Raw genomic sequence first — 56,791 nt, forward strand, 5'->3', positions numbered from 1 at the left:
CCGGTTGATCCGGACGGGCCATTTGCGTACCTTGGCGCGCAAGGACAGGAGTAGCATGCGAACAGTGCCCGCTCCTTCCGCCGCCTTCGCAGCACGCGAGCGGTCCGGTGTTGCCTATGCCGTCTCGGCGTATGGCCTCTGGGGGCTGTTCCCGCTCTACTTCCTCCTGCTGCTGCCGAGCGGGCCGTTCGAAATCGTCGCCTACCGGGTGCTGTTCTCGTTCGTCTTCTGCCTCATCGTCATCACGATGCTGCGTCGATGGGACAAGATTTTCGCCATGGTTCGGCAGACCAGGCTCTTTTTGACGCTGGGCGTCGCCGGCATCCTCATCTTCGGCAACTGGCAGGTCTACGTGCTTGCCGTGCTCGGCGGGCACGTCACCGAAGCAGCACTCGGGTACTTCATCAACCCCATCGTCACGGTGCTCCTGGGTGTGCTGCTGTTGCGCGAGAAGCTCCGGCCGGCGCAGTGGACGGCGGTCGCGCTGAGTGGTGTCGCGGTGCTCGTTCTCGCCATCAACTACGGAGCATTCCCCTGGATCGCCCTCGCCCTCGCGTTCACGTTCGGACTGTACGGCTATGCGAAGAAGTCGGTCGGGGGTGAGGTGGATGCGCTCACCGGTTTGACCATTGAAACCGCCTGGCTGGTCCCGGTCGCTCTGGCCGAGCTCGTGTTCGTCGGAATGACCACCGGCATCACCTTCGGCAACATCAGCGTGGCCAACACCTTGCTGCTGCTCAGCGCCGGAGTCGTCACTGCGATCCCGCTGCTCCTGTTCGCCGCCTCCGCCCGGCGGCTTCGGCTGACCACGATCGGACTGATCCAGTACCTGACTCCGATTCTGCAGTTCGTCATCGGCGCGTTCGTGCTGAACGAGGCGATGCCGACGTCCCGCTGGATCGGGTTCGCGCTGGTCTGGATGGCGCTGATCATCCTCTCGGTGGACATGGTGGTCTCCGGCCGTTCCCGCCGCGCCTTGCCGTTACCCGGTTGAGCGTTCGATAGTCTTCCGCCCAGAAGCCGCAAACCACAGGCTACGAAAGGATGCCGGATGCCTCGATCGCGCACCATTTCATTGGTCGCGGTCTTCGTGGCGGCATCGTTGGCCTGCGCGGCCTGCACGAGCGGGCCGAGCCAGGCGCCCTCGACATCCTCCAGTCCCACCCCGAGCGTCACCGCCGGACCGCTTGCGCCCGGTGACGGTGTGCTGCGCATCGGGACTCTGCTGCCCACGACCGGTGCCTCGGCCTTCCTCGCCCCGGCGCAGGCTGCCGGTGTGGAACTCGCCGTGCGCGAGATCAACGAAGCAGGCGGCGTTCTCGGCGTGCCGGTCGAGGTGTTCCACCGCGACTCCGGCGACGCCTCCACCACCACGCTGGAAACCTCATTCGCCGACCTGCTCACCAAGAAGATCGACGTGGTGATCGGCCCGTCCTCCTCCGTGCTCGCCGCCCGGCTGCTGCCGAAGAGCACCGAAGCCAAGATCCCGATGATCTCACCGGCTGCCACCGGCATCGCACTGACGACCCAGCAGAACGAAGGATGGTTCTTCCGCAGCATCCCCTCGGCGGCGCTGCAGTCCAGTGCCCTCGCGGCAGCGGTCACGAAATCCGGCGCCACGAAACTCGGAGTCATCGCGTTCGAGGATCCGACCGGCAGTGCCGTGTCCCAGGGGCTGGATAGCGCCATGACCGCGGCCGGTGGCGCGCTGGTGGTGCAGCAGAGCTTTGGCGCCGAGACGAAGGACCTCGCGCCCGTGGTCGCCGCCATTGTCAAGGCCGCCCCGCAGTCGGTGGCGCTGGTCAGTCCGTTCAGCGCCATGGCGCAGAACCAGGCGCTGATCACCGCGCTGAGCGCGGCGGGATTCGGCGGCGCCAAGCTCTGGCTCACCAGCGGCAATCTCGCGGACTATTCCCAGGCGCTGCCGGCGGGGCTGCTCAAGGACGTCAACGGCATCCTCGAGGGCGACACCACAAACGAGGCGTTCGACAAACGCGTGCTCTCGGCCGGACCCTCGGTCACCGACTACCGTTACGCCGCGGAGGCCTATGACGCGGTGATGCTCGCCGCGCTCGCCGCCATCGTGGGACACAACGACACCGGTGCCGGGATCGCCCGGCAGCTGCGCGGGGTCTCCTCCGGCGGCATCAAATGCCAAAGCTTCGGGGAATGTCTCGACGTGCTCAAGACCCAGAAGGACATCGACTACGACGGCGTGTCCGGGCCGCTCACACTGGATGCCGCCGGGGACCCTTCGCCCGCACACTACGGCGTCTACCGCTACAGCGCCGAGAACCAGTACAGTCGCGTCGGCGACGTGCTCGCGGGGTGAACTGCGGAATTCGGCGCGGCCATGCGGGCAAGCGCAAATTACCCCCGGTCGGGAACGTAATAGTAACGATTCCGTAGTGTTATCGCCGTAAGACGTGCCTTCATTTGTGCGCAGGTCGTTTGGGCAATAGCTTTACGGGAGGCAGTGTTATCTGCCATGTCTCAAGCACAGAAAAATACAAGGAGCAACATGAGCGCATTTGTGAAGGTTAAATCCTCACGGTCGCGGTATCTGAAGTCAGTCCTCAGTGGTGTCGCCATGCTCGGCGTTGGAGCAATGGTGCTCGCCGGCTGTTCGGCGACTCCGAGCGCCAGCCCGACGAAGTCGGCTGGCCCGGTGCAGGATCTTACCCTCAACCTCGGCACGGTGATTGCGCAAACCGGGTCACTCGCGTTCCTCGGGCCGCCGCAGGAGGCCGGAGTCCAACTCGCCGTCAAGGACATCAACGACGCCAACCTCGGCATCAAAGTGAACTTGACGCTCGGAGACTCTGGCGACCCGGACAACAAGGCGTACGCCACCACGGTTCCGAACCTGATCAACAAGAAGGTCAACGCCATTGTTGGTGCTTCTGCCTCCAGTGTGACGAAGCTGATCCTCGACCAGGTCACTGGTGCCGGAATCCTGCTGATTTCCCCATCGGCAACCTCGCCGGACTTCACCACGGCGCCGGACAACGGGTTGTTCTTCCGCACGGCCCCGTCTGACCTGCTGCAAGGTGAGACGCTCGGCAACCTGATCGCGGCGGACGGTGCCAGCACGCTGGGCGTCATCGCACTCAACGACCCATATGGAACCGGATTGCAGAAGGCGACCTCGAAGGCATTCGAGGCGGCTGGTGGAAAGACTGTTGCCAACGAGCTGTTCAACGATGGCGACACGAACTTCACCTCGCAGATCTCAGCTGTGCTGGCTCAGAAGCCTGACGCTATCGCGCTGATCACCTTCGACCAGGGCAAGACCATCATCCCGGCACTCAAGGATGCTGGATTTGACATGAGCCACCTGTACCTGGTTGATGGCAACACCAGCCACTACGGCACCCAGTTGGCACCGGGCACACTCACCGGTGCTCAGGGGACGATCCCTGGCCCGGCGCTGTCGACGGACTTCCACGACCAGTTGGTCGCCAACTACGCGGCAGTCAACAACGGCGCGGAGTTGAAGGAATTCACCTATTCCGCCGAAAGCTATGACGCCGTTGTACTCGTCGCGCTCGCGGCACTGTCGGCCAAGTCGGTCGACGGCAAGGCGATGGCAGCGAAGATGGCTGCGGTGTCCGGTGCGGACAAGGGCAAGAAGGCCACGACCTTCGCCGAAGCCGCGAAGATCATCAACGCCGGTGACGCAGTTGACTACGACGGCCCGTCCGGCGGAGTCAAGTTCGACAAGGCAGGAGACCCGACCGAGGCATCGATCGGCATCTACAAGTACGACGCCACGAACGAATTCAAGCGCACCAACAAGTAACGCCGGCACGAGAAGAAGGGCCCCGACCGTCACGGTCGGGGCCCTTCCTTCGTGCTTCGCGCAACCGCTAGGCGGCGTCCTCGCCGAGCGTGCCCAGGTAGAGGTTGATCACCTTAGGATCGGTCAGCAAATCACGCCCACGGCCCGTGTATGCGTCTTTGCCTTGATCCAGCACGTAGCCTCGGTCGCAGATCTGCAGGCAGCGTCTGGCATTCTGCTCCACCATGATGATCGTGACGCCAGCCTTGTTGATCTCCGAGACGCGGATGAACGCCTCGTCTTGACGCACCGGGGAAAGCCCGGCCGATGGCTCGTCCAGCAGCAGAACGTGTGGCTCCATCATCAGCGCACGCGACATCGCCACCATTTGGCGTTCGCCGCCCGACAGAGAACCGGCACGCTGCTTGAGCCGAGACGACAGTTCCCCGAAAATGCTGACCACGAACTCCAGGCGCTCCTCATAGAGCTTGGGTTTCTGGAAGACACCCATTTGCAGGTTCTCTTCGATGCTCAGGGTGGGGAAGATGTTGTTGTTCTGGGGAACGTACCCGACGCCACGGGCAACAAGCTTGTTCGCAGGCAATCCCGTGATGGTGTCACCGTTCAACACGATTTCGCCGCCGCGAACGTGCACCTGGCCGAAGATCGCCTTGAGCAGCGTCGATTTGCCGGCGCCATTGGGACCGATGATGCCGATCAGCTCGCCGCGGTTCACGTGCACCGAACAGTCATTGAGAATGTTGACGCCCGGCAGGTATCCGGCGAAGAGGTGGTCTACCTCAATGACCGCTTGTTCGTTCGTCTCGCTCACAATGGAACCCCCTGTTCACTCACCCGGCCGGTGACGACACCGAGATCCGTGTCGAGATGGCTGCCGAGATAAGCGTCGATCACGGCTGGATCCTTCATCACCAGATCCGGCGGTCCCTCAGCCACAACGCGCCCCTGCGCCATCACCACGACCCAGTCCGCAATGTGACGCACCATCTGCATGTCGTGCTCCACGAAGAGCACCGTCATACCGTCGCGCTTGAGATTGAGGATGTGGTCCAGCAGCGACTGGGTGAGCGCTGGGTTGACTCCCGCCATGGGCTCATCGAGCATCACGAGTGTTGGATCACTCATCAACGCCCTGGCCATCTCCAGAAGCTTGCGTTGCCCGCCGGAAAGGCTGGCCGCGTAGTCGTTTGCTTTTTCGGCGAGCTTGAAGTGGGTAAGCAGTTCTCGTGCCTTCGCCTCGATCGCATCGTCTTGCTTGCGCCACAGCTTGGGAATGAGGCCCACCCAGAAGTTCTCGCCCCGCTGCTCGCGGGCTCCCAGCTTCATGTTCTCCAAGACCGACAGCATCCCGAGGGCCTTGGTCAGCTGAAAGGTGCGCACCTGACCGAGCCGTGAGATCTTGAACGCCGGAATGCCGTGCAGCGGTGTGCCGTTGAACGTCCAGGTGCCGGTGTTCGGCTTGTCAAAGCCGGTGATCAGGTTGAAGAACGTGGTCTTGCCGGCGCCATTCGGGCCGATGAGCGCCGTGATGGCGTTACGCGGGATCTCGAGGTGATCGACATCCACGGCCTTCAATCCGCCGTAGGCGCGGGTGACGTTGTCGGCGACGATGATCGGGTCGGTCTTCGCGCATCCCGGAACCATATCCCCGATGTGCAGCCCAGTGGACTTGGTGTATTGCTGCGTGGTTGCCGGCACGTCAGCCAATCCCACGCCGTCGTCTAGCGCGTCGACACGGGTGATGGGGAGTGACTCAGCGGAGTCATCGGCCAGGATCTCGCCGGGGAGCGTGCCGTCCGGCAGGGTCTCTCCTGGAATCGAATCAGCGGGCATTGAAGGTCATCTCCTTCTTGTTGCCGAGGATTCCCTGCGGCCGGAACACGACGATGAGCATGAGCGCGATGCCGACAAGTACGAAGCGCAGCACGCTGGCTTGGATGGGCGACATGAACGGCAGGAATCCGGCTGACGACAACGCCGGTAGGAACACCGACAGGAAGGCCATGATCAGCCAGAACGCGATGGATCCGAGCACCGGGCCGAGTACGGTCGCTGCGCCACCGAGCAGCAACACCGTCCACAAGAAGAAGGTCAGCGACGGCAGGTAAACGCCGGGAACGACCGCGGAGGGCAGGGCGAGCACGACTCCGCCGAGCGAGCCGAGGCATCCACCGAGCACCAAAACCTGCATCTTGTACGAGAACACGTTCTTGCCGAGCGCCCGCACCGCATCCTCGTCCTCACGGATGCCCTTGACCACGCGACCCCATGGGCTGCGCATCAGTAACCAGACCACCAGCACGGCGACGATCAGAAGTGCGATGCCGAAGATGCGCACCCACCAGTCCTGCTCGTTGTAGCGGAACGGGCCGAAACCGTATGTTCCTGCCGGAATCGGGTTGGATGCACGGAATCCGGCATGGTAGCCGCCGAGACCGTCGGCGGAGTTGGTGTACTCCCCGAAGAGGGTGCTGTTGAACAGCAAGCGCAACACTTCCGCCGCCGCAATGGTGGCGATGGCGAGATAGTCGGCGCGCAGCCTCAGGGTGGGCAGGCCCAGAATGAACGCGAAAATGACGGAGGCCACCAGACCGATCAGGATGCCCATCCACCAAGGCAGGTGGAACGACAGGATCGAGATGGCGTACGCGTAACCGCCGATAGCCATGAAGCCGGCTTGGCCGAAGTTGAGCAGACCGCCGTAGCCGAAGTGCACGGCGAGGCCGACGGTGGCGATCGCGTAGGCGATGGTCTCCGGCGCGATCAGCCAGGCGGCCGTGTTCGAGAAAATGAAACCCCAGTCCATGCCAGCTACCTAACCTATTCTCTCTTTGCGGCCGAGGATGCCCTGTGGTCTGAAAAGCAGCACGATGATCAAAATCGTCAACGGTGCGACGTACTTCAGGTCCGACGGCAGCCAGAGGGTGGAGATTTCGACCAGCAGGCCGACGATGATCGAACCGATCAGGGCGCCGAACGCGGTGCCGAGCCCGCCCAGCACGACGGCGGCGAAAACCAGCAGCAAGATCTGCCAGCCCATATCCCACTTGATTCCCGGCCGGAAGTAAGCCCAGAGGATGCCGGAAAGCCCGGCCAGCGCCGCGCCGAAGACCCAGATCAGGCGGATCACATGGTCCACATCGATGCCGGAGGCCGATGCCAGTGCCGGGTTATCCGAAATGGCTCTGGTGGCCTTTCCGGTGCGGGTGCGCAACAGCCAGTAGCCGACTCCGACGAGCACCACGATGCTGATTCCCATGCTGATCATGTCGGTGACCGATAGGGCGATTGGGCCGAGCAGCGTGATCTTCGCCGATCCAGAGTCCGGCAGCTGATAAGTGCCACCACCGTAGAAGTACTGGAAGATATACCGCAGGGCCAGTGACAGACCGATGCTGACGATCATCAACTGCACCACGCTGAGATTTCGCTTCCGCAACGGTTTCCAGAGCGTGATGTCCAGTCCCCAGCTGAGCAGCCCGGTGAGGACGATCGCGAGCGGGAACGCGATCCACCAGGGGAACGCCAATTGCACGCCGAAGGTCAACGCCATCACCGCGCCGAACGTGACGAATTCGGCGTGCGCGAAGTTGGCCAACCCGGTGGTGCCGTAGATCAGGGACAGCCCGATGGAGGCCAGGGCCAACATGAGTCCGAAGTTGAGGCCGCTGATGACCCGCTGAATGAACTGGTCGGCGAAGCTCGTCACGTGCCGTTCGCCCTGTCCCAGGAAGTAGTTCACCGAGCGCATGTTGGTCAGGCCGAAGTTCGCATCGACCACGTTCGAGCCCTTGGCGACGATCACGCCTTTCGGCAGAGTCGACTCGTCGAGGGTGATCGTGTATTTCGCCTTCTTGGGCACGCCGACCGACCACTGGCCCTTAGCGTCGGTCTTCACCTCGGCCTTGTAGCCGTTGCCCGACACTTCCAGCACCACGCCGTCCAGTGGCTTGTCGTTGTACTTCACGTTGCCGCTGAACACGTAGTCGTACTTGTCGACGTTGATCGAATCCGCGGATGCCGGCGATGCCAACAGGGTCGACAGCGTGAGCGCGGCGAGCAGCACGCCCAGGAGAACCAAAGCGAATCGTCGCCAGCGCACACGACTTTGACCAACTGCTACCACGAGACCTCCAAGACGGACCAGGTGAGATTTTTGCATCTCGGACGATTCTGGCATCCGTCGTCGTTGACGATACCTGCCGATTATGACGCATATTGATGGTCTGCGCGCACCACAGGGTCGGCGTCAGGTTCAGATGCGGCCGAACCGTTAATATGAAAGTACCGGAATTCGCGCGGGCATCCCGCCTCGCGCTTTCGCGGAGAAAATCGGGAGACATATGGACAGCGATGATCCTTTCGGCTTCATCGGACTCACCTACGACGACGTCATGCTGCTGCCAGGGCACACCGATGTCATCCCCAGCGAGGCTGACACCACGACGCGGCTGAGCCGCAGGATCACGGTGTCTTCTCCGCTGCTGTCCTCGGCCATGGACACCGTCACCGAAGCCCGGATGGCGATCGCCATGGCGCGGCAGGGCGGTCTCGGCGTGCTGCACCGCAACCTGTCCATCGCCGATCAAGCGGACTACGTCGACAAGGTCAAGCGCAGCGAATCCGGCATGATCACCAACCCGGTGACCACGACGCCGGAGGCCACCGTCGCCGAGGTCGATGCGCTGTGCGGTCAGTTCAGGGTCTCGGGTCTCCCGGTGGTGCAAGGTGACGGTCTGCTGGTGGGCATCATCACCAACCGCGACATGAGATTCGTGCCCATGGTCGACCGGGCCAGCGCCCTGGTGCGCGATGTGATGACGCGCACGCCTCTGATCACCGCCCCCGCAGGCATCGCGCCCGAGGACGCGATCAAGATCCTCGCAAAGCACAAGATCGAGAAGCTGCCGCTGGTGGATGCCGACGGCAAGCTGCGCGGGCTGATCACCGTGAAGGACTTCGACAAGTCGGAGCAGTACCCGAACTCCACCAAGGATGAGGCGGGCCGACTGCGCGTCGGTGCTGCGATCGGATTCTTCGGCGACGCCTGGGTGCGGGCGATGACGCTGGTCGAGGCCGGCGTGGACGCGCTGATCGTGGACACCGCGAACGGCGATTCCGCCGGGGTGATCGACCTCATCCGCAAGCTCAAGGCCGAGCCCGCCGCCGCCCATGTCGACGTGATCGGTGGGAACGTCGCCACCCGCAGCGGCGCGCAGGCGCTCGTGGATGCCGGCGCGGATGCCGTGAAAGTCGGCGTCGGGCCGGGCTCGATCTGCACCACCCGCGTGGTGGCCGGCGTGGGCGTGCCCCAGGTGACGGCGGTGTACGAGGCGTCCTTGGCGGCCCGGCCGGCTGGTATCCCGGTGATCGCCGACGGCGGCCTGCAGTACTCCGGCGACATCGCCAAGGCCCTCGTGGCCGGCGCCGACTCTGTGATGCTCGGCTCGCTGCTAGCCGGATGCGACGAGAGCCCGGGTGAGCTGGTCTTCGTGAACGGCAAGCAGTTCAAGAACTACCGCGGGATGGGCTCGCTGGGCGCGCTGCAGACGCGCGGGAAGGCGACCTCATACTCCAAGGACCGGTACTTCCAGGCGGACGTGCCCTCCGACGACAAGCTGATCCCCGAGGGGATCGAGGGCCGGGTGCCCTACCGCGGGCCGCTGTCCGCGGTGGCGTACCAGTTGCTCGGCGGACTGCGGCAGTCGATGTTCTATGTCGGTGCGCGCACCATCCCGGAGCTGAAGAGCCGCGGCAAGTTCGTGCGGATCACGGCGGCCGGGCTGAAGGAATCGCATCCGCACGACATCCAGATGATGGTCGAAGCGCCGAACTACAACCAGCACTAACCGGGACGGCGGGCAGGGGCCTCGATACGCTCGTTCCTCGCTACTCGACCGGCTATCCGGCCCAGTGAGTCGGGTAGCGACCGAGCTTTGCGAGCCACTTGCCGAGACCGCTCAGCGGGCCGCCGCGAGCCGCCCGATGGCCTCGGTGAGCACATCGGGTGAGCATCCGAAGTTCAGACGCACGAAGCCGCGCCCCTGGGCGCCGAAACTGGGGCCGGGATTGAGCGCCACCCTGGCCTGCTCCAGGGCGTGGAGTGACGGATCGTCGCCCCAGTCCAGCGCGCGGAAGTCGAGCCAGGCCAAGTAACTGGCCTCCGGCGCGCGGTACCGCACCTCGGGAAGGTGTTCGGCCAGCAGGGCACCGAGTAGGGCGCGGTTGGCGTCGAGCGCGCGCTTGGCAGCATCCAGCCACGGGTCGCCGACGGTGAACCCGGTGACGCTCGCGATGCGGCCGAACAAGCTGGTGCGAAAGTGCACCTCCTCCGGCAGTTGGGACAGCAGCTGCGACATCCGGTCGCTCGCGGTGACGAACAAGGCGCACTTGAGCCCCGCGATGTTCCAGGACTTGCTCGCGGAGGTGACCGCGATGCCCTGCTCGCGGGCGGCCTCCGACACGCTGAGGAACGGTGTGAACCGGCTGGTCGAGTAGGTGAGCGGTGCGTGGATCTCGTCGCTGACCACCGTCGCGTCGTACTTCGCGGCGAGTTCGGCCAGTTTCCCCAGTTGTTCTGCGGAGTGCACGAGGCCCAGCGGATTGTGCGGATTGCACAGCAGGTATCCGCGGGCGCCGGCGATGAAGGCGTGCTCGATGGCCTCGAGGTCGAGTTCCCAGGCCTCGCCTGTGCGCAGGAGCGGCACCTCGACAGGCATTCCGCCGGCCTCGGCGATGAGGTCGAAGAACGGGGCGTAGACCGGCGGGTTGAGCACGACGCCGTCGCCGGGGCTGATCGCCAGCCGTAACGATTCGACGATGGTGACGCTGACATCGGTCGTGCTGGAGACCCGGGCCGGGTCCACCACCCAGTCCCAGTGCCGCCGCGCGAAACCGGCGAACGCCTCAGGCAACTGCGTACTGCTCGGCTCGTAGCCGGTGTCGGAGCGGCGGATGGCGGCGGTCAACGCCGCCGCGATCGGCTCGGCGAGCGGGAAGTCCATCTCCGCGACGAACAGCGGCAGCACGTCTGGCGGGTAGGCCGTCCACTTCTCGCTCGTACGGGTGCGCAGCAGGGACAGCGGGTCGGCCTTGATCTCCATGTCTCCAGCATGGCGCAGGCGCGCCCTTTTGTTCCCGTTGCGGGGGGGGGGGGGGGGGCGGGGGGGGGGGCGGGGGGGGCGCGGGGGGGCGGGGGGGGGGGCGGGGGAGCGGGGGGGTTGTCTCCCGGACCCGCCCCCGGGGCCCCGCCGCCCCCCCCACCCGCGCCCGGAACGGGAACAAGTGCGGCGGACCGAGGCGGATGATGGCCGCGGGTAGGGTTGAGACGTGACTGAGGTAGAGATCGGCCGCGCCAAGAGCGCCCGCAGAGTGTATGCATTCGACGATGTCGCGATCGTCCCGAGCCGCCGTACCCGCGATCCGCAGGACGTGTCGATCTCCTGGAGCATCGACGCCTACCAGTTCGAGGTTCCCTTCCTCGCCGCGCCGATGGACTCCGTCGTCTCGCCGGCCACCGCGATCCTGATGGGCCAGCTCGGCGGACTCGGGGTGCTCAACCTCGAGGGTCTGTGGACCCGGTACGAGAACCCGGAGCCGCTGCTCGCCGAGATCCGCGGCCTGCCGGCGGAGCAGGCGACCCAGCGGATGCAGGCGATCTACTCCGAGCCGGTGAAACCCGAACTCGTCACCAGCCGGCTCGCCCAGATCCGAGCTGCCGGAGTCACCGTGGCCGGCGCGCTGTCGCCACAGCGCACGCAGGAGCTGTACAAGACCGTGGTGGAGGCCGGCGTCGACCTCTTCGTCATCCGCGGGACCACCGTCAGCGCCGAACACGTCTCCAAGACCCAAGAGCCGCTGAACCTCAAGAAATTCATCTACGAACTCGACGTGCCGGTCATCGTCGGGGGCGCGGCCGGTTACACCCCGGCACTGCACCTCATGCGCACCGGCGCGGCCGGCGTTCTGGTCGGCTTCGGCGGCGGCGCCGCGTCGACCACCCGCGCCAGCCTCGGCATCCACGCCCCCATGGCCACCGCCGTGGCGGATGTCGCCGGCGCCCGACGGGACTACATGGACGAGTCCGGCGGCCGTTACGTGCACGTCATCGCCGACGGCGGCCTCGGCAGTTCCGGCGACATCGTCAAGGCGATCGGGATGGGCGCCGACGCGGTCATGCTCGGCAGCACCCTGGCGCGTGCCACCGAAGCACCGGGCGGCGGCAAGCACTGGGGTCCGGAGGCGCACCACCCCGAACTGCCGCGCGGCAACCGCGTGGAGGTCGGACAGGTCGCGCCGCTCGAACAAATTCTTTTCGGGCCATCCACAGTCACCAATGGCACAGTTAACCTCGCCGGTGCTTTGCGCCGGTCGATGGCAACCACCGGATACTCCGACCTCAAGGCATTCCAAAAGGTTGAAGTGGTGGTCGCACCGTACAACGCGCGGTAACATTTCCGCTCGGAATTCGGGAGGCTGCAATGGCAAGGCCTAGAACCGTAACCCGTTCCTCGAAACTCGGGCCTGACGAACGTCTCGAGGCGATCGACGCTCTCAAGGTCAAGGAACTCGACATCCTGGTCATCGGCGGTGGCATCGTCGGCACCGGGTCGGCCTTGGATGCCGTCACTCGGGGCCTCAGCGTCGGTCTCGTGGAGGCCCGCGACTGGGCCTCCGGCACCTCGAGCCGGTCCTCCAAACTCGTGCACGGCGGCATCCGGTACCTGGAGCAGCTCGACTTCCGCCTGGTGCGCGAGGCGCTGATTGAACGCGGCCTGCTTCTGCAACGGCTCGCGCCGCACCTGGTGAAGCCGGTGAAGTTCCTCTACCCGCTCACCAGTCGGCTGATCGAACGGTTCTACGTCGGCTCCGGGATGCTGCTCTACGACATCTTCAGCTACACCGGCGGTCGCCCGCCCGGAGTGCCGCACCACAAGCACATGACCAAGGGTCAGGTGCGCCGGGCGGTGCCCAGTCTGGCCGCCGACACCATCGTCGGCGGAATCACCTACTACGACGCGCAGGTCGACGACGCCCGCTACGTCGCCACGCTGGCCCGCACCGCCTCCTTCTATGGCGCGCACGTCGTCAGCCGGATGCGCGTCGAGGGCTTCCTCAAGGTCGGGGAACGCGTCGTCGGCGCACGGGTACACGACCTGGAGACCGGAGAGCGATTCGAGATCCACGCGAAGCAGGTCGTGAACGCGACCGGCGTGTGGACGGATGACACCCAGTCGATGGTAGGCGAGCGCGGCCAATTCAAGGTACGAGCGTCCAAGGGCATCCATCTGCTCGTGCCGCGAGATCGCTTCCATTCCACGATGGGACTGCTGCTGCGCACCGAGAAGAGCGTGCTGTTCGTCATCCCGTGGGGCCGGCACTGGCTGATCGGCACGACCGACACCGATTGGCACCTCGACAAGGCGCATCCGGCCGCCACGGCGGCCGACATCGACTACTTGCTGGAGCATGTGAACTCGGTGCTTTCGGTGAAACTGACCAAGGAAGACGTCGAAGGCGTCTACGCCGGGCTGCGTCCGCTGCTCGCCGGGGAGTCGGAGCAGACCTCCAAACTGTCACGGGAACACATCGTCGCGCACTCGGTACCCGGCCTGGTCGTGGTCGCCGGCGGCAAATGGACGACCTACCGGGTGATGGCGACGGATGCGATCAACGAGGCCGCCGCGGCGCTGGACGGGAAGGTGCCGGAAAGTGCGACAGCAGACATCCCGCTGCTCGGCGCCGAGGGGTATCTCGCGGCCTGGAACAAGCGGGCCAAGATCGCCAGGGCGTTCGGCGTGCATCCGGTGCGCATCGAACACCTGCTGAACCGGTACGGGACCATGACCGACGACCTGCTCGACCTGATCCGCGAGACGCCATCGCTGGGCCACCCGCTGCCCGGTGCGGACGACTACCTCGAGGTGGAGGTCGTGTATGCGGCATCGCACGAGGGCGCCCTGCACCTGGAAGACGTGCTCGCCCGCCGCACCCGGATTTCGATCGAGGCCTGGGACCGTGGAGTGTCGGCGGCGCCGGTGGCAGCACGCCTGATGGGCGACGTGCTGGGTTGGGACGACGCCAAGGTCACCCAAGAGGTCAACAACTACCTGAAACGGGTCACGGCCGAGCGGGCCAGCCAGGAGCAGCCGGACGATGAGTCCGCCGACCGGGTGCGGCTGGAGGCGCCGGACATCGTGCCCGCCTAGTCACGCGGCGGGGGAAACCCCCACGGGCTGGCGGTTAGACTTGGCCGATATGTGGTCCGTCGCCCGCCGTCCGCGTTGGATCGCGATGCTCGTCCTCGCGCTCGCGGTCTCCGCCGGCTTCGCGGCCCTGTCGCAGTGGCAACTGGCCCGCAGCGTTGCCACCGGCACGGTGATCGTGCGGGACACCGAGACGCCGGTAGCGCTGAAGTCGATCGCGCAGCCCCAGCATCCGGTGACCACAACGTCCGACGGGCAACTGGTCACCGTCACCGGCACCTGGGCACCCCGCGACTACCTGCTGGTCAGCGACCGACTGAACGACGGGGTTTCCGGATACTGGGTGGTTGGCCACCTCACCACGGACGATTCGGTGGGCGTCGCGGTGGCCCTCGGCTGGACCAGCAGCCGCCAGACGGCCGAATCGGCGCTCGCCGAACTCGCGGGCCGCTCCAGCGACACCGCCACGGTGACCGGCCGGTACCTGGCGAGCGAGGGACCCCAGGACAGCAGGTTCGAACAGGGCAAGCTCAGCACCATCTCCGCCGGCGCGATGGTCAACCTGTGGCACACAGTGGACACCAAGGGCGTCTACGGCGGATACATCGTCTCCCGCAGTGCCAGCGGCCCTCTGGAGGCGATCCATTCGCCACGGCCGTCCTCCGAAATCGAGCTCAACTGGCTCAACTTGTTCTACGCCGCCGAGTGGGTGGTGTTCGCCGGCTTCGCCATCTTCCTGTGGTACCGCCTGGTCAAGGATGCCTGGGAGCGCGAGCAGGACGAGGCGGCCGAACTAAACTAGGGATATGCCCCTGAAGCCCCGCGTTTCCGACGCTCCGAGGATACGATCGGCGGTTCGGTTGTACCGCGTCAGCGCCTACATCACCGGAACCATGCTGCTGTTGCTCGTGGCCGAGATGATCCTCAAGTACACTCCGTTGCAGCTGGAAATCGAGCTCGGCGGACCGAACGGATTCCTCGCCCTCGTTCCGGACAAGACGGTCACCGCGGTGAATCTGTCCACCGGCATCCTCATCGCCCACGGCTGGCTCTACGTGCTCTACCTGTTCAGCGACTTCCACCTGTGGAGCCTGCTGCGCTGGCCGTTCAGCCGATTCATCGCAATCGCCCTCGGCGGTGTCGTTCCGTTCCTCTCGTTTATCGTCGAGCACTTCATGAGCCGGCGCGCATTGCAGGAGATCGCAGAACTGGAAGCTCCGGCGCCGGCGGAGGCGCTCCATTAGCGCCGCGACCCGGCCGGTACTCGTCGTCGACTTCGGCGCCCAGTACGCCCAGTTGATCGCCCGGCGGGTGCGCGAGGCGCACGTCTACTCCGAGATCGTGCCGCACACGATCACCGCGGCCGAGGTCGCCGCGAAGCATCCGGCGGGCATCGTGCTCAGCGGCGGCCCCTCCAGCGTGTACGAACCTGGATCGCCGGAACTGGATCCGGGCATCCTGAAACTCGGGATCCCGGTACTCGGGATCTGCTACGGGTTTCAGGTGATGGCCCAGCAGCTGGGCGGCGAAGTCGCCCACACCGGCGCCCGCGAGTACGGGGCAACGGATGTCGCGCTCGGCGAGGCGCGAGGCTCGCTGCTGGCCGGGCAGCCGGCCGCGCAAACCGCGTGGATGAGCCACGGCGACTCGGTCTGCACAGCCCCGGCCGGGTTCACCGTGCTGGCCTCCAGCGCCTCCACCCCGGTCGCCGCCTTCGCCAACGAGGAACAGCAGCTGTACGGCGTGCAGTGGCATCCGGAGGTCAAGCACTCCCCGTTCGGCCAGGGCCTGCTGGAGAACTTCCTGCACGATTCCGCCGGAATTCCCGCCGACTGGACCAGCGGCAGCGTCATCGCGGAACAGGTGGAGCGGATCCGCGCCCAGATCGGCTCCGCGCAGGTGATCTGCGGACTGTCCGGCGGGGTCGACTCCGCCGTCGCCGCGGCACTCGTGCACAGGGCGGTCGGCGACCAACTCACCTGCGTCTTCGTCGACCACGGCCTGCTGCGGCAGGATGAACGTCGCCAGGTCGAGGAGGACTACGTTGCGGCGACGGGCGTGCGCCTGGTCACCGTCGACGCGGCGGACACCTTCCTGGCCGCGCTGTCCGGCGTGACCGATCCGGAACTGAAGCGCAAAGCCATCGGGCGGGAGTTCATCCGAAGTTTCGAGGGCGCCGCCGCCCAACTGGCCGCGGAGGCCGCTGCCGACGGCGAGCCGATCCGGTTCCTCGTGCAGGGCACGCTGTACCCGGATGTCGTGGAGTCCGGCGGCGGCAGCGGAACCGCGAACATCAAGAGCCACCACAACGTCGGCGGACTGCCGGAAGACCTCAAGTTCGAGCTCGTCGAGCCGCTGCGCACCCTCTTTAAAGACGAGGTACGTGCGATCGGACGGGAACTCGGGCTTCCCGAGGTGATCGTGGGCCGCCAGCCGTTCCCCGGACCAGGGCTCGGCATCCGGATCGTCGGCGAAGTCACCGCCGCGCGACTGGAGCTGCTGCGCCAGGCGGATGCCATCGCCCGGGCGGAACTGACCGTCGCCGGCCTGGACGACGAGATCTGGCAGTGCCCGGTCGTGCTGCTCGCAGACGTGCACTCGGTCGGCGTGCAGGGCGATGCCCGCACCTACGGACACCCGATCGTGCTGCGACCGGTGTCGTCGGAGGACGCGATGACCGCCGACTGGACCCGGCTGCCCTATGAGGTGCTCGCGCGGATCAGCAACCGGATCACGAACGAAGTAGAGGGGGTCAACCGGGTGGTACTGGATGTGACCTCTAAGCCGCCGGGGACGATTGAGTGGGAGTGAACTAAGGCGCTCGCGGGTGGTTTCGCTCTTACCGTGTGACCCGTCGGGGGACGGATGTTTCGCTCCTCAGCTCAGACATTGAAGCGGCGGGACGGCCGAAAGGCGTGGCCATCCCGCCGCTTCAAAACTCGACACCCCGCGAAACAGCCGTCCCCCGACTCCGGCCCCTTCGAAGCACCGCGCTTGGGGACCTTAAGCGTCGAGGGCTAGCGTGAAGAACGAAAGCGTGAAGTAGAGATAAGGAGCATTTCGGACATGAGCGTGGGGATTCTGGCACTGCGGCTCGTCATCGGCGGTTTGTTTGTCGGACACGGCACACAGAAGCTCAAGGGATGGTTCGGCGGCAGCGGACTCGAGGGCACCGAGAAGATGATGGAGAAACTGGACATGCATCCGACGCGCGCGAACGCCATCGCGTCGGGGACGGCAGAGGCGTTCGGGGGCGCGCTGCTGGCCACCGGACTGGCCGTCCCGGTCGCCGCCTCCGGCCTGATCGGCACCATGGTCACCGCCGTGCGCAAGGTGCACTGGAAGAACGGCCCCTGGAACTCGAATCGCGGCTGGGAGTACAACGGTACTGATCGCGGCGGTCACCGCCATCGTGGAGGCCGGTCCCGGAATGGTGTCACTGGATGCGGCGCGCGGCCGCGTCCGCTCCGGTCCGGGCTGGGCGTTGGCAGCCCTTGCCGCCGGCGTGATCGGATCCACCATCGCGATCGAACGGGGCCGTCAGATCGCCCAGGCCGCCGAAGACGAGACCGCAGCCTGAATCGAGGCCGTCCGCGAGCGTCACCGCGCAGACGGCACCCTGGCCAGAAACTCACGCACGGCGGGCAGTGCATCCGGATGCTGGAGGGTTTCGCCGTGGGTGGCTCCGGGCAGTAGCCGCAACGTCGCCGATGGCATCATCCCTGCCGCGTTCTTGGCGGCGTCCAGGCGCTCCTCATCCTTCGACCCGACCAGCAGCAGCGTCGGCAGGTCGATGCCGGCGACTGCCGCATCCGGAACGCCGGGGTCATCCTGCGACTGACGCATGTATGCCGCCAGAGCAAGAGCGTCGTTCCTGGTGAGCGCGGCGCGAGTGTTGTCGTCAATCGTGGCACCGGAGTGTTCCCAGGCCGTCAGGAATCCGGCCATTCCGCCAGTCTCGAGCACCTCGATGCAGCCCGGGAAGAACACGCGGTCGAAACTTCCGCGACCTGCGCTCGGTGCACCGGCGGCGCTGATGAAGCTCAACATGCGCTCCGGATGCGTGGCCGCAAGTGAGAAGCCGACCCGTCCGCCGAGCGAATAGCCGAGGAAATGCGCGCGGTCGGTGCCCGTCGCATCCAGTACGGCCAGCACATCCGACACCATCGAATCCATGCTGTAGGCGTTGCGGTCGTGCGGTTTGTCGCTGCGTCCGTGCCCTCTCAGGTCGGGGGTGATCACGGTGAATTCGTCGGCGAACTCACGCGAATAACCGAACCCCCGCCAGATCACCTGCGACAACGTGGTACCGTGCACCATCACGAGAGCGGGGCCGCTGCCCGCCGTGCGAAACGCAATACGGATGCCGTCGGCCGGGTTTTCTACAAAGTCCACCTGCCCAGCTTGCACTATCTCAGGCTGGTCGCGTGCACGCGCCACAAGGAGACTGGCCGCACCCGAAGCTCCGGGTGCGGCCAGCAGGGATTGGGTGCGGCGAGGCTAGCGCGTCCTAGTTGCTCCGCAGGATGGCCAACATCCGCATGATTTCCAGGTAGAGCCACACCACGGTGATCATGATGCCAAACGCGGCGGTCCAGCCGTAGGCACGGGGTGCACCGCGTTCCACGCCGGTCTTGATGCTGTCGAAGTCCAGCACCAGCGAGTATGCGGCCATGATGATGACGAGGATGCCAATGATCACGCCCAGTGGGATGCCGGCGATCTCGATGCTGCGCATCCCGAAGGCATGCTGTGATGCCCCGGTCATCATCAGGATCATGTTGATCACCGAGAACACGAGGTAGCCCACCATCGCGATGAGGAAGACCTTGGTCGCCTTGGCCGAGGCGCGCACCTTGCCGCTGGCGAACAGCGCGAGCGTGACGCCGACGACGACCAGGGTTCCGAGTACCGCCTGCGAGACGATGCCCGGGAAGGATGCTTCGAAGAAGCTCGAAATGCCGCCGACGAAGACACCCTCGACCGCCGCGTAGCTGAGTACCAACGCCCGGGACGGCTTCTTCTTGAAGATGTTGACCAGCGCGAGGACGAAGCCGACGATCATGGCCGGCAGGAACAGCGCCGGCAGCATCCAGCCGACGATCGCACCGACTGCCAGGATGCCGAAGCTCACGGCGATCTTGACGACCGTGTCCTCGTAGCTCATCCGGTCCGTCTGCGCCGGAGTGGCGGACGGCTGGCTGTAGAGCTCGGTGAGCTCCTGGGCGGACATGGTGGCCGGACTGCTCTGACGCACCAACTGGGCGGCGGTACTGGCGCGCGGCGAGAAGGCCGGTGAGTTGTTGAAAACAGGGTTCGACGATGCCATGAGGGTCCTCTATATTTCGCGGGAACGTTCCTGCCATCAACCTAGTCGATACTGGCTGGAGAATCACTCTGCAGGGGCATAGCGACAGCTATGAAGCGAGCCAGCCACGCCGATCCGATCACAACGGCGCCGCTGATCACCAGCACGAGCGCGCCCGAACCGTACTGGGCGAAGTGCAGTGTGAGGAGGTACGCGCTGATAGCGGGCAGCACGAGCACCGGGTAGGCCAGGAACGGCCGGTGTCGCAACCACAGCCAACCGGCGAGCGGGATGACGAGGAACACCATGGCGGCAGCACCGTTGAGGATGAGCATCACCGTGGTCAAGCTCGGCAGTGACACGATCGCGCGACGCCAGCCTCGGCCAGGCAGGATCCACCAGCCGAACAGGTGGGCACCCATACCAATCAGCATCACCTGCGGCAGGTAGACCGAACCGGTCTGCACGAGAACGCCGCCGCCGAGCACCAGCACCAGGGCCGCGAGATAGCGGCCCCGGTAGCCGCCCCATCGCAGCGGTGCGGCCGAGGCCGGCTCCCGCCAGCCCTCGGTCACGCGCCGCTCAGCCACGCGCCGCGAGCAGGCTGGTGACCGCGTAGAGCACGATCAGGAGGCCGATCGCCGCCATTGCGATGCCGAACGCGAGGCGCGCATCGATCCGTCGGCGGGGGTGCGTGGTGCTGGATTCTGGGCGGATTGCGGACGGTATGGCCTCAGCCTCCGCATCCGACGCGGCGTTGTGGAGGGCCGCCACTTGTCGCCCGGTATTAACTGCACCGGTATTTACTGCACCGGTATTAACTGCATGAGAGAGGATCGGATCGTCTACCACGGCTGCGCGAGCACGCACGGGTGCGCCGCAGTGCACACAGAAGTTCCACTGTGGCGCCAGCTCGTTCTGGCAGATCACGCACGTGAGGGAGTCCACGCTGAGAGGTTATCAACCCCGCCCGGCATCACGTAGCGTGGGCAGGGTGGAACCGTCGGCCCTCGTCATTGCGCACCGCGGCGCGAGCGGCTACCGCCCGGAGCACACCGACTCCGCCTACCACTTGGCGATCGAACTGGGCGCTGACGCTGTGGAACCCGACCTGGTCGCGACGGCCGACGGAGTGCTGGTGATCCGTCACGAGAACGAGATTTCCCGGACGACGGACGTCGCCTCCCGCACCGAATTCGCGAGCCTGCGCAGCACCAAAGTGGTGGACGGGAAAGCGCTCACGGGGTGGTTCACCGAGGACTTCACCTGGGCGCAACTAAGCACCCTCCGGGCCACCGAACGGATACCGCAGCTCCGACCTCAGAACACTAAGTATTCCGGCAGTCCCATATTGCGGTTCACTGATTTGCTGCAGCTGGTGGCCGCAGCAAACCGGCGTGTCGGACTGGTGGTGGAGCTCAAGCATGCCACCTACTTCGAATCTCTCGGGCTTCCCCTTGACGAACTTCTCACCGCAGAACTCGTCGAATCCGGGTGGCGAGGCGATTCTCGGCTCACGGTCGAATCGTTCGAGGAGACCGTACTCGGCAAGCTGCGAGAGCGCGGCATCCCGGCGCCGCTCATCTTCCTCATCGAGTCAGAAGGTGCCCCAGCCGACCAGGCCTGGGCTCGAGGCGCCGATGCTATGCCATACTCGGCATATCTCGAGCCCGCCGAGCTGGTGCGACTGTCGCACCGGGTCGACGGGATCAGTATCAACAAGCGCATTCTGCTGCCGCCGCGTGCTGACGGCGACGTGACAGGGGCCACCGATCTCGTGGAGCGCGCCCACGCGACCGGACTTATGGTGTTCTGCTGGACGCTGCGCGCCGAGAACGCGTTTTTGCCGCCGGACCTGCGTCGCGGCGCCGGGCTGCAGAACTTCGGCGATTGGATGGCCGAATTCCAGCTGGTGCTTCGCAGCGGCGTCGACGGCGTCTTCGCCGACCAACCCGACCTCGTGCTCCAGGCCCGCGCGGCGCTGTAGCACAGCTGCTGTGTCTGCCGCCCAGCTTAGAATTAGCGGGACATGACCATCCTTCCTGCCACCGCGATCGACCTGCTCGCCGGACTCAATCCGCAGCAGCGTGAAGCCGTGGAATACCGTGGCCCGGCGCTGCTCATCGTCGCCGGTGCCGGCTCCGGCAAGACGAGCGTGCTCACCCGCCGTATTGCGAGCCTGATCGCCTCGCGCGAGGCATGGCCGAGCCAGATCCTCGCCATCACGTTCACGAACAAGGCCGCGACCGAAATGCGCGAGCGGGTGCACGCCCTGCTCGGTCAGGCCACCGAGGGCATGTGGATCTCCACCTTCCACTCCGCGTGCGTACGGATCCTGCGCCGCGAGGCAGAAAACTTCGGGTTCACCAAAAGCTTCACGATCTACGACTCCGCGGACTCGCGGGCGCTGCTCAAGCGGATCATCAAGGACCTCGGCGCCGACACCTTTGGCTTCACCGTCTCGTCCGCCGCCGGCAAGATCTCACGGCTCAAGAACGAACTGAACGATGTGGAGTCCTACGCGCGCAGCGCCAATTTCGACGACCCGGCTGAACGGGTGTTCCTGGAGGTTTTCGGCGAGTACACCAGGGCACTGCGCAGCGCGAACGCCTTCGACTTCGACGACCTGATCGGCCAGACGGTCTACCTGTTCCGTGCCTTCCCCCAGATCGCCGCGAAATACCAACGACGCTTCCGTCATATTCTCGTTGACGAATATCAAGACACCAACCACGCGCAGTATGCCCTCATTCGGGAATTCACGCGTGCCCCCGCACTCGACACGGCTGCCTCCGACGAAGCGGCGGCGGGCGCATCCCTGACCGTGGTCGGTGACTCTGACCAGTCGATCTACGCCTTCCGCGGGGCCGACATCCGTAACATCGTCGAGTTTGAGCGAGACTTCCCTAACTCGAAGGTCATCCTGCTGGAGCAGAACTACCGCTCGACGCAGAACATTCTCAGTGCCGCCAACGCAGTGATCTCGCACAACTTCGACCGCAAAGACAAGAATCTGTTCACCACGGTGGGCGACGGGGAGAAAATCGTCGGCTACACGGGATACGGACAGCACGATGAAGCACAGTTCATCGCGGACGAAATCGCAAAACTGCGCGAATCCGGCCTGGACTACAAAGACATCGCGGTGTTCTACCGCACCAACGCCCAGACCCGCGCACTCGAGGAGATCTTCATCCGCTCAGCCCTTCCCTACCGGGTGCTCGGCGGTACGAAATTCTATGAGCGCGCCGAGATCAAGGATGTGATGGCCTACCTCACCGCCATCGCGAACCCCTTCGACCCGATCGCCCTGCGCCGCGTCATGAACACACCCAAGCGCGGCATCGGCCCGGCCACCGAGGCCGCGCTGCAGAACCACGCGGACAAGAACGAGCAAACGCTGCGCGAGGCGATGCGGGAAGCCGACCAACTCGGCCTCGGCCCGAAGGTCACCGGGGCGATTCTGCGGCTCGCCGCCATCCTCGACGAAGCGGCGCTGAAAGCCGTCGCCGCCCCGGTATCCGAGATTCTCACCGACGTGCTCGAGAAGGTGGGCTTCCTGGAGGCCCTGCGAGCGAGCCGAGATCCGCAGGATGAGGCCAGGGCCGAGAACGTCGAGGAACTCGTGGCGGTGACGAAGGAGTTCCAGAGGAACAATCCGACAGGCACGCTGATCGACTTCCTCACCGAGGTCTCTTTGGTCGCCGCGGTCGACGACCTGGACGACAGCAGCGGCACGGTATCGCTCATGACGTTGCACACCGCCAAGGGACTCGAGTACGAGGCGGTGTTTCTCACCGGCGTCGAGGAAGGCCTGCTACCGCACCAGATGTCTGCATCGCAGCCGGGCGGTCCGGCCGAGGAACGTCGGCTGTTCTACGTAGGCATCACCCGGGCCCGCACCCGGCTCTACCTGTCGCTGGCGATGACCCGGGCGCAGTTCGGCGAGGTGAACGTGGCCATGCCGAGCCGTTACCTGCAGGAGATTCCCGCCGAACTCATCGACTGGCGGCAGTCACCGGGCATGGCGAACTCGCGGGGCGGCACCCAGCCGCGGGCGCTCAACGCGCGCCGTGGCGGGTTCGGGGCGTCATCGCAGGAGGCGATCGAGGCCCGCGGCATCGGTTTCGGATATGCGCCGGGCTCCAGCGCGCCCAGTGCGACGGCTCGGGCCAGGGCAGCCAGGAACGCGGCCAAGCAGCAGGCCCAAAAGCAGACGCAGACCCAATGGACCAACCGAGTCACGGGCGCCGTGCGCGACAACGGCGACCTCACGCTCTCGCCCGGCGACCGCATCCGTCACTCCGATTTCGGCGACGGCAGGGTGTCGGCGGTGACCGGGGTCGGACCTAAGCGGGTAGCGGAGGTGCAGTTCGACACCGCGGGCCGCAAGAGACTGCTCATCAAGCTGGCGCCGATCGAGAAGATCTAGCTACCTCGCCTCCGCCCGCGCTGACCAAATCTCCGTCATTTCGGCATGGGCAGTGCGTCAGCCGGGCAGTGCACCGAACCGGTGCAGGTAGTGATTTCGCGGCCAGTGCCGGATGCGCTTTGGCAGTCGCGGGTACACGGCTGCCGCGACGGCCATGGCTCGGTCGAAACGTCGCTGTCTGCGGATGTTCCAGGGCAGTCCGTAGAGTGCGCGCTGGTCAGTTGTGAGCAAGCCCACCGTTACGAGCTGCGCGAGAGGCATGACCGCCCGCAACCACAGCGGCACCCGCTGCGGGTGCAGCAGTTCCCCGGCCACCTGCAGGGTCTTCTGGTCGACGGCGAGGTGGGTGACCGCGTCGTCCCAGTAGGCGCGAAAGGCGGTTCGATCTGCGGGCCACAACTCGTGCGGCATCCCGAGCACGGTGCCCAGTGCCGCGTAATCCTGGTAGATCGAGTCGGCGTCCTCCGGCGCCAGCATTCCGAAGATCTGCTGGTAGACCAGCGTCGCCGTGTCGTACAGCGTCGCAGCGACCCACAACTGCAAATTCGGGTCCGACGCGTCGTACTGTGCCCCGCGAACGGGAGAGTGCGCACGGTGGACCGCATGGGCGACGGCCTCGATGTCGTGCGGGGTGCCGCACGAGACGACATAAACGTAGGTGAGCGTGTTGCGCAGCCGTAGCAGCGGATCCGTCGCGAATCTGCTGTGCTCGGCTACGCCCCTCCCGACCGACGGATTGGCGATCTGAAGGAGGATCGCCCGGGCACCGCCGGCCAGCAGGACGGCTTCCCCGGTGATGTCGGCGAGGTGCTTCGTCATCACCCCATTGTGTGCCTGAACCACGCCACGTGTCCGGGCACCGGCTGAGTGGCGCCGAAGAGGCTTACTCCAGCGGAGGCAGCGTGATTCCGGAACTCTGCTCGTGCGCGGCGAAGGAGCCGGGCCATGCCGCACCGATTGCCTGCGGGTCCCAGCCGCCGTCACGGTACTCCAGGGCGATTTCGCTCGAGTGGGAATACAGCGAGAGCTTGTCGCCGCCGATGCCGATGGCCTGCCCCGTGACGGTGCTGGAGCCGTCCGAGGCCAGCCAGACGATCAGCGGCGCCACATCCTCGGGACCGCCGAGCGCGTGAACCTGTCGCACCTGCTTCGGAAGTGGCTCGCCGGCCTGGTACGCGGCCACGACATCCTTATAGATAGGTATGGTCGCCGTCATTGCCGTCAGGGCGGTGGGGATCACCGCGTTCACTGTGATGCCCGCCCTGGCCAACTCCATCGACCAGGTACGGGCGAACGCGACGATGCCCGCCTTGGCCGCGGCATAGTTGGTCTGACCGAAGTTGCCGTGCTGACCGGCCGGGGAGCCGATCAGAATGAGCCGACCGCCCTCGCCCTGCTCGCGCATCGCCACGGCGGCGGCGCGGCCGCAAGTGAACGTCCCGCGGAGGTGGGTCTGGATCACGAGGTCGAAATCGTCATCGCTCATCTTCCAGAGCACCTTGTCGCGCAGCACGCCGGCGTTGGTCACCATGATGTCGAGCCGACCGAATTCGCGCAGCGCGGTGGCGACCAGCACGTCCGCGGTCTCTGTCGGTCCGACCGGCGCAATGACGCTTACCGCGGTTCCGCCCACCGACCGAATCGCCGCCACGGTGTCGTTGGCCGTGTCTGCGTTGACATCGTTGATGACGACGGATGCTCCCGCGGCGGCGAGTGCTTCGGCGTACGCGCCACCGAGGCCTTGTCCACTCCCCGTGACGATGGCGACCTTGCCACCCAGCAGGCCGCTCATGCGTAGAACCGCAAGATCATCGTCATGACGCAGGCCGGTTTGCTCTGCCCTTCCACCTCGAAAGTGACGTCGAACTTCCCCTGGATGCCGCCGGCGATCTCGGTGGCCTCGGCCAGCCGGACGCTGACTCTCAGACGGGAACCGACCGGAACCGGTGCGGGGAACCGGAGCCTGTCGATCCCGTAATTGACTCCGGTGCCCATGTCGGTGACCTCGAACACCTCGGCCATCAGCGGGACCACCAGCGACAGGGTCAAGTATCCATGGGCGATCGTCGTTCCGAACGGACCCCGTGCCGCGACATCGGCATCGGTGTGGATCGGATTGTGGTCCCCGGTCAATTCCGCGAATCGGTCCACCTGATCCTGCGTGATCCTGTGCCAACTCGATGTTCCCAGTTCCGTGCCGACGAGCGCGGGAATGCCGGCGATGGTGGTCCTTGTGGTGGCGGGGGGTGCTTCAACGGACACGGTCTTCTCCTTGCGGTCGGCAACAGCCGTACATTATCAGGTTTACTGAAAATGCGATGTTTGTCTGGACGACTTCTGCGTGGGAGAAGACTTGCACGATCGATTGACTTTTTCAACCATAGATTTTACGGTGTAGCTACCGGCGGGGGATTCCGCCGGTCGGACGGTGTAGTCGAGTGGTCTCCGGAAGTCCGGGCACCGGGAGAGGGTCGTGGACAGCGATGCTGAATCAAGGACTGGGCTCGTGGATCCACCGTCGGCGGGTGAAGTCTGGCCACAAGGCGGCATTGATCTTCAACGGCGTCGAAATCAGCTATTCCCAACTCGATAACCGCATCGATCGGCTGGCGCAGGCGCTCCGCGAGCGGGGTGTCCAGCGCGGTTCCCGTGTCGCCTACCTCGGCGAGAACCATCCCTCCTTCCTCGAGACTTTTTTTGCCGTCGGCACCTTGGGGGCGGTCTTCGTTCCGCTGAATACCCGGCTGGCCCCGCCAGAGGTTCAGTTCGCTCTGCGGGATGCCGGGAGCACGGTCCTCGTGCACTCCGCGAGCCTGACCTCACTTGCCGAAGATGGCTCTCTGGATACCGCGGTCGAGCGCCGCATCGTGGTTCGGGACACGCCAGGGGCCGGTTCCGCGGCCGCCGGCGTTCCGGTGGAGGAGTTGGATGCCGTCATCGCCGCCGCCGTACCCGATCGGCTCGATGTCGCCGTCTCCCAGGACGATCCGGCGATGATCCTGTACACCTCCGGCACAACCGGATTCCCCAAGGGCGCTGTGTTGACTCACGCGAACATCACCTGGAACTGCTTCAACGTGCTGGTCGATTACGACTTCCTGAGCACGGATGTGGCACTGATGATTTCGCCACTGTTCCACGTGGCTTCACTGAACATGGGGTTGCTGCCGACGCTTTTGAAGGGTGGGACCGTCATTCTGGAGCCACGCTTCGATCCCGGCCGCGCCCTCGCCCTCATTGAGAAGTATCGCGCGACCTCGCTCAGCGGTGTGCCCACCACGTTCCAAATGCTGTGCGAGCATCCGGACTGGGCAGGCACGGACATCAGTTCACTGAAGAAATTAACCTGTGGCGGATCAGCGGTGCCGATGCGCGTGCTCGAGGCCTACGAGAGTAGGGGGCTCGCGTTTTCGAACGGATACGGAATGACCGAGACGTCGCCGGGCGCGACCAGTCTCTCGCCGGAGATGAGCCGCGAAAAGGCGGGCTCGGGCGGCCTGCCCCACTTCTTCACCGATATGAGAATCGTGGACGCGGCGGGGGCACCACTGGTGGCTGGTGAGATTGGCGAGATCCAATTGACCGGCCCGAATGTCATCACGGAGTATTGGAACCGGCCTGAGGCGATCGCGGACTGTTATACGGACGATTCGTGGTTCCGGTCGGGGGACCTGGGGTACGTGGACGAGGATGGCTACCTATACATCGCCGACCGGCTCAAGGACATGATCATCTCCGGCGGCGAGAACATCTACTCCGCCGAGGTGGAGCAGGCGATCGCCGAATTGGACGCAGTCGGCAGTGTCGCCGTGATCGGCATGCCGGACGAGAAGTGGGGCGAGGTGCCGCGCGCCGTCGTGACGGTGCGGGACGGCTTCGGCCTGGCTGAGGACGACGTGCGACGACACCTGGAAAGCAGGATCGCCAGGTACAAGATCCCGAAGAGCGTGGTTATCGTGGACGAACTGCCGCGCACGGCCAGCGGCAAGGTTCGCAAGGCGGAGCTGCGCCGGATGTTTTCAGCGTGAGCTCGCGCCACGGGGCTTATTCGGTGGCCTCGTAGGCGACGCGCCGCAAGAGCGCCCTGAGCTCTTCGCGCTCGGGCAGGCTCAGCCCGCTCAGGGATCGGTCTTCCGCGGTGTGCACTATTTTCTTTGCCGCAGAGTAGAGCCTGCGTCCCGCCGCGGTCGCGGCGATGCCCTTGGACCGTCGATCGCGCGGGTCGGTCTCGCGAGTCACCAGGCCCCGGCGTTCCAGTTCGTCGACCAGCGCGACGATCTGGCTCGGGTCCAGGCTGAGGAAGTCGGCAAGTTCGCGCTGCGAAGGGTGCTTGCCACTGCAGGCGAGAGAGAGGACGGAATAGGAGCGCACCTTGAGGTCGAGCGCAGCCAGTGCTGCGTTCGCCCTGGCGATTCCCACCGACCGAGCCCGAGCGGTGAGGAACTCGATCTCCTCGGCCAACTCCGTGCCGAGCAGTCGTGACCGGCTCGTCGACCCGGAAGTGCTCCGCGGATTGGTGATGGCTCGACTCCCTGTCCGTCAGAACGACACGACACCATCGTCGTACAAACCGTTGACTTTTTCAAGGATATAAGTTGTCATGGGTCACATGACCTACGAATCCGCTGTGGACACGACATCGCTGGTGGCCATCGACACGCACGTCCACATCGAGATCGATAACAGCGGGCACGCCGCGTTGCCCCAGGCGCTGGTCGACGCGGCCAGCAAGTACTTCAAGGCGCACGAGCCGCGACCGAGCCTGGATGAGATAGCGCAACTGTATCGCCAGCGTCACATGGCCGCGGTGGTATTCACCGTAGATGCGGCGACGTCGCTGAACCACGCATCCATCAGCAGCGAGGAGATCGCGCAGGGCGCGTTGCGGAACAACGACGTACTGATCCCCTTCGGCTCCGTCGACCCGCATCGAAGCGACGCCGCAGCCAGAATGCGCCGCCTTGCCGAGGACTTCGGCGTGCGCGGCTTCAAGTTCCATCCCACGGTGCAGAACTTCGATCCAAGCGACACCCGGTTCTACCCGCTCTACGAACTGATTCAGGAACTGGGTCTGCCGGTGATCTTCCACACCGGCCAGACCGGTATCGGTGCCGGCCTGCCGGGCGGGTTCGGACTGAAGTTGCGGCTGTCCAACCCGCTGCTGCTGGACGACGTCGCCGCCGACTTCCCCGCGCTGCAGATCGTCATGGCGCATCCCTCCGTGCCGTGGCAGGAGGAAGCCCTCGCCGTGGCCACCCACAAGGCGAACGTCTGGATCGACCTGTCCGGATGGTCGCCGAAGTATTTCCCGCAGAACCTGGTGCGTCAGGCCAACTCGCTCCTGCAGGACAAGGTGCTGTTCGGGTCGGACTTTCCGCTCATCACCCCGGACCGCTGGCTGAAAGACTTCGCAGCACTCGAGGTCAAGGACCAGGTGCGGCCGAAGATCCTCAAGGAGAATGCCATCCGCCTGTTGGGCTTGCGGGATTGACAGGTGGCCACTCCCACCGCCATAATCCACTAACAGGTTTACTGATAGTCAAGGAACCTGAAGGTCAAGTCTTCCCGATGCACCACAGAGGTTCGATTTCGACGGCGAATAATTGGAGTTGCAATGAAGCACAAGAGTTTACTCACAGCCACAATCCTGGCCACGACGTTGGCTATGGCCGGCTGTTCGACGACCGGGGGTGGTACCAGCCCTAACGACTCGAAGGCGCCGCAGACCGGCCCGATCAAAATCGGCATGGTGGTTCCGCTCACCGGGCCGTACGCCCCGCTCGGAACCGGCGACAAGGCGGCTGCCGAACAGGAGGTCGCCGCAATCAACGCGGACGGCGGTATCGACGGGCGCCAGATCACGCTCATCGTGAAGGACGACAAGACCGACGTGACCCAATCGGTCACCGAATTCAACCAATTGGCCGCCGACAAATCGGTCTCCGCGATGCTGTCGTCGTCCTTCGCGAGTGCGTCGGCTGCCACCGCGGCGAGTGCGCTCACGAACAAGATCCCGACCCTCGCGCTCAGCCCCATCAGCGTGCTCGCCGACGGGAGCAACAAGTACGCATTCACCGTGCCGGCGACACCAGAGGTGTACGCGCAGGCCATGGTCGACTACTTCGTCGCCCAGGGAGTGAAGAGCATCGCGATCGGGTACGCGGGCGGGGATGTCTATGGTCAGACTGGAAACGACGCCACCAAGGCCGCAGCCGACAAAGCCGGGCTGAAGATTGCGCTGGACGAGGCGTATGACCAGAAGGCCACCGACTTCACCGCGCTGATCACCCACGTGAAGGGCACGGACGCCGAGGGCCTGCTGGTGTGGGGCGCCGGACCCGCGCCCGTGATCATCACCAAGCAACTTGCCGGAACCGGCATCCAGCCCTACATGACCGGTGCCGAGGCATCCAGCCTTTACGTGCAACCGGCTGGTGCCGCGGCCGAGGGCGTCATCATGAGCAGCAGCATCGCCGTGGCCGGCGACGAGCTTCCAGATGGCCCGCTGAAGACCAAGATCGATTCCTTTGTCACACCGTGGAAGTCAGCGAATAAGGGTGTCAACCCGCCGCAGTTTGCCTTTGACGGGCTCACCGGGATCGACCTCATCAAGGCCGCCATCGACAAGGCCGGCTCCAGCGACCGGGACGCCATCCGCGATGCCCTCGAGTCGCTTGACGTGTTGATGGCCGCCGGGCACTACAAGTACTCGCCCACGGACCACGCCGGCCTCACCACCGATGCCGTCGCCATCGTGCAGGTGAAGGACGGTAAGTTCGTCGCGACGGACTACTCGTTGGAGCGGTTCAAGACACACCTCCCCAAGTGAGCAATGAGCGGCGCGCGATCATGGAAAGCCCCATGCTCGTCGTAGACGGAATCTCGCGGGCGTTCGGCGGCGTCTTTGCCATCAACCATGTCAGCCTGACGGTAGCCAAGGGCGAGCTTCGGGGGGTGATCGGCCCCAACGGAGCAGGAAAGTCGACACTGTTCAACCTGATCAGCGGACATCTGCGGCCGCAGTCCGGATCGATCACCCTCGACGGCCAGCGGGTCGACCGAAAGTCACCTCACACCCGGGCAGGCCTCGGCATCGCCATCGTGTTCCAGGGCGCCCGCACCTTTCCAGCGATGAGTGTTCTGGAGAACGTGATGGTGGGCGCGCACGCACGCACCACCAGTGGGCCGTTCGCCGCCGCGCTGCGCCTTCCCGGGCAGCGGGCCGAGGAACGCCGCATCGAAGCGGCCGCGCACGCCGCTCTGGAGCGGGTCGGCCTCGGCCACTGGGCAGGCCGCGACGCAGAGGATCTGCCGCTCGGACAACAGCGCCGGCTGCAGGTCGCGCGCGCTCTCGCGGGCGAGCCGGCGTTGCTCCTGCTCGACGAGCCGGCCTCCGGGTTGCGCGCGTCGGAGCGGGAGGACCTGTCGGAGCTGATCACCCAGCTTCGCGAGGAGTCAGTGACGATCATGCTCGTCGAACACAACGTCGCGATGGTGACCCGGCTGGCCGACATCATCACCGTCCTCGACCTCGGCAGTGTCATTGCCGAGGGCACGCCCGCCGAGATCCGCAACAACGAACGTGTCATCACCGCCTACTTGGGAACGCAGGCTGCGAATGCTTAGGGTCACCGACGTCGTGGTCCGCTACGGTGCAGCGACCGCTCTCGACACGGTCAGCCTGACAATCGATCGCGGCGAAATGGTCGCCCTCGTCGGACCCAACGGTGCAGGCAAATCGACACTGGTGAACGCGATCAGCGGGCTGCTGCCAGTTGTGAGCGGCAGCATCGAGGTGGACGGGAGAGTCGCCCAGGTTCCCGAGGGACGCCAGCTCTTCGCCGACATGACCGTTGACGAAAATCTGCGCCTCGGCGCCTGGAAGGCGAAGAATCGCGATCCCTCGGCGATCTACGAACTCCTGCCAGACCTGGTCAAACTCCGCAGACACCTCGGTGGAACGCTCTCAGGAGGCCAACAGCAGATGGTGGCCGTCGGACGTGCGCTGATGGCCAGCCCTGACCTGCTCGTCATCGACGAGCTGTCCCTCGGGCTGGCGCCGCTCGTCGTTGCGGATCTCGCCACTCACCTGAAGAGCTTGAACGAGAATCGCGGCACCACGATTCTGCTGATCGAGCAGGAAGTCTCCCTCGCTTTCCGGCTGTGCTCTCGTGCCTACCTCCTGGAAGCGGGCCGGATCGTCACCTCCGGGCTCAGCGCCGACCTCGCCAAAGACCCCGCCATTCGCAAGGCCTACCTTGGCGAATTCTCGGCGGCCGCCGTCGCGCGGGCCGGTAAAGAGGCGGACGCGTGAACCAGTTCCTCACCTACCTGGTCTCGGGGATCGCCCTCGGCGCCTCGTTCGCATTGATCGGCAGCGGCTTTGTGGTCGTCCACCGTGTCACCAGAGTTGTCAACTTCGCCCAGGGCTCCCTCGCTGTCTTCGGTGGTTTGATCTCGTACTCGTTGCTCAGTGGCATCCTGCCTCAGGGACTTGGCCAGGTCGTCACGGTGATCATCTGCGCGGCGATCGGACTGCTCATGGGTGTGATCGCGATCGGCAAGCGCGGCACCCCGCCGATGATCTCCCTGCTGGTCACTCTGGGCCTTGCGATCCTCTCCGGCGCGGTCGTGATCCTGCTGTGGGGACAGGACCCGCTCACCCCGCCAGGAATCCAGGGTTCGATTCAGCTGTTCGGCGCCCAGCTCGAAACCCAACGACTTCTGGTCATCATCGTCACCGCCGTCACCTTCGTTCTGATGAGCCTGTTCTTCGGCAAGACCTACCTCGGTATGGGACTCACGGCGAGTGCGTCTAATCCGCGTGCGGCCAGGCTGGTGGGAATCAACGTGCGCAGGATGGGCTTTGTCTCGTTCGCGGTGGCCGGTGCCCTGGGTGGGCTGGCCGGGGTGCTCATTGCCCCGACTAATCCTGTCTCCTTCTACTCCGACCTCGAGTTGGCACTGAGCGGATTCGCGGCGGCGGTTTTCGGCGGTCTGAACAGTCCGCTCAAGACCGCGATCGGTGGGCTGGTGCTCGGCGTCACGGGGCAGCTCGTTGCAGGTTTCGGCGGTGGGTCGTACCAAACCCAGGTGGCGTTGTTGATGATGCTCATCGTGATGATTGCACGGCACAGGAGCCTGGCGGCGGAGGAAGCGAAATGAGGATCGTCAAGGGCTCGTACTTCGCGGTCGCCGCAGTCGCACTCCTCGCGGCCGTCGTTCCCCTTTTCCTGTCCGACCTCACCTTCTTCGTCCAAATGGTGCTGGCTGCTGTCGTCGTCACCGGGCTCTCGCTGTTAATGGGATATTCCGGGCAGGTCTCGCTCGGGCAAGGCGCCTTCGTGGCCGTCGGGGCACTCACGGTCGCCCTCATGACGACAAGAGGTGGGCTGCCGCCCCTCCTCGCACTCGCCTGCGCGCCAGTGGCAGCAGGGGTCTTTGCCTACGTCGTTGGCGCGCCGCTGCTTCGATTGCGCGGCCACTACCTCGCGTTCGGAACGCTGGCCCTGCTGCTCATCGTCCAGGCACTGATGGGAAATCTCGAAGTGTTCGGGGCCGGGACCGGAATTGCGGGCATCCCGCCGCTCGGCGTGGGCGACTTCGTCGTTTCCGGCCAACTGGCCTATGCGTACATCGCCCTCGCCGCGCTTGCACTCGTCCTCATTCTGACGCGGAATCTGGTGCGCAGCCGGTTCGGCCGAGGCATCCGGGCCCTGTCCGGGAGCGAGTCGGCGGCCAGCTCCTCCGGAGTGCCGGTGCTCCGGAGCAAACTCGCCGTTTTCGCCGTCTCGGGAGCATTTGCCGGACTCGCGGGCGGGATCGGGGCGTTCTTCATCCCGTATGTCAGCCAGGATTCGTTCCCTCCGATGCAGTCATTCGGGTACGTGATCATGGCGGTGATCGGAGGGCTTGGGACGCTGTGGGGCGGGGTGATCGGGGCGGTGCTGATCTCGGTTCTGCTGCAGGTGCTCAACAGCCTGGGGAGCCTGCCCGGGCTACCGCCGACGGCATCGCCGATCCTGCAATATGCCGGATACGGGATCGTGCTAATCTGCGTTTTGCTGTTCATCCCGCGCGGGATCATGCCCACTGTGTCGGACGCGGTGCGGCGCGGGTTTGGCAGGAGCACGACAGGGCCGAGGTCGACAGTGCCCGTTCCGGTGGCGGAAGACAAAGCGGAAATGGGTACTGATGTCTGAAGTGCGTGCCTCGGCAGATTCCGCGACGCTCACGGCGTCGCCGGAGGTCACACTGCTGTATCTGATCAAGCAACTCGAGCTTGCCGTGCGCTCGCATCTGGACGAAGCAGTACGCGACGCCGGACTGACCGCATTGCAGTACACCGCCTTGACGGTGCTTGAGAGGCATCCGGAGTTGACCTCCGCGCAACTGGCGAGGAACTCCTTCGTGCGCGCCCAGACCATGGCTCAGATGATCACCGTGCTCGACGGGCGCGGCCTCATCACCCGGGAGCGGGACCCGAACAGTCACCGGCAGTATCTGCTCTCACTCACCCCCGAGGGTCATCGGGTGCTCGGCCAACTGCGGGAACCCGTGCGCGGGATTGAACGGGAAATGGTCCAGAGCCTGGGCGACGCCGAAATCCGGCAACTGCGTCATGCGCTCCACTCCTGCAGGCGTGCCCTCGGCGGTGGCAACGCGCACTAGCGGCAACCCGCTGGAAACCTCTGGGCGTTACGCGGGGTCGGTGAGGTCCGTCAGCTGCGCGGATGCGAGCAGGATGTTGAGCAGCCGGTGCAATTCCATGCGATCACGTTCAGTGAGGTCGCCGACCAAGATCTGATTGACCCGTCTGGCCCGCGGCTGCATCTCTGCCAGCACGGCAGCCCCGAGCGGGGTGAGGTGCAGGATGTTGCGGCGCCGGTCAACCTGGTCCCGGTCGCGTTCGATGTAGCCGCGGCGTTGGAGCCGGCGACTGACGTCGGCAATCGTCGAGCGGTCCAGTTGCAGGTACCCGCCAAGAGTGCGCTGGTCGATCCCCGGGTGCAGCTGCAGCAGGTTGAGCGCACCGAACTGCACGGAGGTGATCTCCGTGGAAGCCTCCCGCAACCAGAGGCTCGAATGCACCTGCTGAGCCCGCCTGATCAGGAACCCGGTGTACTCGGCGAGATTCAGTGCGGCCATACCGGTGATTATGGCATCCTCGGACCCGTCCATTGATGGTGCAACACATTGGTGCGTACACTGAGTCTTACATGGCAAAGCGATTGACCTTCGCCATGGCCAACAATCGACGATGGAGACGATATGGGTTCCCAACTAGTCAACGAACAAGTAAAAACTGGGCTCTTCATCAACGGGCAGGAGCAGGTAGGCGCCGGCGAACTGCCCGTCAAAGATCCAGCCAACCCGGCTCTGATCGTTGGCGTCGCCGCAGCGGCGTCGCGCGAGCAGGCGCTCCAGGCCGTCGCAGCGGCCAAGGAGGCCCAGCCGGCCTGGGCAGCGTTCAGCGCTCAGGAACGCGCACGCATGCTGGATGACAGCCTCGCGGTCCTCGCCGACCATCAGGCCGAGGACGCCGAGATTCTCAGCCGCGAAAACGGCAAGATCATCATGGAAGCGACCATTGACCTCATTGTCTTGAGCGTGAGGTTCGGTCTGGCCACCGCGCTGGCCGATCAGGTGGACGACGTGACCGTGCTTCCCGGCCCCCCGCACGAGACCACCGTCGCCTACGCACCGATCGGTGTCGTCACGCTCATCGTGCCGTTCAACTGGCCGGCGGCCATCCTGGGCGCCACGCTCCCGTATGCGCTGCTCGCCGGTAACACCGTCATCGTCAAGCCACCGCCCACGACACCTCTGGCTCTGACCCGCGTCGTGCAGCGTATAGCGGAGCAACTCCCACCCGGTGTGCTCAACATCGTTACCGGAGTCGATGCGGAGATCGGCGAGGCGCTGGTCAGCAATGACGACGTCGGGATGGTGTCGTTCACCGGCAGCCCCGGCGGTGGCCGCCGGATCATGGCGATGGCCTCGCCGACGCTGACCAAGGTGGCCCTGGAACTCGGCGGCAACGACCCGGCCATCATCCTCGAGGACGCGGTGCTCGACGACGACGCCATGACCAGGATGTTCCAGGCCGTGTTCGACACCACCGGGCAGATCTGCATGGCGATCAAGCGCATCTATGTGCACCGGTCCCGCTACCAGGAGGTCATCGACGGACTCTCGAAGAACCTGGAGAAGGTCGTGATCGGCCCTGGCCTCGCCGAAGGAACGACGATGGGGCCGCTGCATTCGCCTCGTCAGCGTGACTTCGTCGCGGAGATCGTCGAGGAGGCACGCGCCGCCGGGGCCGAGGTATTGGAGTTCGGCGAACTGCCCACCGAGGAGGGGCTGCGCGACGGCAACTTCCTCAGGCCCAGCATCGTATTGGACCCCGATCCGTCCCTCCGGGTGGTCACCGAGGAGCAGTTCGGTCCCACGATCCCGGTCATCCCGTTCGATGACGAGTCCGAGGCGATCGCTGCGGCCAACGACACCTGGGCGGGCTTGTGCTCCTCCGTGTGGTCAGCAGACCTGGAGCACGCCGCGAAGGTGGGCGCGCGACTGAAGGCGGGCTACATCTTCGTGAACAACCACAGCGCTACCTGGCTGGACCAGCGTGCGCCGTTCGGTGGCGTCAAGGGCAGCGGCTTCGGCCGCGAGATGGGCATCGAAGGCCTTCGGGAATTCATGGTCACCCACAGCATCGCCCTGCCGAAGGAGTAACCGATACGAACAAATCAGGGGAGCCGCGCGAACCCGCGGCTCCCCTTACTCATGCGGACCCGCGCAGGCGACTCCGGCCACCGCCGCAGACACCGGCGTCTTATGGTCGAGGCAGCGCGATACTCCGAGTAGCCATGAACTCCCGTATCCCTTCGATGCCCATCTCCCTACCAGAACCGCTTCCCTTGACGCCGCCGAACGGTGCGCGGGCATCGAGGGCATTGGGACCGTGGCCGTTGACAAAGACGAATCCAGACGCCATTTTCGCCCCGATAGTCAGCGCTCGCCGGGTATCCTGCGTCCAGATGGAGGAGCACAGTCCCGCCCAGGTGTCGTTCGCGGCAGCGATCGCCTCGTCGTCCGTATCGAACGGCAGGATCGGCAGAGTGGGCCCGAATTGCTCGTCGGTGACGATGCGAAGCGACGGTTCCGGGTCCAGAACCAGGCTGGGGCGCAAGAAGTTCCCGTCGCGCAGGCGCTCATCGGTGGGAACCTCGCCGAATTCTCGGATTTCGGTGCCAGCGGCGCGAGCCTCGTCGAGCAGGCCGACGACCACCTCCCGCTGCCGTGCTGAATGCAGCGGCCCCATGGTGGTGCGCTCGTCGAGGCCGTGGCCCAGAACTGTTTTCGCCAATCTCGCGGAGAGTGCCTCGACGACCTCGCTGTACCGCGACCGGTGCACATACAGGCGCTTGATCGCCATGCAGATCTGACCGGTGGTGTCGAAGGCCGCGTGGTAGAGCCGGTCAATCGCATCCGGGTCCAGGCGCGCATCCTCCAGAATGATGGCGGGATCGTTGCCACCAAGCTCCAGAGAAACCCGTGTCAACGACTCTGATGCCATCGCAGCGACTCGGCGTCCGCCGATCCCGCCGCCGGTGAAGGACACCATCGCGATGTCCTCGTTCTGTGCCAGAGCGGTCCCGATTTCGGCGTCCTCGCCAGTGATGATGTTGAGCACCCCGCGGGGAAGCAGTTCGGCAATCCGCCGCGTCGCTCGCGCCGTTGCCAAGGGTGCGGTAGGCGGTGGCTTCACCACGACCGTGTTTCCCGCCAGCAATGCGTACGGCAGGGTGGCCGAGAGGATTCCGATGGGCCAGTTGAACGGCACAATGATGGAAACCACTCCCACGGGGACGTGGGTGACCGTTGTTTCGTAGGGAGGCCCGGAAAGCACCGTGGTCCCCTCCACCTGGTCCGCCAGCGCGAGTGCCAACGCGAAATGACGGCCGAACCCGCTGACGTCTCTCAGGGCCTCCGACCTGAGCTTGCCATTTTCCGCACTGAGGATGGTCGCATCCTCGTCTGCGAAGGCAGCAAGTCCGGCCAAGCTGGCGCGGAGGCTCGCGGCACGCTCGGTGGGTGAGAGTGCTGCCCACGCGGGGAAGGCGGCCTTTGCGGCGGCGACCGCACCGAGTGCCTGCTGCCGCGATGCCGAGGCCGCATAACCCACAACGGCAGCGGGATTTGCAGGATCCCGAACCGTGATGCAGTCGTCACTGACCTGCTCTTCGCCGTCGATGAAGAGGCTGGTCGACACTGGCTTCCGACTGATCAGACCTGAACTCACACCATTTCCCTTCCTTGCCCCGATCCTAGGACGGCGACTTCGACAACTGGATCGGGCTTCCACTACCTGGAAGCCTCATTGGTGTGGGCTGGGCCGATGCGTCAGTCTGGTGTTGGCCCGCTGGACCCATCGCCTAGCAGTGTCTGGCATGAATGATCCGGCCGTCAACGATTCGCAGGAGGAAACAATGGCAGTAAAGGGCTCATGGCCGCGCGCGATATTTTACGACTCCAAGACGACTCTCTTCGACTGGGGATGGAGCTGGGCGACCGCCTCTGAAGCTCTGGTCAAGCGCTACGACTCGGCAATCGATCCGAAGGAATTCGCATCGAACTGGGTCAGGTTGTTCGAGGCACACCACCGGAGGACCGCCTTCGCCGGGTACACCCCCGTCACCGAGATCATCACCGAAGCCCTCATGGACACGTTTCGCATTCTCGACATCCCGGGCGAGCCGACCGACGTGAGCGCGTACACGGAACTTCAGAAGGACGTCGGACTCTTCGAGGAGACCGAGTCGGCACTGCGGGAGCAGCAGGAACTCGGAGTCAAGATCTGGACGTATTCCGACGTCGAACGCAAATATCTCGACATGTATGTCAGCAAATTCAAGAATTTCAAGCCTGACTTCGTGGGCAGTACGGAGGAGGCCCACTTCCACAAGCCGAACCCGCGTACCTACGCTTGGGTCCTCCATCAAAACGACATGCAGCCCCGTGATGTGCTGTTTTGCGCTGCTCCGTCCTTCGACGTACAGGGTGCGATGTCGTATGGTCTGCTCGCCGCACGGCTGCAACGCCCGACCGCCAAGAAGAGCGACGGTGTGCTGGCGAACGAGGCGGACGGCAGCAGGGGCATTACCCCGGACTATGTGATCGAAAGCCTCAACGACATCACGACGATCATCCGGGCGAATCGGGGTGACGCCTGAGTAAGTCGGCTTCCGAAGATAGGAAGTCCGACTGGATCGCCTGACCCGAATGCACCACCATGAGCTTGATCACGGGTCGCGGCATCGGGCTCGGAAAGTGACCTGGAAAGGGTTCTGATGGTTGACAACAACGGCACGAGCGACCGCCTGGCGGGGTTCCACGGTCGCTCGATCGCGGAGTCACCGAAGTCCACGCCGGTCATCGGAGAGTATGACGTCGTTGTCGTCGGCGGGGGTCCCGCGGGCTTGATGGCCGCGACCGCCGCCGCCAGGGCGGGCCGCTCGACCATCCTTCTCGAGCGCTACGGCTTTCTGGGTGGCGCCGGGACGATGGGTGGCCTCAGCACCTTTTGCGGTCTGCATGCGCGGGTCCATGGGGAGGACAAGCAGGTCATTCACGGACTCGCGGACGAACTTCTCGAGAGGATCGACGGTATGGGCGGACTCAACCCGCCGCACCTCACCATAGAGAACAAGATCCTGGCACAGGCCTTCGACATCTCTGTTTACAAGATGGCCGCCGACGATCTCGTCCTGGCCTCCGGCGCCCGAATCCTGTTCCATGCCATGGCCGTCGGGGTCTCGATGACAGACGATTCCACGATCGACGCCGTTCTTATCGAGTCCAAGTCCGGTCGCGGCGCCATCCGTGGACGCGTGTTCGTTGACGGCTCCGGAGACGCGGACCTGGCGACGTGGTCGGGCGTCCCCTACGAAAAGTCGGAAGAACTCCTCTTTCCCTCTCTCATGTTCCGCATCAACGGGGTGGACTTTGAGCGTGCCGGGGCGGCATGGAAGACCGTTGCGCAGCTGATGGATCAGGCCGAACGTGCCGGTACGCATCATTTCCCCCGAAAGAAGCCCATTGTTCGGCCGCAGCGCAACCCGCTTGAATGGCGAGCTAACCTCACTCAATTGTCGAACGGTGACGGTAGCGCTATTGACGGAACCGACGTCGAACAGCTGACCCTCGGCGAGATCGAGGGCCGGCGTCAAGCCCGTGACGCATTTGAGTTCATCAAGGCCACAACCCCGGGGTTCGACTCCTCTTATATTGTCGACCTCGCCCCGCAGATTGGAATCCGGGAGACCCGGCGCATCATCGGCTCGTACCAACTCACCGGAGACGACATTTTGGACTGCGTCGACTTCGGGGATGCGATAGGGGTCAACGGGTGGCCCATCGAAGCTCACGTCGCCGGCGACGTCGACTTTCAGTTCCCTCGCCACGAAAACTCCCGCGGCTTCAACCAGTTGCCCCTGAGGATGCTCATTCCGAAGGTCGTCGAGAACCTCTATGTCGTGGGCCGCTGCGCTTCCATGACCCAGTACGGACAGTCGTCTGCCAGGGTGACCGGACCGTGCTTTGCGATGGGACAGGCAGCAGGTACTGCAGCCGACTTGGCGCTATCGGCTGGGTCCGCGTGCGGCGACATCGACACAGCCCAACTGCAACGGCGGCTCACGGAAGCCGGAGTCTATCTTGGCAATGATCTTGAGGCTCCGCCTCGATTGGCGGCCGCCACGGCACACTCAGAGGAGAAGATATGACGAGGAAACTTCGTAGCGTATTCGAACCGGGAACGACACTGTGGGCGATGAGGCGAGCGCAGTGGAGCGTTCTCGGGATCACCCCCGAGGACGAGCTCAAGCCGAAAATCGCGATCGTGAACAGTTCGTCCCACTTGGCCAGTTGCTTCAGTCACCTGGACGACATTGTTCCCGTGCTGTCCCAAGCGATCCGAGACGCTGGGGGTGTGCCACTGGAAATTCGCACTGCGGCGTCAAGCGATGCCATCACCAGCGCCGGACGCGGTGGACAGTACATCCTGCCGACTCGCGACCTGATCGTCGACGACATCGAGGTCGCCGTGGAGGGTGCCCAACTTGATGGAATGGTGTGCCTCGCCTCGTGCGACAAGACGGCGCCGGGCCAGCTCATGGCCGCCGGGCGTCTCAACATCCCGACGATTATCGTCGCGTGCGGTTACCAGTCTTCTGGCACGTACAAGGGCGAACACATCGATTTCGAGGACGTCTTTCATCGTGCTGGTCAGGTCGCCAGTGGCATGCTGAGCATTCGCGAGTTGGGGAACATGGCGTCGGCTGCGGTCACCGGTCCCGGGGTGTGTTCCGGTATGGGCACGGCGAACACGATGCACATCGTTTGCGAGGCGCTCGGCATGGCGATGACCAACAGCACACCGGTCCGCGCCAACGGCGACAAGATGTGGTCCGCCGTTCGCCGCGCCGGTGAACGGATCGTAGAACTGGTCGAACAAGATGTTCGACCACGTGACATTCTCGTTCCAGACGCGTTCCGCAACGCAGTCGCGGCGGTGCTGGCGATCAGCGGATCTGTCAACGTGATGAAGCACCTTCAGGCAGTGGCTGCGGAGGCGGAATGTGATGTTGATGTGTGGCGCCTCTTCGAGGAGTTGGGGCCACAGGTGCCGCTGCTAGTCGGCGTCAAGCCGAACGGCGAACGGCTCATCGAAGAATTTGACGATGCCGGTGGCGCGCTGGCGCTGCTATCGCGCCTCAGGCCTCTGCTCGTCGACCATGTTGCTACCGTTACCGGACCGACGCTCGGCGAACTGCTCGATGTCGCCGAGGTCCTCGATGATGATGTCGTGCGCTCGCTGGACAACGGCCTTGCCAATCATCCGGCGATTTCCGTGCTCCGCGGCACCCTCGCCCCCGACAGCGCTGTCGTGAAACGAACCGTGGCCGATACCGCCCCCCTCTCGTTCACCGGGCCGGCGCGGGTGTTCCACTCGCGAGACTCGGGGATGGCCGCCATCAAGGACGGCCGTGTCCATCCAGGGGATGTCGTAGTACTCAGCGGGTTGGGGATGAGAGGCTCGCCCGGTATGGCCATGACGTCGGCGTTCATCTTCGCACTCGATGGAGCGGGGTTGAGCGAAGAGGTCGCAGTGGTGACCGACGGCCAGATGTCCGGACTGGTCAACCGAGGTCTCGTGGTGGCGGAAGTCGCCCCCGAAGCCTGGGGCGGGGGACCTCTCGGCCTTGTTCAAGACGGCGATGTGATCTCGATCGATGTGAACGCTGGGACGATCGACCTCCTCGTTGACCCGGTCGCACTCGAGACGCGACGGGCGGCCTCACCCACGGCAGTACCCGCGGTCGGATGCGGATGGCTGTCAACGTACGCCCGTGAGGTGAGCGCACTCAACGCCGGAGCGGTATTGCGCGGCTGAGGAGAGACGTCCGGTAGCTCCGCTCCCGGACGGTCCCGAAAGCGATGGGCCTATCCCGAACGCCGCGTCCTGTTGGCCCGGGAGACGGCTCGTGCGCTTGCCTGGACCAGATAGCCCCACGACCTGCCCTTCATCTGGTCGAAGGGAATGATGATCGACAGTGCCGCTACGACCGTGGCGGAGGAATCATAAATCGGTGCCGCGATGGAGACCAGCTGTGTGTCGATCTGGCGGTCGCTTGTGGCCAATCCTTCCCGTCGTACCCGGTCCAGGGCCGCTCGCAACTTGGCCGGATCGGTCTCGGTGTGCGAGGTGTAGCGCTCCAGCGGAGCCTGGAGGATCTCGTCTTGGACTTCGGTTGGGGCAAACGCGAGGAGAACATGCCCGACCGCGGTCGCGTGAATGGCGTATCGCCCCCCGACACGGGGTCTGGCGTTCGTCAATGTCTTGTCGACCAGTCGCGCGACGAAGACTACTTCGTTTCCCTCCCGGATGGCTAAATGCACCGGATAGTGCGTGATCTCGTAGAGATCCTGCATGAATGGCAGCGCGATGCGCTGCAGGTCGACGGACCGCGGGGCAAGGGAGGCGATCTCCCAGAGCCGCAACCCGACCTGGTATGGACCGCCATCCACCGCCCGCTCCAAGGCGCCGCAACTGACAAGCTGAGCCGCAATGCGGTGGGTCGTCGTCAGAGGCAGCGCGCTGCGACGGCTGATCTCCGACAGGCTCAGTTGGTTGTGCTTCTCGTCAAACGCGCCGAGGAGGCGGAACACCTTCTCCATGACCGAACGCTCTTCCGGTTGCGGCACTGCTGTCCTCCAAGGCGGTTCCTCGCGTCGCTGCTTAGCACTCATCGTAGACACTCCGAAGGGCACTCACGCCTCTGAGTCAGGCACGGGCAACATCGACGGCGCTTCACGTGCATATGAGTCAGATTCTTGACGCTCGTGACGCGTCTGTCTACTATTGCGAGATGACGGAGATCCTAGAGCACGGTGTCCTGCACGGGAAAGTGGTGATTGTCACGGGCGCGGGACGCGGCTTGGGACGTGCCTACGCGATCGCCATGGCAGCGGCCGGAGCGTCGGTGGTGGTCAACGACGTCGATGAGGACGTCGCGCGTGAGGTGGTCTCCGACATCGTTTCGTCCGGGGGGTCCGCTACCACCGAAATCGGCGCCGTGGGATCCGCGGAGGTCGCGGATGCTCTCGTGGATCGGGCGGTGGGGGACTACGGCCGGTTGGATGTGATGTGCACCAATGCCGGTGTGCTGCGAGACCGGACGTTGGCCAAGGTCACCGATGAGGACTTCGATCTGGTGCTCAGGACGCACCTGCGCGGCACATTCACGTGCGCACGTTCCGCGGTCAGGCAGTTCAAGTCGCAGGGCGGCGGGGGACGATTGATCCTCGTCGGTTCGCCGGCTGGGCAACGGGCGAGCTTCGGCCAGACTGCCTACAGCGCCGCAAAAGCCGCGATCGTCGGCTTGGTCCGTACCTGGGCGGTGGAGTTGGAGCGTCAGGGCACGACCGTCAACGCGGTCATCCCTACGGCGCTGACCCGGATGGCGGCGACCATTCCTGGGCTCAGCGACGCCGTCGAGGCGGCCGAGGCCGGTGAGCCGGTCCCGCCACCGCTGCGTCGGCGCGGGCTGGGTGTGCCGGAAGATGTGGCTCCCCTCGTGGTCTTTCTCGCCTCCGACGCGTCGGCCGACGTCACCGGCCAGGCGATCGCCGTGGGCGGAGATCGGCTTGCCCTCTGGTCGCATCCTCGCGAGGTCGTCACCGTGCTTCGCGAGGGCGGCTACTCGGATGACTCGCTGGCGGAGCTGTTCTCCACCGTGCTCCTTCCTCAGCTTCAGCCCTATGGCCGCCCAGTGCCGCCGGCGTCGACCGCGGCCGGCAAGTGACTGCGACAGTGACAGTGGACCCCGCCGATCTCGTTGCCATCGATATGCACGTGCATGTTCAGGCTTTGGTCGCCGGCGGCTCCTCCTCGAGCAGCACCCGCGCGGAGATGTCATCGTATTTCGGGACCGAAATGGGCTCGTTCACCACCGCGCAGATCGCGTCCTATTACCGCGAACGAAAGATGGCGTGCGTCGTGTTCCGCGTCGACCGTGCTGGCGAGTCTGACGACAACGCCCCCAGCAACGAAGAGATAGCCCGAGTCGCCGCCGACAACCCGGACGTGCTGATCCCCTTCGCCAGTGTTGATCCGGCCCGGGGCGCCGAGGGCGTTGACATGATTCACCGACTTGCGGATGATTTCGGCATTCGCGGCGTGAAGTTTCATCCGAACGTGCAGGGCTTTTTCCCGAACGATCCCGCGGTGTATCCGCTCTACGAGGCAATCCAGCAGCATGACCTCATCGCGCTCTTTCACACCGGTCACACGGGTGTGGGCGCCGGCGTCCGTGGCGGTCGCGGGATCCGCCTCAAGTTCTCCAACCCGATGAGCGTTGACGATGTTGCCGTCGATTTCCCCGACCTTCGCATCATCCTGGCGCATCCGTCCTTTCCCTGGCAGGACGAGGCGCTGTCCGTCGCGCTGCACAAGCCCAACGTCTACATCGATCTGTCCGGTTGGTCGCCCAAGTACTTCCCCCCGCAGCTGATTCAGTACGCGAACACGCTGCTCAAGAAGAAAATGTTGTTCGGGTCCGACTTTCCGGCCATCACCCCGGACCGCTGGCTGTCCGACTTCGACCGGCTGGAGATCAGGCCCGAAGTGAGGCCGATGATTCTTAAGGAGAACGCGGCCCGCCTTCTGGGCATCCGGATGCCGAACCCGACCCGATCAGAAGGAGATGAAACATGACGGCCATCACGATCGCCGAAGGAGTCGACGGGCTGCGGGCGTTGTCTGGACAGCATCTGGGCACCAGCGACTGGCTGACAATCACGCAGGACCGAGTGGATGCCTTTGCCGAAGCGACGGGTGATCACCAATGGATCCATGTCGACGTGGAGCGGGCAGCGACCGGACCCTTCGGCGGAACCATCGCCCATGGCTACCTGACGCTCTCCTTAGCGACGATCTTCATGCCCCAGATCCTGGAAACCCGTGGATTCTCGATGGGAGTGAACTACGGCTGTGAGAGGGTGCGTTTCCCCACGCCGGCCCCCGTGGGTTGCCGCATGCGGTGCAGTGCCGTGCTGGATTCGGTCACCGATGTGGCTGGCGGCGTGCAAGTCGCCTTCACGCTCACGTTCGAGATCGACACGTCACCGAAGCCCGCGTGCGTCGCCACGATTCTCATTCGCCGATACCTGTAATCCCTCCTCCGCACGAACACCGGATTGGTGATTTTTGATGGATGCCCACATCGGGTCGCTGCTCGAATCGATCGCCGACCTGGTCGCGGAGGTGGAGCCTGGCCGGATCGCCATTGTTCAGGGTGCAAGACAGCGCAGTTGGGCGGATTTCGAGGCGAGGAGTTCCGCGTTGGCCGGTCACCTCGCACAGTGCGGCGTGACGGCGGGAGCTTGCGTGGGAATCGGGCTGTATAACTCGATCGAATACTTCGAGGCACTCCTGGCGACCTTCAAGCTCGGGGCTGTGCCGATCAACATCAACTATCGATACCGGGACCGGGAACTCGAACAGGTGCTGACCTACACCGGCACCGTGGCGGTGGTTGTCGACGACACGCTGCGTGAATCGATGGGGCGAGTGGCGACGCACATCGGCTTGCGCGCCGTGGTTGTGGTCGGCGGCGATGCGCGGCAGGTCCGGGACGACCCAGTGTCCACGGACTACGAGCAGGCGCTGGCCGCGACGCGGCTGGCCAGGCGCGCCCACGACCCGTCGGACCGCGTCATCATGCTCACCGGCGGTACCACCGGCACACCGAAGGGGGTGGTCTGGACCCACTCGGGTGCTGGCACAGTCGTGCTTTCCACGCATCGGAGGATGGGACTGGACATCCCCGTCGATCATGAACAGGTCGTGGCATTGGCACGAGCACAGTTGAGCGCGGGAACCGCACCGACCGTGTTGCCCGCCTCTCCGCTCATGCACGGCACCGGGTTTTTCAGCACGATCGGGAACCTGCTGCTCGCCGGACGCGTCGTGTGTCTGCCGGGCCGATCGTTCGACGCCGCTGCGCTGTGGAGCGAGGTCGAGCGCCATCGCGTAGACGAGATCGCCATCGTGGGGAACGCCTTTGCCTGGCCGATGGTCGACGCGCTCGAGCGGGCGGAGAACTCCGGGGCACCGTACGACATCAGCAGCCTGCGACGCGTCGTCAGTTCGGGCATGCCGTGGAGCGTCGACGCCAAGGAGAAATTCCTCGCGGCGGGAAACATGACCCTCCATGACTCGATCTCCTCCACGGAGGGTGGACCCTATGCCGTCTCGATCGTCGGAACGAGCGACAGTCCGCGAGATTTCGGATTCCGGCTCCCGGCCAATGCTCGACTGATCGGGTCGGACGGTGCCATCGTCGAGGCGGGTTCGGGGGAAGCGGGGTTGCTAGCCAGCTGCGGGAACCTGCCGCTCGGCTATCTCGACGACCCGGCCATGACTGCTGCGGTGTTCCGGGAGATCGACGGCGTGCGTTTCGCGGTTCCCGGCGACGTTGCGGCGGTTGCGGGGGACGGGACCCTGGTGTTCTTGGGGCGCGGGGCCGGCGTTATCAATACCGGCGGTGAAAAGGTCTTCACCGAGGAGGTGGAGGCGGCGTTGGTCGGTCACCCCGACGTTCAGGATGCTGTAGTCGTCGGCATGCCCGACGAGCGTTGGGGATCGCGGATCATCGCGCTCGTGCGCCTTGTTGACGGGCGGGTTGCGACACAAGAAGAGCTTTCGTCGTATGTCGGTCGAACCCTGGCCGCGTACAAGAGACCGCGGCGGATCTTCTTCGTCGAATCGGTCGAGCGAAATATCTCAGGCAAGATTGACAGGGCTCGAGCGAAGCAGCGGGCCGAAGAGCTGATTTCCCGAGTGGAATCACGCGATTGACTACAGAGGGTGAGCGAGTGTCCGGTCAACATCCGTCGGTGCACGCGCAATCGGTTCTCCTGACGTTCTGTGGTGCGTACGTTCTGGACCAGCGCGCCGTCTCCGCGACCAGCTTTGTGCACGTGCTCGGGGAGATCGGGATCGGTGAATACGCCACCAGATCGGCCCTGACGCGTATGGCTCGAAACGGCCTGTTGCACACCAGTCGCTCGGGCAGGCAGGTGTACTACGGTCTCAGCGACGCGGGTCGTGTACTCCTGACCGAGGCGGCCACCCGAGTGTGGGACAAGGGGGTGGTACTGCGCCGCTGGAACGGGGAATGGACTCTTTTCGGGTTTTCGATTCCCGAGTCCCGGCGTGACGAGCGGCATTCCCTTCGGTCTCGCCTCACCTGGGCCGGGTTCGGCATGCTCCAGCACGGCCTGTGGATATCGCCCCAGCCGATCGACCCGCACCTGTTGCTTGCGGAGTCGGACGTGGCACACTTCGTCCATGGATTCGTGGCCCGTCCCACCAGCGGCACCGACGTCGACACGATCATTGCCTCGGCGTGGGATCTCGAATCGCTGGCGGCTCGATACCGGACGTTCCTGGCGCGCTGGGACGTTCCCGAGCCCCTCCCGGGCGCGACGGACCTCAGTCGGCAGCTTCTGCTCGCGACGGAATGGCTGCTGTTGGTACGGGAAGACCCGTGTCTACCGCTCCAGCATCTGCCTGAAGGGTGGCCGGGCGCTCGTGCGCAGTCGGTGGCACGAGCGCTCAGGGCGACTCTGGCCGGTCCCGCTCGCGTGATCGCCGAACGCACGATAGTGCGGCTGGACGATTGAGATAGTCGTCGGTTACTGCGCGGGTTCCTTGTCGTAATCGAGGTCCCCGGGGGTGAATCGGCCGCTGAGCAGCTCACGGGCAATGGTGCGCCGCAAGATCTCGTCTGTTCCCTCGAAGATGCGGGTGTACCTGAGTTCCCGATACCAGCGCTCGATCGGCAATTCCTTGGTGTACCCCAACGCACCATGGATCTGCAGCGCGCGATCCGCGACCGCGTTCGCCATGGCGGTGCCGCCCAATTTGGCGATCGAGGATGCCATCCGTGAATCGAGCCCCTTCTCCTGCCGCCATGCCGCGTACAGCGTGGTCCAGCGCGCCTGCTCCAGTTCGACCGCCGAGTCGGCCAGTAGCCACTGGATGCCCTGGTAGTGCGCAATCGGTTCGCCGAAGGCGTGCCGGGAGTTTGCGCGATCCACCGCCATGCCGAGCAGACGCTCACCGGCTCCGACCGCCCCGGAAGGGATCATGACAGTCCGCCTCATGCCCGCGCCCGGAACTTCTTCTCGCCGTTGATCAGCCACGAATCTCCGTCTCTTCGAGCGGTCGTCTGGACGCCCGCCGCATCGGACCCCGCACCAGGCTCGGTGATGGCGAAGCACGACACCCGCTCGCCGGCAATGGTCGGCAGCAGGTAGTCCCGTTTCTGCTCCGCGGTGGCCGAAAAGAGGATGTTGTCGGCCTTTCCGCCGAAGTCGAATGGCACGAAAGTACGGCCGAGCTCCGAATGGATCACCGACAACAGCACCGGGCCCAGACCCAGGCCGCCATACTCCTCGGGCGTAGCGAGCCCCCACAGCCCCTGGCGTCGCGCTGTGGCCTGCAGCCGGCGAAGCCGAGGCCGCGGGAGGCCGATCTCGCCCGCGGCCTCCCGGCTCAGAACCTCCAGTTCGAGAGGGATCACCTCGGTGTCGATGAAGCGTCTCACTGCGCTCCGAATTCGCGATTCGTTGTCGCTGAGTGAGAAGTCCATCGTGATGCCCTTTTCCGGCCGTATTGCGTGAGAAGCGCTTTAGCGAACTTACCGGCCCGAAGCCGGCACGATCGGGTTGGGCTTCCGACTCCCGGAAAGGTGTTTGACCAGGACCCGAGCAGCGTGGTTTGGTAGCTCCAACGAAGACGAGTGCTGCCTTCACCTGATTCATCACACAGCAATATCTCATCGAATAACACAGCTAGACCCATCCAACAAGGGAGTCGGATTTATGTCGAACAACGGTCCTGTATTCAGCCGCAGAGGCTTCTTGACCCGTGCCGGGGGAACCGTGCTGATGGGGGCGCTGGGCGCAACGGCGTTGGCTGCCTGCGCCACAGGCGAAGCAACGCCGGCCGCATCCACCTCCGGGGCGCCGGACAAGCCCGTCCCGCTGGTCCCCTTCACGTTCTTGAGCTTCCTCCCAGTGAGTTCATTCACGGTGTCACCGGAGATGATGGCTGTCGCTGGTGGATATTTTAAGAAGAACGGACTCGACGCGACGCTCCAAGCTGTTAAGGGCTCCGCTCAAGCGACCCAACTGCTGGTGGCTAATAAGGGACAAGTCGCCCGCAACGGTGCGATTGACGCAATGACGGCAGGTTTCACCCAGAACCTGCCGGTGAAGATCGTTGGGGTGAACACGTACGGTTCCGCGATCCGCATCTTGACCACGAAAGAGACGCCCAACCCGTCGGATTGGGTGGGCAAAACCATCGGTGTTCCGTCCGTCAACGGGACGAGCGACAAGACACTTTCCGCAGTGTTGCACGATGCGAATATCGATCCGACCAGTGTGAAACGGCAACTTGTAGGCCTAACACCTGGAACGTTCGAGTTGGTCCGGAACGGTTCTCTCGCCGGCTATATGGTCAGTTTGGACACGGCTCTGATCGTTCTCAAACAGAACGCTGACGCCGTTTCGTTTGCGCCGACAAACGTGACAAAGGTCGGGGACAACATCTACATGACGAGCCAGGATCAAATAGACCAACATGGCGACGAGATAAAGAAGTACTTCCTTTCCATTAAGCAAGCGACCTCGGACATGATCGCGGACGAGGCCAACGGGTTTGACAAGACGATCAAGACGTTGCGGAGCGCTTATGACTTTGCCAGCCTTGCCGACGAGGACATCGCTAAAGGGGCACTGAAGGCGTACAGCCATCTGTGGCCGGACGCGGACGGACATCTGCTCACGATCGACATGGACCGGCTCGAGGAGTCGTACCGCCAGATGGTCGACTTGAAGGTCGTTCCGGCCGGAAAAGACATCGAAAGCATCGTCGACACGAGCCTGCTCCCGAAGTAATTGTCGCCGCACCGAAAGTACTGATGGATTTTGAGAAATAGACGAGAGATGGGCGTCATGATCGATAACGGGGAATCGGCCACCCTCACGGAGTCACAGGGCAGAGGGTCTGCGACATCCGCACCGGGAACGAACGTCAAGCTAGAGATCAAGAACGTTAGCAAGGACTTCGTCACTGCGCGAGGGACAACACGCGCGCTCTCAAACATCAGCCTGGCGATTCGCGAGCAAGAGTTCGTATCGTTGATCGGACGTTCCGGGTGTGGCAAGACAACCGCGCTTCGGATCATTGCGGGGCTGATACCCCCCACGTCCGGTGAGGTGTGGATCGGCGGGAAGTCCCTTTGGGCGGGGTCGTCAATTGATTCCGCGGTGATCAGCCATTTGGGTGTTGTCTTCCAGGACGCCAATCTTTTTCCCTGGTACAACATCATTGACAACATCTCCCTTCCGTTGCGACTACGTGATATTCCCAAACCGAAGCGCTATGCCAGGGCGCGGGAACTGATGGAGCTTGTGGGGCTCGGGGGGTTTGAGAAGTCCTATCCTCGGGAGCTATCGGGTGGGATGCGCCAACGAGCCGCCATCGCCCGTGCTTTGAGTTACGACCCAGAGTTGCTCTTGATGGATGAGCCTTTTGGGGCGTTGGACGCGCTGACGCGAGAGCGGATGAATCTTGAGCTGCAGCGGATTGCATCGGCGATCAAAGCGACCGTCGTGTTTGTAACCCACGACATCTCCGAAGCAGTGTTCTTGGGCAATCGAGTGGTTCATCTGACCCCAAGACCAGGTCGGATTCAGAACATCACAACGGTGGACATACCTAGGCCGCGATCGATTGAAGCGCAATCTGAAAAAGAGTTCGTTGAGATTGTGAACAACCTACGCGTCGCACTCAATGCAGAGGAATGAGCAGAAGATGAAATCGAGAGATGAAAAGCTGCGCACTGCGCTGAAATGGGGTGCTACTCCCGTCATCCTGGTTGTCTTCTTCGGGGTGTGGGAGGTGGTGGTGCGAACCTTCCACGTGAGCACCCTGATTCTGCCCCCGCCGACTCAGATCTTCGCCAGCCTCTTTAAGACACTGGGGACAGCGCAGACGTGGCAGGACGCTCAGGTCACCGCCACGGAGGCCGTTGTCGGCTTCTTGATTGCGGTCGTATTCGGCGTTGGGTCAGGTGTTCTCCTCGGCAAATCAGAACTGCTCGAGGTCAGCCTCCGGCCTCTTGTCGTTGCGTCCCAGGTCGTGCCGAAGGTCGCGCTGATCCCGCTTTTCGTCATCTGGTTCGGCTTCGGCATCACGTCGAAGATCGTCATTGCCGCGCTGATGGGGTTTTTCCCCATAATGCTCAATGTTCTGTTGGGGGTGCGGTCGGTTGATCCCGGGCAACGGGATGTGATGCGCAGCCTCAACGCGTCCAAATGGCAGACGTTCTACCACTTGGAGTTGAAGAGCACATTGCCGTATGTCTTCGCGGGAATGGAAGTAGGGATTGTCTTCTCGGTTATCGGCGCCATTGTCGGCGAATACCTCGGAGGAAGCGCAGGCCTCGGCTTCCGAATTGTCGACGCACTGAATCAACTCGATGCACCTGGGCTCTTCGCCGTGATCATCATGCTCTCGACGCTGGGGCTGATCCTCTACTTCTTGGTCAACGTGCTCAAGAGGCTGTCTATCCCGTGGCACGAGTCGACAAACGTGAACTGAGAGCACGAAGGTAGAGCGCCGCCGCGATCGGTCGCTGCGCGGCGGTCGCCCCTGCTGCTCATCGACTGCGCGGGATCGTGGAAGCGAGGTCACAACTAGAAGGAATGTGGATGGTCGCAAATGGAACTCAGAAGTAACTTCGTACCCGGCACTCCGCGCTGGGCGACCCGCAGGACGCAGTGGAGGCAGCTGGGGCTGACCGATGAGGATCTGACCAAGCCGAAGATCGCCATCGTCAACTCGTCGTCGAAGTTGGCTCCGTGCTTCAGCCACCTGGACCCCATCGCTGCCGCGGTCAAGGAGTCCATCCGACTGGCCGGTGGGGTCGGCATCGAGATACGAACGGTAGCTCCGACCGACTTCATCATGACCGCTGGGGGGTCCGGCGGCTACATCCTGTCTGGGCGCGATCTTGTCTCGATGGACATCGAAGCCGCCGTCGAGGGAGCGCAGTTGGACGGGATGGTCTGCCTGGCCTCGTGCGACAAGACGACGCCCGGGCAGCTGATGGCTGCTGCGCGCCTGAACGTGCCGACCCTGATCATCTCCTGCGGCTATCAGAGCTCCGGATTCATGGCGAACGGCGACTCCGTGGACATCGAGGAGGTGTTCCTGAAGGCCGGGCACGTGAAATCCGGTCGCGTCACTTTTGAACAGCTGTGCGATATGAGTGATCGTGCGATCACGAGCCCCGGGGTGTGCACCGGCATGGGTACCGCGAATTCCATGCACGTAGTCGCCGAGGCGCTCGGCATGACGTTGTCGGCCAGCACTCCGACCGCGGCCAACAGCGCTGCGATGTGGAGTGCCGTCGAGCGATCCGGTGCCGCCATCGTCGAGGCCGTCCTGGCGGACCGCCGCCCTCGGGACATCATGACACCGGACGCGTTCGACAACGCGGCCAAGGCGGTCCTGGCCATCAGCGGGTCGATCAACTGCATCAAGCACCTGGCGGCGATCGCGAGGGAGACCGAGGCGGATGTCGACGTCTACCGGCTGTTCGAGAGCGCAGCCGCGACCATCCGCCCGCTGTCCGCGGTGCGGCCCAACGGCGACACCACAATCGAACAGTTTGATGCGGCCGGCGGGGCCGCGGCTGTGCTCAAGCAGCTGCTGCCAAGCCTGAACAGTCAGGTCCTCACCGTCACCGGAGAGAACCTCGGGGAGCGTCTCGACCACATCGTCGTCGCCGACGATGAGGTGATCCGACCCATGGATCGCCCGATGGGCACGATGGCCACCATCGTCGTCATCCGTGGCTCGCTGGCACCGGAGTCGGCGATCGTGAAGCTTTCCGTCACCGAGGAACGGGAGTTGCGATTCACGGGGACCGCGCGCACCTTCGGTGACCCCGCGTCGGCGCTGACCGCCATCGAGGGCGGAGGAATCGTGCCGGGCGACGTGCTCGTGCTGCGCGGCCTCGGCCCGGTCGGCACGCCCGGAATGGGCATGGCCTCCAACGTCGTCTTCGCGCTCAACGGCGCCGGCCTGACCGAAAGCGTCGCCGTCGTCACCGATGGCCAACTCTCCGGCCTCGTCAACAAGGGGATCGTCGTCGGCGAGGTCAGCCCAGAGGGCGCCCTCGACGGCCCGCTCGGCCTCGTCCACGACGGGGACACCATCGCCATCGACGTGACGGCGCGCACGGTGGACTTGCTCGTACCTTTCGACGAGCTCTCGGCCCGCCGGGATTCGCGCCTGGTCGCCGAACCGAAACGCACCGCCGGCTGGCTGGCCGCCTACGCCGGAGCCGCCGAACCACTCCAAAAGGGAGCAACCGTCCGCTCCGGTCGCTCGACGCTGACCTATGGTTGAGACCGCGCTCACCGTTTCCGATCGGGAGCAACAGTGCCACACGAACTGACAGAACTCAAGGTCAACACTGTGACCAAGTCTCCGTCAGCCCCGGCGGAACAGCTAACCGCGGACGTCTGTATCGTCGGCGCCGGGATCTCCGGCATCTCGGCGGCGGTCACCTCCGCGCGGCTCGGGCGCTCCGTCGTGGTCGTGGACGCGTTGCCCGTGCTCGGCGGCCAATGCGTCAACTCGCTGATCGGGCTGTTCTGCGGCGTCTACGGCAATGGGCCGGAGTACCGGCAGCTGACTCACGGGATCTTCGATCAGATGTTCCAGGACCTCGGCAAGACCGGTGACGTGCACTTCAATCGAGGTCACACCATGACCGTCAGCTACGACGAGGTCGTGCTGGGACGGTGGATCGAGAATCTGGTGTCCGAGTTGGGTATCAAGGTGGTGCTGGGCGCCTCTGTGCATCGTGTCGACCAGAGCGATGGCGTCATCTCCGCGACCACCTTCGCCACACGGTACGGAGACGTGCGCGTGCGGGCCGACGGCTTCATCGACGCCACAGGCGACGCTGCGCTCACCTGGGAGGCGGGACTGCCGTGCCAGGTACCGGAACGCACCGTGTGGGGCTCCCAGCAGATTCGCCTCGAGGGGCTGCGGGAGCAGTTCGCCCCGACCGGCGCCGAACTGGTCGATCGGGTGGACGCCAAGTCCGCGCAGTATGGCCTCGTGCGCCGAGACGGCCTGGCGTTCTTCTTCCCGGGACGTAACACCGCCGTGATGAACATGACGCACGTCGAGGCACCGCTCGGGGCAGTGCGCGCGGCCTCCGCCCAACTCGCGGGCCGCATCCAGGCCGACCGCGTCGTGGAGTTCCTGCGCGCGGAGTTCCCGAAGGCGTTCGGCGACGCCAGGGTGAGGCTCTACGGCTTCCCCGGTCGCAGGCAGACCCGGTGGATCGCCGCCGAGCACCAGCTCAGTCTGGAGGAAGTACGCAGCGGACACCGCTTCGAGGACTCGGTCGCCCGAACGGCATGGCCCATCGAACTCCACGACACCATCGAGGGCTACGTGTGGGAGGCCTTCGGGCCGGAGCACACCCATTACGTGCCGTTGCGCAGCCTCATCCCGAAGGGAACCCACAACCTGGTCGCCGCCGGTCGCTGCGTCGATGGCGACGTCGCGGCGCTGTCCAGCGTCCGTGTCATGGGCCCGTGCGCCGCGATGGGCGAGGGCGCCGCCCACGCCCTTGACCTCGCAGGCACCGGCAGCGTTCAGGAGATCGACACGTCGCAGTTGCGCGAGCGCGTGGTCGAGAACATCGAATCCTAGGCGGCGTGAGCGTGGACGGAAGGGAACGGTAGAACATGAAACTAGCCGACGACGAGAAGGCCATGCGCGACGGTGCCGAGGGCGACGCCGTCGCCGCGGCGATGGATCTTCTGATCCGTTATGGTGACGCCCTGGGCGCCGAGCGACTGTGCGACACCCGCAACGTCGCCGGCACCATGGCTCAGCCATCCCCGATCAAGGCGAAACTGGTCAAGGAAGGCGGTTGGACGAAGTCCTATGCCGTCATCAACCTGGACTGCGACGATGAGATCACGTTGCCCAAGATGCGCGTTCCCACGTGTCAGCTGCAGATGGGATTCGGCAAGGCGGACGAAGCTGCCGTTCAGGTCTACGCCCCCGACAAAGTCGAGCTGCAGGAAGACGGGGAGGCGTTCTACGCAGATCATGGCGTGACCATCCTGGCAACCTGCACACCATACCAAGTGGGAAACCTGCCGGTGCGCGGCGAGCATTGCGCCTGGATGGAATCGTCGGCAGTCGTCTACTGTAACTCGGTGCTCGGCGCACGCACGAACTGCGAAGGCACCGCATCCACCGGCTCGGCCAGTCTCACCGGGAAGATTCCGTATTGGGGGAATCACATCCCGGAGAACCGATACGGCACTCACCTCATCGATGTCTCCATCCCGGTCAAGGGATTCCAAGAATGGGGAATGCTGGGCTACTTCGCCGGTGGCGTTGTGATGGAGGCGAGGCCGGTCATCCGCGGCGACTGGGAGCAGCCCGACCTCGCTGACCTCAAGCACTTCGGCGCGGCCGCAGCCACCTCCGGCGGTGTTGAGCTGTATCACATCCCCGGGATCACGCCAGAGGCGCCCACCGTCGAGGCCGCGTTCGGAGGTCGCAGCATCGGCGACCCAATCGTGTACGGCGAGCGTGAGCGCCGTGCGGTCTACGAGGAACTCAACGGCATTGGTTCCTCCACGGATGTCGACTTCATCCTCCTCGGCTGCCCGCACGCATCCATCGACCAAATCGCACGGCTCGCTCGGGCCATCGAGGGCAAGACACTCAATTCCGGCACCCAGTTATGGATCATGACGCCGCGAGCGCTGCGCAGCGTCGCCGACCGGAATGGCTACACCGAGATCATCCAACGCGCCGGCGGCAAGGTGCTGACCGACTCCTGCCCGGCCATGTCGAAGGCAGTCCCCGACGGAACGCGAGTTTTCGCTACCGACTCGGCGAAGCAGGCCCACTACCTGGCGGCCATCATGGGAATCGAGTCCTGGTTCGGAACGCTCGAAGAGTGCGTCGATGCCGCGGTCACCGGCAAGTGGAACGGCCACCTGTCATGACCCTCGAGTTCCACGGCCGCGGGATCGTCGCGGGGGTGGCAGAGGGCGAGGCTCTCGTGTCGCACGAGGCCATCTCGGGATGGGGCGGCATCGACCCGGCCAAGGGAACCATCATCGAGACCCAACACGAGCTTTTCGGCGCGTGCTTTACCGGCAAGATCTTGGTCTTCCCCGGCGCAAAGGGCTCCTCAGGCTGGTCGAGTTTCTTCCAGAGCACTAGGCTGCTCGGCACTGCGCCGCTGGCGATGGTGTTCACCACGGTGACCTCCAAGGCCGTATTGGGGGCCGTTGTGACGCGTGTCCCCACGGTCTCGCAATTCACCGAAGACCCGGTAGCTGCC

General features: G+C 64.5%; 54 protein-coding genes and 1 pseudogene (1 of these 55 only partly in view). 37 read left to right on the plus strand and 18 right to left on the minus strand.

Annotation, left to right across the window (positions count from 1 at the left end; genetic code table 11):
- The first annotated feature begins 55 nt into the window (after window positions 1-55).
- The 3 genes from rarD to ABFX56_RS10385 all read left to right on the plus strand — a co-directional run bounded on the left by rarD (window position 56) and on the right by ABFX56_RS10385 (window position 3,802).
- On the plus strand, window positions 56-994 hold the full coding sequence (gene rarD / locus ABFX56_RS10375; RefSeq protein ID WP_428834429.1) for an EamA family transporter RarD: 939 nt from the start codon (window positions 56-58) through the stop codon (window positions 992-994).
- A gap of 57 nt (window positions 995-1,051) precedes the next feature.
- Complete coding sequence (locus tag ABFX56_RS10380) at window positions 1,052-2,332, plus strand: ABC transporter substrate-binding protein (RefSeq protein WP_346233255.1); 1,281 nt, start codon at window positions 1,052-1,054, stop codon at window positions 2,330-2,332.
- A 189-nt stretch (window positions 2,333-2,521) separates the two neighbouring features.
- Window positions 2,522-3,802: an ABC transporter substrate-binding protein gene (locus ABFX56_RS10385; protein WP_346233256.1), complete on the plus strand. Its 1,281-nt coding sequence runs from the start codon at window positions 2,522-2,524 to the stop codon at window positions 3,800-3,802.
- Between the two features lie 67 nt (window positions 3,803-3,869).
- On the opposite strand, the gene ABFX56_RS10390 is transcribed toward ABFX56_RS10385, so the two are convergent.
- The 4 genes from ABFX56_RS10390 to ABFX56_RS10405 all read right to left on the minus strand — a co-directional run bounded on the left by ABFX56_RS10390 (window position 3,870) and on the right by ABFX56_RS10405 (window position 7,883).
- Window positions 3,870-4,613 (minus strand): ABC transporter ATP-binding protein, encoded by a 744-nt coding sequence (locus ABFX56_RS10390; RefSeq protein WP_346233257.1) that lies wholly within the window; start codon window positions 4,611-4,613, stop codon window positions 3,870-3,872.
- Complete coding sequence (locus ABFX56_RS10395; RefSeq protein WP_346233502.1) at window positions 4,610-5,446, minus strand: ABC transporter ATP-binding protein; 837 nt, start codon at window positions 5,444-5,446, stop codon at window positions 4,610-4,612. Before ABFX56_RS10395 ends, ABFX56_RS10390 begins: the two co-directional genes overlap by 4 nt.
- Before the next feature lie 178 nt (window positions 5,447-5,624).
- Window positions 5,625-6,608, minus strand: coding sequence for a branched-chain amino acid ABC transporter permease (locus tag ABFX56_RS10400; protein WP_346233258.1), 984 nt, complete (start codon window positions 6,606-6,608; stop codon window positions 5,625-5,627).
- Between the two features lie 9 nt (window positions 6,609-6,617).
- The gene (locus ABFX56_RS10405) at window positions 6,618-7,883 is read right to left on the minus strand and encodes a branched-chain amino acid ABC transporter permease (RefSeq protein ID WP_346233259.1); all 1,266 of its coding nucleotides are present in this window, start codon (window positions 7,881-7,883) and stop codon (window positions 6,618-6,620) included.
- 262 nt (window positions 7,884-8,145) lie between these two features.
- On the opposite strand from ABFX56_RS10405, the gene guaB reads away from it, so the two are divergent.
- Window positions 8,146-9,651 carry an IMP dehydrogenase gene (guaB, locus tag ABFX56_RS10410; protein ID WP_346233260.1) on the plus strand — a complete coding sequence of 502 codons (1,506 nt, stop codon included), beginning with the start codon at window positions 8,146-8,148 and terminating at the stop codon, window positions 9,649-9,651.
- A gap of 111 nt (window positions 9,652-9,762) precedes the next feature.
- Here guaB and ABFX56_RS10415 read toward each other — a convergent pair whose 3' ends face one another.
- Window positions 9,763-10,905, minus strand: a complete 1,143-nt coding sequence (locus tag ABFX56_RS10415) for a MalY/PatB family protein (RefSeq protein WP_346233261.1) — start codon at window positions 10,903-10,905, stop codon at window positions 9,763-9,765.
- A 226-nt stretch (window positions 10,906-11,131) separates the two neighbouring features.
- On the opposite strand from ABFX56_RS10415, the gene ABFX56_RS10420 reads away from it, so the two are divergent.
- The 7 genes and pseudogenes from ABFX56_RS10420 to ABFX56_RS10445 all read left to right on the plus strand — a co-directional run bounded on the left by ABFX56_RS10420 (window position 11,132) and on the right by ABFX56_RS10445 (window position 17,587).
- Window positions 11,132-12,253 carry a GuaB3 family IMP dehydrogenase-related protein gene (locus ABFX56_RS10420; protein WP_346233262.1) on the plus strand — a complete coding sequence of 374 codons (1,122 nt, stop codon included), beginning with the start codon at window positions 11,132-11,134 and terminating at the stop codon, window positions 12,251-12,253.
- 29 nt (window positions 12,254-12,282) lie between these two features.
- Window positions 12,283-14,010, plus strand: coding sequence for a glycerol-3-phosphate dehydrogenase/oxidase (locus tag ABFX56_RS10425; protein WP_346233263.1), 1,728 nt, complete (start codon window positions 12,283-12,285; stop codon window positions 14,008-14,010).
- A gap of 49 nt (window positions 14,011-14,059) precedes the next feature.
- Window positions 14,060-14,809: an SURF1 family protein gene (locus tag ABFX56_RS10430; protein ID WP_346233264.1), complete on the plus strand. Its 750-nt coding sequence runs from the start codon at window positions 14,060-14,062 to the stop codon at window positions 14,807-14,809.
- 4 nt (window positions 14,810-14,813) lie between these two features.
- Window positions 14,814-15,251, plus strand: coding sequence for a DUF3817 domain-containing protein (locus tag ABFX56_RS10435; protein ID WP_346233265.1), 438 nt, complete (start codon window positions 14,814-14,816; stop codon window positions 15,249-15,251).
- Window positions 15,247-16,818 (plus strand): glutamine-hydrolyzing GMP synthase, encoded by a 1,572-nt coding sequence (guaA, locus tag ABFX56_RS10440; RefSeq protein ID WP_346233503.1) that lies wholly within the window; start codon window positions 15,247-15,249, stop codon window positions 16,816-16,818. The genes ABFX56_RS10435 and guaA overlap by 5 nt, the downstream gene beginning before the upstream one ends.
- 255 nt (window positions 16,819-17,073) lie before the next feature.
- Window positions 17,074-17,337 (plus strand): annotated as a pseudogene (locus ABFX56_RS16295) (DoxX family protein); the annotation flags it as partial.
- A 100-nt stretch (window positions 17,338-17,437) separates the two neighbouring features.
- Window positions 17,438-17,587, plus strand: a complete 150-nt coding sequence (locus ABFX56_RS10445) for a hypothetical protein (protein WP_346233266.1) — start codon at window positions 17,438-17,440, stop codon at window positions 17,585-17,587.
- Window positions 17,588-17,607: 20 nt separating this feature from the next.
- Here the strand turns inward: ABFX56_RS10445 and ABFX56_RS10450 are convergent, their stop codons facing one another.
- From ABFX56_RS10450 to ABFX56_RS10465, 4 genes are all read right to left on the minus strand, one after another.
- Window positions 17,608-18,402: an alpha/beta fold hydrolase gene (locus tag ABFX56_RS10450; RefSeq protein WP_346233267.1), complete on the minus strand. Its 795-nt coding sequence runs from the start codon at window positions 18,400-18,402 to the stop codon at window positions 17,608-17,610.
- A 115-nt stretch (window positions 18,403-18,517) separates the two neighbouring features.
- A complete protein-coding gene (locus ABFX56_RS10455; RefSeq protein ID WP_346233268.1) occupies window positions 18,518-19,336 on the minus strand; it encodes a Bax inhibitor-1/YccA family protein in 819 nt (272 codons plus the stop codon).
- Between the two features lie 41 nt (window positions 19,337-19,377).
- The gene (locus ABFX56_RS10460; RefSeq protein ID WP_346233269.1) at window positions 19,378-19,905 is read right to left on the minus strand and encodes a hypothetical protein; all 528 of its coding nucleotides are present in this window, start codon (window positions 19,903-19,905) and stop codon (window positions 19,378-19,380) included.
- A complete protein-coding gene (locus ABFX56_RS10465) occupies window positions 19,898-20,263 on the minus strand; it encodes a hypothetical protein (protein ID WP_346233270.1) in 366 nt (121 codons plus the stop codon). Before ABFX56_RS10465 ends, ABFX56_RS10460 begins: the two co-directional genes overlap by 8 nt.
- Before the next feature lie 46 nt (window positions 20,264-20,309).
- On the opposite strand from ABFX56_RS10465, the gene ABFX56_RS10470 reads away from it, so the two are divergent.
- Window positions 20,310-21,302, plus strand: coding sequence for a glycerophosphodiester phosphodiesterase family protein (locus ABFX56_RS10470; protein WP_346233271.1), 993 nt, complete (start codon window positions 20,310-20,312; stop codon window positions 21,300-21,302).
- Window positions 21,303-21,344: 42 nt separating this feature from the next.
- Window positions 21,345-23,747 (plus strand): ATP-dependent helicase, encoded by a 2,403-nt coding sequence (locus tag ABFX56_RS10475; protein WP_346233272.1) that lies wholly within the window; start codon window positions 21,345-21,347, stop codon window positions 23,745-23,747.
- 57 nt (window positions 23,748-23,804) lie between these two features.
- Here the strand turns inward: ABFX56_RS10475 and ABFX56_RS10480 are convergent, their stop codons facing one another.
- The 3 genes from ABFX56_RS10480 to ABFX56_RS10490 all read right to left on the minus strand — a co-directional run bounded on the left by ABFX56_RS10480 (window position 23,805) and on the right by ABFX56_RS10490 (window position 26,009).
- On the minus strand, window positions 23,805-24,566 hold the full coding sequence (locus tag ABFX56_RS10480) for an oxygenase MpaB family protein (RefSeq protein ID WP_346233273.1): 762 nt from the start codon (window positions 24,564-24,566) through the stop codon (window positions 23,805-23,807).
- Between the two features lie 64 nt (window positions 24,567-24,630).
- Window positions 24,631-25,539 carry an SDR family NAD(P)-dependent oxidoreductase gene (locus ABFX56_RS10485; RefSeq protein WP_346233274.1) on the minus strand — a complete coding sequence of 303 codons (909 nt, stop codon included), beginning with the start codon at window positions 25,537-25,539 and terminating at the stop codon, window positions 24,631-24,633.
- Window positions 25,536-26,009, minus strand: a complete 474-nt coding sequence (locus ABFX56_RS10490) for a MaoC family dehydratase (protein ID WP_428834430.1) — start codon at window positions 26,007-26,009, stop codon at window positions 25,536-25,538. The genes ABFX56_RS10485 and ABFX56_RS10490 overlap by 4 nt, the downstream gene beginning before the upstream one ends.
- A 221-nt stretch (window positions 26,010-26,230) precedes the next feature.
- On the opposite strand from ABFX56_RS10490, the gene ABFX56_RS10495 reads away from it, so the two are divergent.
- Window positions 26,231-27,775 carry an acyl-CoA synthetase gene (locus ABFX56_RS10495; RefSeq protein WP_346233275.1) on the plus strand — a complete coding sequence of 515 codons (1,545 nt, stop codon included), beginning with the start codon at window positions 26,231-26,233 and terminating at the stop codon, window positions 27,773-27,775.
- Window positions 27,776-27,791: 16 nt separating this feature from the next.
- On the opposite strand, the gene ABFX56_RS10500 is transcribed toward ABFX56_RS10495, so the two are convergent.
- Entirely contained in the window at window positions 27,792-28,208 is a 417-nt protein-coding gene (locus ABFX56_RS10500) for a MarR family winged helix-turn-helix transcriptional regulator (protein WP_346233276.1), read from the minus strand.
- 139 nt (window positions 28,209-28,347) lie between these two features.
- Between ABFX56_RS10500 and ABFX56_RS10505 the strand changes: the two genes are divergently transcribed.
- From ABFX56_RS10505 to ABFX56_RS10535, 7 genes are all read left to right on the plus strand, one after another.
- The gene (locus ABFX56_RS10505; protein ID WP_428834431.1) at window positions 28,348-29,238 is read left to right on the plus strand and encodes an amidohydrolase family protein; all 891 of its coding nucleotides are present in this window, start codon (window positions 28,348-28,350) and stop codon (window positions 29,236-29,238) included.
- Between the two features lie 123 nt (window positions 29,239-29,361).
- Window positions 29,362-30,576, plus strand: a complete 1,215-nt coding sequence (locus ABFX56_RS10510; protein WP_346233277.1) for an ABC transporter substrate-binding protein — start codon at window positions 29,362-29,364, stop codon at window positions 30,574-30,576.
- 32 nt (window positions 30,577-30,608) lie between these two features.
- Window positions 30,609-31,373, plus strand: a complete 765-nt coding sequence (locus ABFX56_RS10515; protein ID WP_346233278.1) for an ABC transporter ATP-binding protein — start codon at window positions 30,609-30,611, stop codon at window positions 31,371-31,373.
- Window positions 31,366-32,061, plus strand: coding sequence for an ABC transporter ATP-binding protein (locus ABFX56_RS10520; protein ID WP_346233279.1), 696 nt, complete (start codon window positions 31,366-31,368; stop codon window positions 32,059-32,061). The genes ABFX56_RS10515 and ABFX56_RS10520 overlap by 8 nt, the downstream gene beginning before the upstream one ends.
- The gene (locus tag ABFX56_RS10525; RefSeq protein WP_346233280.1) at window positions 32,058-32,912 is read left to right on the plus strand and encodes a branched-chain amino acid ABC transporter permease; all 855 of its coding nucleotides are present in this window, start codon (window positions 32,058-32,060) and stop codon (window positions 32,910-32,912) included. Before ABFX56_RS10520 ends, ABFX56_RS10525 begins: the two co-directional genes overlap by 4 nt.
- Window positions 32,909-33,949: a branched-chain amino acid ABC transporter permease gene (locus ABFX56_RS10530; protein WP_346233281.1), complete on the plus strand. Its 1,041-nt coding sequence runs from the start codon at window positions 32,909-32,911 to the stop codon at window positions 33,947-33,949. Before ABFX56_RS10525 ends, ABFX56_RS10530 begins: the two co-directional genes overlap by 4 nt.
- Window positions 33,942-34,418, plus strand: a complete 477-nt coding sequence (locus tag ABFX56_RS10535; protein WP_346233282.1) for a MarR family winged helix-turn-helix transcriptional regulator — start codon at window positions 33,942-33,944, stop codon at window positions 34,416-34,418. The genes ABFX56_RS10530 and ABFX56_RS10535 overlap by 8 nt, the downstream gene beginning before the upstream one ends.
- Window positions 34,419-34,445: 27 nt before the next feature.
- On the opposite strand, the gene ABFX56_RS10540 is transcribed toward ABFX56_RS10535, so the two are convergent.
- On the minus strand, window positions 34,446-34,895 hold the full coding sequence (locus ABFX56_RS10540; RefSeq protein ID WP_346233283.1) for a MarR family winged helix-turn-helix transcriptional regulator: 450 nt from the start codon (window positions 34,893-34,895) through the stop codon (window positions 34,446-34,448).
- Window positions 34,896-35,018: 123 nt separating this feature from the next.
- On the opposite strand from ABFX56_RS10540, the gene ABFX56_RS10545 reads away from it, so the two are divergent.
- Window positions 35,019-36,485 (plus strand): aldehyde dehydrogenase family protein, encoded by a 1,467-nt coding sequence (locus ABFX56_RS10545; protein WP_346233284.1) that lies wholly within the window; start codon window positions 35,019-35,021, stop codon window positions 36,483-36,485.
- Between the two features lie 100 nt (window positions 36,486-36,585).
- Here ABFX56_RS10545 and ABFX56_RS10550 read toward each other — a convergent pair whose 3' ends face one another.
- Window positions 36,586-38,025 (minus strand): aldehyde dehydrogenase family protein, encoded by a 1,440-nt coding sequence (locus ABFX56_RS10550; RefSeq protein ID WP_346233285.1) that lies wholly within the window; start codon window positions 38,023-38,025, stop codon window positions 36,586-36,588.
- 178 nt (window positions 38,026-38,203) lie between these two features.
- Here ABFX56_RS10550 and ABFX56_RS10555 point away from each other — a divergent pair, with 178 nt between their 5' ends.
- From ABFX56_RS10555 to ABFX56_RS10565, 3 genes are all read left to right on the plus strand, one after another.
- Window positions 38,204-38,986: an HAD family hydrolase gene (locus ABFX56_RS10555; protein WP_346233286.1), complete on the plus strand. Its 783-nt coding sequence runs from the start codon at window positions 38,204-38,206 to the stop codon at window positions 38,984-38,986.
- Between the two features lie 117 nt (window positions 38,987-39,103).
- Window positions 39,104-40,537: an FAD-dependent oxidoreductase gene (locus tag ABFX56_RS10560; protein ID WP_346233287.1), complete on the plus strand. Its 1,434-nt coding sequence runs from the start codon at window positions 39,104-39,106 to the stop codon at window positions 40,535-40,537.
- Window positions 40,534-42,207 carry a dihydroxy-acid dehydratase domain-containing protein gene (locus ABFX56_RS10565; RefSeq protein WP_346233288.1) on the plus strand — a complete coding sequence of 558 codons (1,674 nt, stop codon included), beginning with the start codon at window positions 40,534-40,536 and terminating at the stop codon, window positions 42,205-42,207. The genes ABFX56_RS10560 and ABFX56_RS10565 overlap by 4 nt, the downstream gene beginning before the upstream one ends.
- A 50-nt stretch (window positions 42,208-42,257) precedes the next feature.
- Here ABFX56_RS10565 and ABFX56_RS10570 read toward each other — a convergent pair whose 3' ends face one another.
- On the minus strand, window positions 42,258-43,019 hold the full coding sequence (locus ABFX56_RS10570) for an IclR family transcriptional regulator (protein ID WP_346233289.1): 762 nt from the start codon (window positions 43,017-43,019) through the stop codon (window positions 42,258-42,260).
- Window positions 43,020-43,183: 164 nt separating this feature from the next.
- Between ABFX56_RS10570 and ABFX56_RS10575 the strand changes: the two genes are divergently transcribed.
- From ABFX56_RS10575 to ABFX56_RS10595, 5 genes are read left to right on the plus strand one after another with little or no spacing between them, the layout of a single operon-like run.
- Window positions 43,184-44,119: an SDR family NAD(P)-dependent oxidoreductase gene (locus ABFX56_RS10575; RefSeq protein WP_346233290.1), complete on the plus strand. Its 936-nt coding sequence runs from the start codon at window positions 43,184-43,186 to the stop codon at window positions 44,117-44,119.
- Between the two features lie 8 nt (window positions 44,120-44,127).
- Window positions 44,128-45,030, plus strand: coding sequence for an amidohydrolase family protein (locus ABFX56_RS10580; protein ID WP_428834432.1), 903 nt, complete (start codon window positions 44,128-44,130; stop codon window positions 45,028-45,030).
- Window positions 45,027-45,488 (plus strand): MaoC family dehydratase, encoded by a 462-nt coding sequence (locus tag ABFX56_RS10585; RefSeq protein WP_346233291.1) that lies wholly within the window; start codon window positions 45,027-45,029, stop codon window positions 45,486-45,488. The genes ABFX56_RS10580 and ABFX56_RS10585 overlap by 4 nt, the downstream gene beginning before the upstream one ends.
- A 37-nt stretch (window positions 45,489-45,525) precedes the next feature.
- Window positions 45,526-47,175 carry an AMP-binding protein gene (locus tag ABFX56_RS10590; RefSeq protein WP_346233292.1) on the plus strand — a complete coding sequence of 550 codons (1,650 nt, stop codon included), beginning with the start codon at window positions 45,526-45,528 and terminating at the stop codon, window positions 47,173-47,175.
- A 17-nt stretch (window positions 47,176-47,192) separates the two neighbouring features.
- Window positions 47,193-48,002 carry a PaaX family transcriptional regulator gene (locus ABFX56_RS10595; protein ID WP_346233293.1) on the plus strand — a complete coding sequence of 270 codons (810 nt, stop codon included), beginning with the start codon at window positions 47,193-47,195 and terminating at the stop codon, window positions 48,000-48,002.
- Window positions 48,003-48,014: 12 nt separating this feature from the next.
- Here the strand turns inward: ABFX56_RS10595 and ABFX56_RS10600 are convergent, their stop codons facing one another.
- The gene (locus ABFX56_RS10600) at window positions 48,015-48,470 is read right to left on the minus strand and encodes an acyl-CoA dehydrogenase family protein (RefSeq protein WP_346233294.1); all 456 of its coding nucleotides are present in this window, start codon (window positions 48,468-48,470) and stop codon (window positions 48,015-48,017) included.
- Between the two features lie 11 nt (window positions 48,471-48,481).
- Window positions 48,482-48,928 (minus strand): acyl-CoA dehydrogenase family protein, encoded by a 447-nt coding sequence (locus ABFX56_RS10605; RefSeq protein ID WP_346233295.1) that lies wholly within the window; start codon window positions 48,926-48,928, stop codon window positions 48,482-48,484.
- A gap of 277 nt (window positions 48,929-49,205) precedes the next feature.
- On the opposite strand from ABFX56_RS10605, the gene ABFX56_RS10610 reads away from it, so the two are divergent.
- From ABFX56_RS10610 to ABFX56_RS10640, 7 genes are all read left to right on the plus strand, one after another.
- A complete protein-coding gene (locus ABFX56_RS10610) occupies window positions 49,206-50,285 on the plus strand; it encodes an ABC transporter substrate-binding protein (protein WP_346233296.1) in 1,080 nt (359 codons plus the stop codon).
- A 48-nt stretch (window positions 50,286-50,333) separates the two neighbouring features.
- The gene (locus ABFX56_RS10615; RefSeq protein WP_346233297.1) at window positions 50,334-51,197 is read left to right on the plus strand and encodes an ABC transporter ATP-binding protein; all 864 of its coding nucleotides are present in this window, start codon (window positions 50,334-50,336) and stop codon (window positions 51,195-51,197) included.
- 7 nt (window positions 51,198-51,204) lie between these two features.
- Window positions 51,205-51,993, plus strand: coding sequence for an ABC transporter permease (locus tag ABFX56_RS10620; RefSeq protein WP_346233298.1), 789 nt, complete (start codon window positions 51,205-51,207; stop codon window positions 51,991-51,993).
- 120 nt (window positions 51,994-52,113) lie between these two features.
- Window positions 52,114-53,808, plus strand: coding sequence for a dihydroxy-acid dehydratase domain-containing protein (locus ABFX56_RS10625; protein WP_346233299.1), 1,695 nt, complete (start codon window positions 52,114-52,116; stop codon window positions 53,806-53,808).
- A 69-nt stretch (window positions 53,809-53,877) separates the two neighbouring features.
- The gene (locus tag ABFX56_RS10630; protein WP_346233300.1) at window positions 53,878-55,131 is read left to right on the plus strand and encodes an FAD-dependent oxidoreductase; all 1,254 of its coding nucleotides are present in this window, start codon (window positions 53,878-53,880) and stop codon (window positions 55,129-55,131) included.
- Between the two features lie 35 nt (window positions 55,132-55,166).
- A complete protein-coding gene (locus ABFX56_RS10635) occupies window positions 55,167-56,450 on the plus strand; it encodes an aconitase X (RefSeq protein ID WP_346233301.1) in 1,284 nt (427 codons plus the stop codon).
- Window positions 56,447-56,791, plus strand: partial view of an aconitase X swivel domain-containing protein gene (locus tag ABFX56_RS10640; protein ID WP_346233302.1) — the 5' portion only. Its footprint extends 93 nt past the window's final position; the window shows 345 of its 438 coding nt (coding positions 1-345); the start codon lies at window positions 56,447-56,449; the stop codon falls past the right edge of the window. The genes ABFX56_RS10635 and ABFX56_RS10640 overlap by 4 nt, the downstream gene beginning before the upstream one ends.

It is taken from the genome of Parafrigoribacterium mesophilum (genome assembly GCF_039652555.1).
Lineage (GTDB): Bacteria > Actinomycetota > Actinomycetes > Actinomycetales > Microbacteriaceae > Parafrigoribacterium > Parafrigoribacterium mesophilum.

Coding starts and splice junctions, on each gene's coding strand:
- rarD (WP_428834429.1), top strand. CDS start 56: ATGCGAACAGTGCCCGCTCCTTCCGCCGCCTTCGCAGCACGCGAGCGG.
- ABFX56_RS10380 (WP_346233255.1), top strand. CDS start 1,052: ATGCCTCGATCGCGCACCATTTCATTGGTCGCGGTCTTCGTGGCGGCA.
- ABFX56_RS10385 (WP_346233256.1), top strand. CDS start 2,522: ATGAGCGCATTTGTGAAGGTTAAATCCTCACGGTCGCGGTATCTGAAG.
- ABFX56_RS10395 (WP_346233502.1), bottom strand. CDS start 5,446: ATGGTTCCGGGATGCGCGAAGACCGACCCGATCATCGTCGCCGACAAC.
- ABFX56_RS10400 (WP_346233258.1), bottom strand. CDS start 6,608: ATGGACTGGGGTTTCATTTTCTCGAACACGGCCGCCTGGCTGATCGCG.
- guaB (WP_346233260.1), top strand. CDS start 8,146: ATGGACAGCGATGATCCTTTCGGCTTCATCGGACTCACCTACGACGAC.
- ABFX56_RS10415 (WP_346233261.1), bottom strand. CDS start 10,905: ATGGAGATCAAGGCCGACCCGCTGTCCCTGCTGCGCACCCGTACGAGC.
- ABFX56_RS10425 (WP_346233263.1), top strand. CDS start 12,283: ATGGCAAGGCCTAGAACCGTAACCCGTTCCTCGAAACTCGGGCCTGAC.
- ABFX56_RS10430 (WP_346233264.1), top strand. CDS start 14,060: ATGTGGTCCGTCGCCCGCCGTCCGCGTTGGATCGCGATGCTCGTCCTC.
- ABFX56_RS10435 (WP_346233265.1), top strand. CDS start 14,814: ATGCCCCTGAAGCCCCGCGTTTCCGACGCTCCGAGGATACGATCGGCG.
- ABFX56_RS10445 (WP_346233266.1), top strand. CDS start 17,438: ATGGTGTCACTGGATGCGGCGCGCGGCCGCGTCCGCTCCGGTCCGGGC.
- ABFX56_RS10455 (WP_346233268.1), bottom strand. CDS start 19,336: ATGGCATCGTCGAACCCTGTTTTCAACAACTCACCGGCCTTCTCGCCG.
- ABFX56_RS10475 (WP_346233272.1), top strand. CDS start 21,345: ATGACCATCCTTCCTGCCACCGCGATCGACCTGCTCGCCGGACTCAAT.
- ABFX56_RS10480 (WP_346233273.1), bottom strand. CDS start 24,566: ATGACGAAGCACCTCGCCGACATCACCGGGGAAGCCGTCCTGCTGGCC.
- ABFX56_RS10485 (WP_346233274.1), bottom strand. CDS start 25,539: ATGAGCGGCCTGCTGGGTGGCAAGGTCGCCATCGTCACGGGGAGTGGA.
- ABFX56_RS10495 (WP_346233275.1), top strand. CDS start 26,231: ATGCTGAATCAAGGACTGGGCTCGTGGATCCACCGTCGGCGGGTGAAG.
- ABFX56_RS10505 (WP_428834431.1), top strand. CDS start 28,348: ATGGGTCACATGACCTACGAATCCGCTGTGGACACGACATCGCTGGTG.
- ABFX56_RS10510 (WP_346233277.1), top strand. CDS start 29,362: ATGAAGCACAAGAGTTTACTCACAGCCACAATCCTGGCCACGACGTTG.
- ABFX56_RS10515 (WP_346233278.1), top strand. CDS start 30,609: ATGCTCGTCGTAGACGGAATCTCGCGGGCGTTCGGCGGCGTCTTTGCC.
- ABFX56_RS10520 (WP_346233279.1), top strand. CDS start 31,366: ATGCTTAGGGTCACCGACGTCGTGGTCCGCTACGGTGCAGCGACCGCT.
- ABFX56_RS10530 (WP_346233281.1), top strand. CDS start 32,909: ATGAGGATCGTCAAGGGCTCGTACTTCGCGGTCGCCGCAGTCGCACTC.
- ABFX56_RS10535 (WP_346233282.1), top strand. CDS start 33,942: ATGTCTGAAGTGCGTGCCTCGGCAGATTCCGCGACGCTCACGGCGTCG.
- ABFX56_RS10540 (WP_346233283.1), bottom strand. CDS start 34,895: ATGGCCGCACTGAATCTCGCCGAGTACACCGGGTTCCTGATCAGGCGG.
- ABFX56_RS10545 (WP_346233284.1), top strand. CDS start 35,019: ATGGGTTCCCAACTAGTCAACGAACAAGTAAAAACTGGGCTCTTCATC.
- ABFX56_RS10555 (WP_346233286.1), top strand. CDS start 38,204: ATGAATGATCCGGCCGTCAACGATTCGCAGGAGGAAACAATGGCAGTA.
- ABFX56_RS10560 (WP_346233287.1), top strand. CDS start 39,104: ATGGTTGACAACAACGGCACGAGCGACCGCCTGGCGGGGTTCCACGGT.
- ABFX56_RS10565 (WP_346233288.1), top strand. CDS start 40,534: ATGACGAGGAAACTTCGTAGCGTATTCGAACCGGGAACGACACTGTGG.
- ABFX56_RS10575 (WP_346233290.1), top strand. CDS start 43,184: ATGACGGAGATCCTAGAGCACGGTGTCCTGCACGGGAAAGTGGTGATT.
- ABFX56_RS10585 (WP_346233291.1), top strand. CDS start 45,027: ATGACGGCCATCACGATCGCCGAAGGAGTCGACGGGCTGCGGGCGTTG.
- ABFX56_RS10590 (WP_346233292.1), top strand. CDS start 45,526: ATGGATGCCCACATCGGGTCGCTGCTCGAATCGATCGCCGACCTGGTC.
- ABFX56_RS10600 (WP_346233294.1), bottom strand. CDS start 48,470: ATGATCCCTTCCGGGGCGGTCGGAGCCGGTGAGCGTCTGCTCGGCATG.
- ABFX56_RS10610 (WP_346233296.1), top strand. CDS start 49,206: ATGTCGAACAACGGTCCTGTATTCAGCCGCAGAGGCTTCTTGACCCGT.
- ABFX56_RS10615 (WP_346233297.1), top strand. CDS start 50,334: ATGGGCGTCATGATCGATAACGGGGAATCGGCCACCCTCACGGAGTCA.
- ABFX56_RS10620 (WP_346233298.1), top strand. CDS start 51,205: ATGAAATCGAGAGATGAAAAGCTGCGCACTGCGCTGAAATGGGGTGCT.
- ABFX56_RS10625 (WP_346233299.1), top strand. CDS start 52,114: ATGGAACTCAGAAGTAACTTCGTACCCGGCACTCCGCGCTGGGCGACC.
- ABFX56_RS10635 (WP_346233301.1), top strand. CDS start 55,167: ATGAAACTAGCCGACGACGAGAAGGCCATGCGCGACGGTGCCGAGGGC.